Origin of the sequence: Amycolatopsis sp. NPDC089917, assembly GCF_040684635.1 — a bacterium.
Classification (GTDB): domain Bacteria; phylum Actinomycetota; class Actinomycetes; order Mycobacteriales; family Pseudonocardiaceae; genus Amycolatopsis.
The window spans coordinates 1-55,488 of sequence record NZ_JBFBGL010000040.1; the positions used below are offsets into that span (position 1 = coordinate 1).

Below are 55,488 nucleotides of genomic sequence, written 5' to 3' on the forward strand. Positions count from 1 at the left end.
CACCAGTCCGTGAAGGCCTCCTTGAGGGACCCAGGGTCCCTCAAGGAGGCCTTCACGGACTTGGCACCCGGCAGGGCACCCTCCTTACGCGACGGTCGCGTCCAACGTGACCTCGACGTTCCCCCGCGTCGCCTTCGAGTACGGGCACACCTGGTGCGCGCCCCGCACCAGTTCGTCGGCGGTGGCCTGGTCGATGCCGGTGGCCTCCAGGTGCAGCGCGGCGCTCAGGTGGAACTCGCCCGCGTCGGTGTCGTGGTGCAGCGTCACCTCGGCGACGACAGCGAGGTCGTTCAGCGGCACCTTCTTGGCACCCGCGACACGGCGGACGGCGCCGACGAAGCAGGACGCCCAGCCCGCGGCGAACAGCTGCTCGGGGTTCGTGCCGTCACCGGAACCGCCGAAGGCCTTCGGGACGGCGAGGCCGACGTCGAGCGCGCCGTCGTCGGAGGTCGCCCGGCCGCCGTTGCGGCCTTCCGCGGTCGAGGTGGCGACGGCGGTGTACGTGGTTTCAGACATGCCGCAACCGTAGGAATCGTGCCCTGACCTCGGCGACCGTCGCACGACGTCATTCCTGTACGTCATGGGTGAGCGACGTACGCCGACGACGTCGTCCGACAGTCGCGGCGGCCACCGGAGCCCGCCTACCTTTCGGCTCATGTCGCCCGTGCCGCAGGAAGTCCGGTACCGCTTCACCGTGCTCGGTCCGCCCGGTTTCACCAGCGGCGGCACCCGGCTGGACCTCGGCTCGCCGCAGCAGCAGGCCGTCTTGATGCTGTTGCTGGCCAACGCGGGCAGTTTCGTCCGGACCGGCGAGCTGATCGACGGACTCTGGGGTGAGCGGGCGCCCGTGACCGGCGAGGCCGTCATCCGCACCTACATCTCCCGCCTCCGGCGGCTTCTCTCCTTGCAGGGACTCGGATCGGCGATCATCTCGCGGTCCGGCGGCTACCAGCTGGACCCGGATCCCTTCGAAGTGGACGCGGTCGAGTTCGCCAGGCTGATCGAGAGCGCGCGTCAGGCGCACACCGTGGAGACGGCGGCGAAGCAGCTGGAGCGGGCGCTCGGCCTCTGGACCGGGACGGCGCTCGCCGGCGTCCCGGGTGAGGCGGCCGAGCACGAGCGCTCACGGCTGGAGCGGCTGAAGCTGACCGCCACCCAGGAACTGCTCCGGCTGCGCCTGGAACTCGGGGAGCACGACGAGGTGATGGCCGAGGTGCCCGTGCTCATCGAGCGGAACCGCCTCGAAGAACCGCTGTACGAGATCTACCTTCTCGCCCTCCATCGAGGTGGGCGCCGGGCCGAAGCGCTCGAACTCTACCGGGCGATCCACGACCTCTTCGACGAAGAACTCGGGGTCCGGCCAGGGCCGAAACTCCGGGCGCTGCACGAGAAAGTGCTTCGCGCCGAAGAAGAGCAGACAGCCGTTCCCCGGGCCTCGGACTCGCTGTTCGTCGGGCGTGAGCGCGAGCGCGCCGAGTTCAGGCGACTGCTCGCGAGGGAACCGGCCAAGGGCGTCGACGTGCTGTTCTTCACCGGCGCCCCCGGGATCGGGAAGTCGACGCTGTTGCGGAAGTTCGCCGACGACGCGGCCGCGATGGGCAAACCCGTCCGGCTGGTCGACGAACCCGGCGATCCGGCCGCGGTCCTCCGGCGGCCGCCCGAGGACGGCACCGTCGTGATCGCGAGCCGGAGAGGGCCGGACGCGACGCTGCTGGTGGATCCGGCCTGGTCGGGAAGGATCCGGCTCCGGAAGCTCGAAGCCTTGAGCGACACCGAGTCCGCCGAGCTGCTCGAAGCGCGCGGCGTCGATCCTGTGGTCAAGCAGTCCATTGTGGACTTCGCGGCGGGTAATCCGTTCGCGCTCTCGCTGGCCGCCGAGACCAGCAGGTCACCGCGAGCGGACTCGGCGCGCTACGTGATCGACACCGTGTACACGCATCTGGCCGGGAATCCGCCCTCGGAGGCGCATCGATGGGCGTTGTACGTGTGCGCGGAAGCGGAGCACACCACCGAAGACCTTCTCCGGTCCGTGTTGCCGGGTGGGCGATCGTCGGAGCTGTTCGACTGGCTCCGCGACCATCCCTGCGTCGAAGCCGCCACCGACGGCCTCGTCCTCGGCGGCGTGCTCCGCGAGGTGCTCGACAGGCACCTCCGGTGGCGTGACCCGGCCGGCCGCGCACGGATGCGCGGCCGGATCAGCCGGGTCACGACCGGCCGCTGATCAGGTGCGCAGCCACACCGCCGTGTCCGTCGGGAGCTCGTCCTCGATCGCGCCACTGGCCATGAGCACGTCGCGATGCGGCGGCAGCGGTAGCGGCGCGTCCGAGCAGTTCAGCACGAAGGTGAACCCCGGCTCGCGCGTGAACGCGAGCACGCCGTCGCCCAGTGACAGCCACTCCAGGCCGCCGGGGCCGAGCGCGGGAAGCTCGTCCCGCAGGCGCAGACCGGCACGGTAGAGCCGGAGCATCGACGCCGGTTCGTCCGCCTGTACCGCCGCCGTACTCGACCGCCATTCCGCGGGCTGGGGCAGCCACGTTCCCCCGGTGCCGAACCCGAACGGCGGGGCGTCACCGGACCAGGGGAGCGGGACACGGCAGCCGTCACGACCGGGGTCGGCGCCGTTGGTGCGGGCCCACACCGGATCCTGGCGGAGTTCGCCGGGGATGTCCTCGATCTCCCACAGGCCGAGCTCTTCCCCTTGATAGACATACAGACCGCCGGGCAGCGCCATGGTCAGCAGCGCCGCCGCCCGCGCCCGGCGAGTGCCCAGTTCCCGGTCGACCGGGGTGCCGTGCAGCCGGTCGGCGAAGGCGAAACCGGTGTCGCCCTCGCGGCCGTACCGGGTCACGTGCCGGGTGACGTCGTGGTTCGACAGTACCCAGGCCGCGGGCGCGTCGACCTCGTCGTGCGCCACCAGCGTCCGCTCGATGACATCGCGGAACCGCGCGGAATCCCATGGGCACACCAGGAAGTCGAAGTTGAACGCCGCGTGCAGCTCGTCCCGGCGGAGATACCGCGCGGCCCGCGACATGTCCGGCAGCCACATCTCGCCGACGAGCACCCGGTCTCCCGGGTAGCTGTCGGCGATCTTGCGCCACGACCGGTAGATCTCGTGCAGCCCCTCCTGATCGGAGAACGGGGTCTCGTCGCCGGGATCGACGTCGGGCAGCCGCGGGTCCTTCACCAGCCCGTCGGCGACGTCGATGCGGAAACCGTCGACCCCGCGGTCGAACCAGAACCGCAGCACGTCCTCGAAATCCGCGCGGATGTCCTGGTCGTCCCAGTTGAAGTCCGGCTGGCGCGAGCTGTAGAGGTGCAGGTACCACTCGCCGTCCGGGACCCGCGTCCATGCCGAGCCGCCGAAGCGCGACTTCCAGTTGTTCGGCGGCTCGGCGCCGTCCGGCCCCCGGCCCGGTCTGAACCAGAACCGTTGCCGCTCGGGCGATCCCGGCTCCGACGCGAGCGCGTCCTTGAACCACTGGTGCTCGTCGGAGCAGTGGTTCGGCACGATGTCGATGATCACGCGGATGCCCTTCGCGTGGGCCGCGGCGATGAGGTCCTCCGCCTCGGCGAGCGTGCCGAAGAGCGGGTCGATCTCCCGGAAGTCGGCGACGTCGTAGCCGCCGTCGTCCATCGGCGACGGGTACCACGGGGTGAACCAGATCGCGTCGATCCCCAGTTCGGCCAGGTAGTCCAGCCGCGCGCGGACCCCGGCGAGGTCACCGACACCGTCCCCGTTCCCGTCCGCGAAACTGCGGATGTAGACCTGGTAGATCGCCGCGCTCCGCCACCATCCGGCGGACTGCCCCAATGCGGTCACGAAATGCCCTCCCAATCGTTTTGCGGAAACCCCGAGAGTCAGCCTTTGAGACCGCCCGCGGTGAGCCCGGCCAGGATGTGCCGCTGGAACGCCAGGAACAGCGCCACCATCGGCAGGCTGGCCAGCACCATGCCGGTGACCAGCACGTTCAGCGGCATGTCGATGGCGACGCGTTGCAGCATCACCGACAGCGTCTGCTTTTCGGTGTCCGGGAACACCAGCAGCGGCCAGATGAAGTCCTTCCACGCGGCCACCACCGCGAGGATCGAGACCACGGCCAGGATCGGCCGCGAGATCGGCAGGATGATGCGCCACAGCGTGCGCACCGGCCCGGCGCCGTCGAGCCGCGCGGCTTCGATCAGTTCGTCGGGGATCTGGTCGAAGAACCGTTTCAGCAGGTAGATGTTGAACGCGTTGGCGGCGGCGGGGAGCCAGACCGCCGCCGGTGAGTTGATCAGGTTGACGTTCAGCAGCGGCAGATCGGTGATCGTCACGTAGGTGGGCACCAGCAGCGCCGCGGCCGGGAGCATCAGCGTCGCCAGCATGAGTCCCAGTACGACGTTGCCGAATTTCGGCCGCAGCTTCGACAACGCGAACGCCGCGGGGACGTCGATGGCGAGCTGGGCCAGCCAGGCGCCACCGGCGACGACGATCGTGTTCAGGAAGTACTTGCCGAGACTCAGCTGGTCCCAGGCGTCGGCGAAGGTCTCCGGATGCCACTCGCTCGGGACAAAGGTCGCCGGTGTCTGCGCCAGTTCCTGCGGGGACTTCATCGCGCCGGTCACCGCCCAGTACAGCGGGAACAGGAACGCGATGACGAACAGCAGCAGCGTGCAGCCGAAGACGACGGCGTACCCGATCTTGCCGCCGGGACTGCGCAGCGTGCCGGGGGAGACGAGCGTCCTCATGACTGATCCGCCTTCCTGGTCAGGCGCACGTACAGCGCGGAGAACACCCCGAGCGCGACGAACAGCAGCAGGCTCAACGCGCTGGCCGAACCGAAGTCGTTGTAGACGAAGGCGTAGCGGTACAGGAGCAGGAGCACGGTGACGGTGGAGTCGTCCGGTCCGCCGCCGGTCATCACGTACGGTTCGGTGAACACCTGCATCGTCGCGACGACCTGCAGCAGCAGGAGCACCAGCAGCACGAACCGCGTCTGCGGCAGCGTGACGTGGATCAGGCGCTTCCACAGCCCGGCGCCGTCGAGCTCCGCGGCTTCGTAGAGCTCACCGGGGATCGTGCCGAGCGCGGCCAGGTAGATCAGCGTCGTGCTGCCCATGTTCGCCCAGGTGGAGACGAACACCAGCGACAGCATCGAGGTGTCGCTCGAATCGAGCCACTGGCCGCCGGGCAGGCCGACGGCGCCGAGCGCGGAGTTGAACAGCCCGGAACCCGGGTCGTAGAACCATTTCCACATCAGCGCGGTGACCACCGGCGGCAGCATCACCGGCAGGTAGACCGCGAGCCGGAAGAACGCCTTGGCGTGCCGCAGTTCGTTGAGCAGCACCGCGGTCAGGAACGGCACCACGAACCCGAAGACCAGCGCGAGCCCGGTGAACAGCAGGGTGTTGCGCCAGGCGACGCCGAACAGCGGGTCTTCGAACAGGCGGGTGAAGTTGTCGAACCCGACCCACGTCGGCGGGTTGACGAAGTCGACCTGCTGGAAGCTCAGCAGCACTCCGCGCACGATCGGGTACCAGGAGAACAGCGCGAACACCACGAGCGCGGCGCACAGCAGCCCGTACGCGGTGAGGTTCTCCTTGAGCTTGCGGCGCAAGCGGGTCCGGCGGCGGTCGGCCGCGGACGCGACCGGGCGACGGGCCCGCGACGACGCTGTCGCGGGCCAGTCGAGGACGCTACTTGACCTGGGCGAGGACACCGTTGACCTTCGACTCGGCCGACGACAGCTGCTGGTCGACGTTCGCGTCGCGATCGGTGAGCACCGCCTGCATCACGCTGTCGAGGATGGCGTACACCTGCTGCGCGTTCGGCGGTTCGATGCTGCCCTTGATCCGCGAGCTGGCGTCCACATAGGACTGGAAGTTCTCGGCGGGAACGTTGGCGTGCTTGGTCTTCAGTGCGAGCTGCTGATCGCGGACGGCGCCCTGCCAGATGTCCGGGGTCGGCTCGGCCGGCAGTCCGACCGGCTGCTTGCCCTCGACGTACTGCTGGACGTGCTTCTCGAAACGCTCCGGGTTGAGGTACTTCCAGCGGACCCATTCCAGGCCCGCCTTGATCTTCTCCGGCGAGGCCTTCGGGTTGATCATGTAGCCCTCGCCGCCCAGCAGCGTGCCCTGCCCGCCCGGCATCCCGGCGACGCCGTAGTCCTCGTACTTGCCGTTGAACTGCTTGACCAGCACCAGCACGTTGTCCGGGGCGGCCATGTACATGCCGAGCCGGCCCGCACCCATCATCCGCTGGACGTCCTGGGCCTCGAGAAGCTGCTTGCTGCCCATGGTGTCGTCGTCCCACCGCATGGCGCGAAGCTGGTTCAAGGCGGCCTTGGCCTTGTCGTTGTTGAAGGCGGCGACCCACTTCTCGCCGTCCTTGCGCGCGACCTCGCTGCCCATGGAGTAGAGCCAGCCGGTCAGATGCCAGCCGCCCTGGTTGTTCTTGCTGTAGTCGGCGTACCCGACGGTCCCGTTGCCCAGCGCGGAGATCTTCTTCGCGGCTTCGCGGACCTCGTCCCAGGTCTGCGGCGGTTTGTTCGGGTCCAGCCCGGCCTTCTGGAACAGAGGACGGCTGTAGAGCAGGCCCATGCTGTAGTTCATCGTCGGCAGGCCGTAGAGCTTGCCGTCGGAACCGCGGAAGTTGTCCAGAAGTTCCGGCTTGATGTCGTCGAAATTCTTCAGGCTCTTCGCCGCTTCGGTGATGTCGGCGGCCTGACGGCGCGCGATGATCTGCGCCGGGTCGGTGAAGTAGACGTAGTAGACGTCTTCGAGCTGACCGCCGGCGAGCTTCGCGGAGAACGTCTTCGGGTCCATGAACCCTTCGTGCGGCTCGATGTCGATGTCCGGGTGGCTCTCCTCGAACTCCTTGACGTCGGCGTCGAACACGCTGCGCTCGAACGGCTGGCTGGTCGGGGGCTGGCCGGTGACGGTGATCTTGACCTTGCCCCCGGTCCCGGTGCTTTCACCGGAGCCGGAGCCGCAGGCGGCCACCCCCAGGACGAGCCCGCCCGCGGCGAGCAGGCAGAACATCCGGCGGCGCACGGTTGGGGACCAAGTGCTGCTCATCTTCAAGCCTCATCTCGGGATCGCGACGGCTGTCACGTGATTGCGGTCACTCTAAAGTGAAGCCCCGGATTAACGCAATAACTCGATGAGAACGTGCAACTTTGCGACAGCGGCTACCGCTGTAGGTCACATCCGCAGTCAGTCGACTGCTTGCGAAGGCGGCAGACGTGCCGAAGGGGCCCTTCGCCGCGGCGGATGCGGCAAAGGGCCCCTTCGGTTCAAACTGGAGGTCGACCGACCCCGCAAGTGGTCGACTGAGTGCGGGGGCAGGCTACCGGCGGGCGGTGGAGCCCCGGACGACGAGTTCGGGCGCGAACAGCAGCTCCTCGGCCGCCACCTCGCCGCCGTTGATGCGCTTGACCAGCAGTTCCACCACGGCGCGGCCCATCGCCTCGATCGGCTGACGGGTCGTGGTGAGCGGCGGGTCGGTGCAGTTCATCAGGGCCGAGTCGTCGTAGCCGACCACCGAGATGTCTTGCGGCACCGACAGTCCCTGCCGCCGTGCCGCGCGGATCGCGCCGAGGGCCAGGAGATCGCTCGCGCACAGGACGGCCGTCGCTCCGCGCGGGTACAGCCGGGCCGCGGCCGCGTGACCGCCTTCGATGGAGAACATGCCGTGCTCGACGAGTTCGTCCAGGACCGGGAGTCCGAGTTTCCCCGCGTAGGCGCGGAACGCCTCGAGTTTGCGCTGGGACGGCACGTGATCGGTCGGGCCGAGCACGAGGCCGATCTTCTCGTGGCCGAGCGAGCTCAGATGCCCGACGACCTGCTCGACGGCGACCGCGTCGTCGCACGAGATCTGCGGCAGCCCGAGGTGGTCGACGGCGGCGTTGATCAGCACCGTCGGCAGGTTGCGCTCGGCGAGATGGTGGTAGTGGGAGTGCACCGCGTCGGCCTGGGCGTACAGCCCGCCGGCGAACACCACGCCGGAAACCTGTTGCTGGAGCAGCAGTTCGACGTACTCCGCCTCGGAGACACCGCCCGCCGTCCGCGTGCACAGCACCGGGGTGAAGCCCTGCTGGGCGAGGGCGTTGCCCATGATCTCGGCCAGTGCGGGGAAGATGGGGTTCTGGAGTTCGGGGAGGACCAGGCCGACCAGGCGGGCGCGGTCGCCGCGCAGCTGGGTCGGTCGTTCGTAGCCCATCACGTCCAGCGCGGTGAGGACGGCGGCCCGGGTACTGGCGGAAACCCCGGACCGGCCGTTGAGCACCCGGCTGACCGTGGCTTCGCTGACCCCGACCTTGCGGGCGACTTCGGCAAGACGACGCGTCATGGGTGAAACTTTACCGCAAGCGAGCGCAAGAACTAGACACTCTTGATCGGTGCGGTGACCCGAAAGTCGCGCGAAGACGGAACGAGCGCCGCGGCCGCCGGTGCGGCGAAACAGACGACCGCGCACACCGCCAGGACCGGCGCCGCCCCGAACGCGTCGATCGCGGGCGCGATGAACGCCAGTCCCGCGGGCGCCAGGCCGTAGGAGAACAGGAAGTCCAAAGAGGACACTCGCGCGAGCTTCCCCGGTTCGACTTCCCGCTGGGTCGCGGTGAACCACGGGACGTTGAACAGCTCGATGCCCAGCCCCGCGACGGCGTAGGCGGCGATGACCAGGGCAGGGTGCACCGGGAACAGCAGGCTCAGGGGCGCGAAGCCGTACCAGCCGAGCCCGATCAGCGCCGCCCAGCCCTGCCGCTTCGGACGCCAGCGCGCGATGACGACTGCACCCGCAAGCGCGCCGAGCGTGTACGCGGTGAGCCCGCCCGCCAAGACGGCTTCGGTGTCATAGCGGTCGCGGCTGACCAGCGGCAGCACGACACCGGTCGCGGAGTAGCCGGTCGCGATCACGGCGGTCAGGGCGCCGAGCCCGGCCAGGAACCACGGGTGACGGCGGGCTTCGCGCAGACCGTCGGCGAATTCGGTGAAGAAGCGGGTCCTCGCGGCGGCCGGCGCCGGGGCGAACGTGCCTCGCGGCGGGATCAACGCGGTGCCCAGCCACAGCACCCCGGTGCCGATCACCAAAACCGGCGTCGAGGCGATCTGGGACAACAAAGCTGTCAGGCCGGGGGCGACCAGGGTCGTGACGCGCACGGCCAGCGTCATCGCGGCGTTGGCCTGCTGACGCCGGTCTTCGGCGATCACTTCGGCGGTCAGCGCCTGGAACGCCGGGCGGCACGCGCCCTGCCCGACCCCGACGACGGCGGCCGCGGCGGCCGTCAGCAGGACGGACCGGCCCATGCCCGCCGCGATCACCGGCGTCGCGAGCCCCGCGATGAGACCGGCCCAGAACACGACCCGGCGGCGCGAGTGCCGGTCGGCGAGGACCCCGGCCACCGGGACGGCCACGAGGAATCCCACGGTGCGCGCGGCCAGGACGATGCCGAGGTCCACGGCGGAAAGCGACCGTTCGAGCACCGCCAGCCCGAGGATGAACGGCAACGCCCAGGTCGCCAGCCCGGAAGCGGTGTTGCCGGTCCAGAGCCGGACGAACGGCAGGCTGTTGTGGTACTTCAAGCCGAATCCCTTCTTCTGACCCGCGACAGAACGGCCGGTCGCGCTCTACTCTGCCTCCCGTGCGCACGACGACCCCGACCCGAGGCCCCGCCAGGCGCCTCCGTGGCGTGGTCGTGGGCGTCCTGACCGGGATCTTGGCGACCGGCGCCCACGTCAGCACCAGCGGGCGCGTCCCCGACCTCGGCGTGGTCGTCCTGCTCGTCGCGCTGCTGAGCTGGGTCGCGTACGCGTTCACGGGCCGCCGTCGCGGGCCTCTCGCCATCCTCTGCCTGGTCGCGGGCGGGCAAGCGGCGATGCACGCCTCCCTCACCTTCCTGACCTGGGAATCGCACTCCCATCACGCGGAAGCCCCGGGCAACGGCCTGCCCATGGCGGCCGGGCACGCCGTCGCGACCCTCGTGGTGGTCGCGGCCCTCTCCGGCGCCGAGCGCGTCCTGTTCGCCCTCCTGACGCTGATCGCGTCGGTCCTCCCGCGCCGCCTCACGCCGCGGCCCGCGACGGCACCGCTGCGGATCCGTGTCCCGCTCGCGGTGAAGTTCCCCGCGACCGAGGCGCTCCTGCGAGACGTCCTTTCGCGGCGCGGCCCGCCGGCGTCGTTCGCCTGATCCCCGAAACCCTGCCGAGACCCGTGTCGCGGCAGGGCTCAGCACGCGCGCCGTGACCGTTCCGGCGCGCGGCGCAGGCGCACGCCTCCCCACCGACGCCTCAGGAGTTCCCCCATGGCAACGCAAACCGAACCGACCTCCAGTCCGCCGCGCGCGTCCGGCTGGCGCGGACTGTTCCTCCGGCTCCACTTCTACGCCGGCGTTCTCGTCGGCCCGTTCGTCCTCATCGCCGCCCTCACAGGTGTCCTGTACGCGGCGACACCTCAGATGGAGTCCTGGATCTACTCCGACCAGCTACGGGCACCCGTCGGCCTGAACCAGGTCTCGCTCGCCGACCAGGTCAAGGCGGCGCAAGCGGTCCGACCCGGCGGTGACCTGGTCGCCGTCCGTCCCGCCGCCGAACCGGGCGACACGACCCGCGTGCTGTTCTCCGAGGCCGGACTCGGCGAGTCGGAGCGCCGCGCGGTCTTCGTCGACCCGGCCACCGCGCAGGTGCGCGGCGATCTCGTCGCGTACGGATCGAGCGGCGCCCTGCCGTTCCGGACCACCCTCGACCAGCTTCACCGCAACCTGCTGCTCGGCGAGCCGGGACGGCTCTACAGCGAACTCGCCGCGTCCTGGCTGTGGGTGGTCGCGCTGGGCGGCCTCGTGCTGTGGGTGAGCCGTCGTCGCGCCCGGCGGAACGAGAACGCGGAGAAGGTGGCGAAGACCGAGTCCGTACGCGGGAAGTCCGTGCGCCGTCACGGATCCGTCGGCCTGTGGGTGCTGCTCGGCGCGCTGTTCCTCTCCGCGACCGGGCTGACGTGGTCGGCGTACGCGGGTGAGAACGTCACGGCGCTGCGCGAATCCCTCGGCTGGGCCACCCCGGCGTTGAAGGTGACCGGCGGGGACGAACACGCTGGGCACGCGGGGCACGGGGAAGCCCACGCTCCGGCGCCCGCGCGGCCCGAGAGCGTGGACGCGATGCTCGCCTCGGCGCGCGCCGCCGGGCTCGACGCGGCTTCGGTCGAGATCGGACTGCCCACGAAACCCGGCGCTCCCTGGCAGGTGGCGGAGGTCGAACGCGGCTGGCCGACACAGGTCGACGCCGTCGCGGTCGACGGGACCACCGGGCAGATCCTGGGCGAGGTGCGGTTCGCCGACTACCCGCTGATGGCGAAGCTCGCCCGGTGGGGGATCGACGCGCACATGGGCGTGCTCTTCGGCTGGCCCAACCAGATCGCGCTGCTCCTGCTCGGCGCCGGTCTGGTCACGATGGTCGTGCTCGGCTACCGGATGTGGTGGCAGCGCAGGCCGACCCGGGCCACCGGACTGGCCTTCGGGCGGCCGATCCCGCGCGGTCAATGGCGGAAGGCGCCTCCCGCCCTCGTGGCCGGGCTCGTCGTCCTCGCCGCCGCGATCGGCTGGTTCGTGCCGCTGTTCGGCATCAGCCTGCTGGCGTTCCTGGTGATCGACCTCCTGGTGGGCCTGCGGTCCGGCCGCGGGGCCAAAGCGGAATCCTCCGACGTCACTGGGTGACCTCGACGCCGGTGAGGCCGACGCTCGCCGCCCACACCCGGGCGGCGAGCTCGGTGTCGGCCAGCTTCCCCCGGACCGGTTCCCGCCGGGGTTCACCGCGCAGGCCGAACACCCGCGGCCCGTACATCTCGCCGCCGCGGACGGCGGGGTCGAGCACCGCCCGGACGGCGGGCCAGGCCCCGGCTTCCTTGCCCTGCAGCAGAAGCCCGGCCGGAAACTTCCGGCGCTCCGGCGCCGGGTGCGCCGGACGCGCCGGGGTGAGGGAGTCGAGCGCGCCGCCGGGGTGGTCGACGACGCTCAGGACCGTGCTCCCGGCCGCGCGCAGCCGCCTGTCGAGCTCGAAGGCGAACAACATCTGCGCCAGCTTCGAGCGCGCGTAAGTCCGTTTGGGCTGGTGATCCCGCTTGCTCTGGAGATCGTCCAGGTCGAGTTCCGCGGACTTGCCCACGAAGCTGCCCGTGGTGACGACGCGACCGGCGTCCGCCGCTTCGAGCAGCGGCATCAGGTGGTGCACCAGCACGAAATGCCCGAGATGGTTGGTGGCGAACGTCAGCTCGTGGCCCTCGGCGGTCTCGCGCCTCGGTTGGTTCTCCAAAAGCACGCCCGCGTTGCAGACGACGGCGTCGAGCCGCCCGGCCTCCAGGCTGTCCACAGAGGACTTGACGGACGAGAGATCGGAAAGATCGAGCGGCAGATGCGCGAGTTTCGCGTCCGGGACCAGGGACCGGATCGACGTCATCGCGGCGTCGGCCTTGGCGGCGTCCCGGCTGCCGAGAAGCACGGTGGCGCCGGTCCCGGCCAGCTGTTCGGCGGCGAAGTAGCCGATCCCCGCGTTGCCGCCGGTGACCAGGAAGGTCTTGCCGTCGGCGCGTGGCAGGTGATGGACGTCCCAGTGGCTCATGCCGTTCCCCTCAAAGTCGGAATCACTTCGAATGTATACCCGATATGAGTTCGAAGTGACTTCGACGTAAGATGGCTCGCATGGAGCAGGGCAGGCGCGAACGCAAGAAAGCGGCGACCCGTCAGGCCCTTTCGGGGGCGGCGCGTGAGCTGTTCCTTGAGCGTGGCTTCGACAACGTCACCGTCGCGGAGATCGCGGACGCCGCGGACACGGCGGTGTCGACGCTGTTCGCCCACTTCCCGGGCGGTAAGGAAGCGCTGATCCTCGGCCACGGGCACGAACGTGAAGCGGTCTTGGCCGCCGCGGTCCGCGCCCGGGCCGAGGGGGTTTCGATCCTGCGGGCGTTGCGGGACTTTCTCGCGACCCGCGGTCCGTTCGACCCGGATCCCGATCCGCTTTCACGCCGGGTCGCGGAGCTGGTGATCGCCACCCCGGCGCTGCGCGCCTACGCCAGGACACTGTGGACGGGCTGCGAGGACGCGCTCACGAAGGTCATCGCCGAACAGAGCGGTCAGGACGACTTCTCCGTGCGGCTGCTGGCCCGCTACGTCCTGGAGATCCCGGACTTGGCCGGGGCCGAGCCGGATCCCGCCGCCGCGCTGGACGCCGCGTTCGCGTTCCTGTCGCGAGGCTGGCCGGGATTCTGACCTAGTTCCTCGGTCGGCACGTCGTGCGTCTCGCGCGCGGTCAGCGCGGCCGCGGCGCTGAGCAGGCAGACCGCGGCGGTGAAGACGGCGACGCCGAACCAGTCTTCCTTGCCCGAACCGATCGCGGCGACCACGCTCGGCGCGAATCCGGCGATGGCGAACCCGATCTGCGTGCCGATCGCCATCCCCGAGAGACGGACCTTGGCGCTGAACATCTCGCCGTAGAACGACGGCCACACCCCGTTGACGGCGCTGTAGGCGACGCCGAACAGCAGGATGCCGAGGGCGAAGATCAGCGGGTACGAACCGTCCGAAATGGACCACAGGTACGGGAAGATCAGCGCGCCGCAGGCGAGACAGCCCGCGATGAACACCGGCTTGCGGCCGACCCGGTCGGAAAGCCCTGCCAGGAAAGGGATCGCGAGCAGTGCGGCGATGTTGGCCAGCACGCCGACCCACAGGATCGGCCCGCGGTCCAGGCCGACCGTGTTGACCGCGTAGCTCAGCGCGTAGACGGTGAAGATCGTGCTGACGGAAGCGATCGTGGCCGCGGCGATGACGCGGAGCACGTCCTTCCAGTGCGTCCGGAACAACACCGCGACCGGCAGCTTGGCGACGTCGGACCTGGTCTTTTCGAACACCGGGGTCTCGTCGATCTTGCGGCGGATCACGAACCCGACCAGCACCACGACGGCACTGCACCAGAACGGGATCCGCCAGCCCCAGGTGAGCAACTGATCCTGGGGGAGTGTGGCGATCGGCAGGAAGACGGCGGTGGCGAGGATCTGACCCGCCTGTGTCCCGCTGAGGGTGAAACTCGTGTAGTAGCCGCGCCGGTGGGCGGGCGCGTGCTCCAGTGACATCGAGTTGGCGCCCGCCTGCTCTCCGGCGGCCGAAAGCCCTTGCAGCAGGCGAAGGATCACCAGCAGGACCGGCGCGAGCACGCCGACGGAGGCGTATGTCGGCAGGCAGCCGACTAGGAACGTCGTCGCGCCCATCAGCAGCAGCGTGAACACCAGGACCTTCTTGCGCCCGAGCCGGTCGCCGACGTGCCCGAGCACGAACGCGCCGACCGGACGGGCGAGGTACCCGACGCCGAAGGTCGCCAGCGCGAGCAGCGTCCCGGCGGCGGGGGAGGAGGACGGGAAGAAGACCTTGTTGAACACCAGTGCGGCGGCGGTTCCGTAGATGAAGAAGTCGTAGTACTCCAGGGCACTGCCGATCCAGGCGGCCAGTGCGGCCTTCCGGGGCATGCCTTGCGTGACAGGGGAGGGAGAGGCCACGTCGACGCTCCTGAGTTTATGTACGATCTAGTTAGTTAATACAGCGTGCGAGACGGTGCCCGAGATGTCAAGAGCCGGGATTTCAGGCCGTCAGGTACTCGACCACCAGGTCGCCCAGCATCAGGCGATAGTGGGCGCGGCGCGCGGGGTCGAGCATGTCGCGACCGAAGATCGCGGAGAAGGTGTGCCGGTTCGCGAGGCGGAACACGCAGAACGAGCTGATCACCATGTGCACGTCGAGCGCGTCGACGTCGTCGCGGAACCGGCCCGCCTCGCGGCCGCGGCCGAGGATGCGGGTGAGCACGTCGAGGGCGGGGTTCGCCATGCCGGACAAGGCTTCCGATCGCGCGATGTGCTCGCCGTGGTGGATGTTCTCGATGCTCACGAGCCGGATGAAGTCCGGGTTCGCCTCGTGGTGGTCGAAGGTGAGCTCGGCGAGCTGACGGATCGCGTCCTCGGGTTCGAGGTGGTCGACGTCCAGATCCTGTTCGAGGGAGCGGATCGTGGCGTACGCCCGCTCCAGCGCGGCGACGTAGAGCTGTTCCTTGCCGCCGAAGTAGTAGTAGATCATCCGCTTCGTGGTGCTCGTGCGAGCGGCGATCTCGTCCACCCTCGCGCCGGCGTACCCCTTGTCGGCGAACTCCCTGGTGGCCACCGCGAGGATTTCGGCGCGGGTGCGTTCCTTGTCGCGCTGGCGCTCGACCTCGGACGACGGTGCGGCCACCTGACTCCCTTCGAACCGCTGGTGGAGGCCTCAACTCTAGCGCAGCCCTTCTCGCTCCGGCTCGTCCGCGCTACAGTGAACTCACTAGTTCGTACATTAAAACCTCGGAGGGTCTTGGTGACCAGCTACCTCATCGGCCTGGTCGGCACCGGCATCGGGCCGTCGCTGAGCCCGGCGCTGCACGAACGGGAAGCCGACGAACTCGGGCTGCGCTATCTCTACCGGCGGCTCGACCTCGACGTGCTGAGGATGCCGATCGGCGACGTGCTGGCCGCCGCGCGGACCGCGGGCTTCGACGGCCTCAACATCACGCATCCGGTGAAGCAACAGGTGCTGCCGTACCTCGACGAGCTCGCGCCCCACGCCGCGGCGCTCGGCGCCGTCAACACGGTGGTGTTCCGCGGCGGGCTCGCGACCGGGCACAACACGGACGCGACCGGCTTCGCGCGCAACCTCACCCAGGGCCTGCCCGACGCCGACATGGACACGGTCGTCCTCCTCGGCGCGGGAGGGGCGGGCGCGGCCGTCGCCCATGCCCTGCTTTCGCTGGGGACCGGACGGCTGATCGTCCACGACGTCGATCCCGCCCGTGTGCGGACCCTGGTGGCCGCGCTGTGCCGGCGTTTCGGCGACGACCGGGCGGTTTCCGGCTCCCAGGAAGACCTGCGGGCCGCCGACGGGCTCGTCCACGCCACCCCGACCGGGATGGCGGCGTATCCGGGATCGCCCGTTCCTCCCGAGGCGCTGCGCCCGGGGATGTGGGTGGCCGACATCGTGTACCGGCCTTTGGAGACCGCGCTGCTGAAGCAGGCCCGGGGGCGGGGATGCCGGACGCTGCACGGTGGCGGGATGGTGGTCTACCAGGCCGCTGACTCGTTCCGCCTGTTCACCGGCGCGGAGCCGGACGCCGACCGGATGCTCCGGCATTTCGAAGCGCTGGAAGGGAAACCCGCGCATGTCCGGTGACACGGCCATCGCGACCGTCTGCCTGTCCGGCACGCTCGAAGACAAACTCGCCGCGGCCGCCGCGGCGGGGTTCGACGGTGTCGAGATCTTCGAGAACGACCTGATCGCGTCACGGAGGTCACCGTCGGAGATCCGGGGGCTCTGCGCCGAACTCGGCCTCACGATCGACCTCTACCAGCCGTTCCGCGATTTCGAGGCCGTGCCGCCCGACGTCCTCCAGGCGAATCTCCGCCGGGCGCGACGGAAGTTCGACCTCATGGCCGAGCTCGGGGCGGACACCGTCCTGGTCTGCTCGTCGGTCTCGCCCGACGCCGTCGACGACGACGATCTCGCCGCCGCGCAGCTACGCTCGCTGGCCGAACTGGCGGGGGAGCGCGGAATCCGCGTCGCCTACGAAGCCCTCGCGTGGGGCCGGTACGTGAACACCTACGAGCACGCGTGGCGCATCGTCCGGCGGGCCGATCATCCGGCTCTGGGAGTCTGCCTCGACAGCTTCCACATCCTGTCGCGAGGCAGCGATCCCCGCGCGATCCGGACGATCCCGGGGGACAAGATCTTCTTCCTGCAACTGGCCGACGCGCCTCTGCTGGACATGGACGTCCTGCACTGGAGCAGGCATCACCGCCTGTTCCCCGGGCAGGGCGCCTTCGATCTGGCCGAGTTCACCGGTCATGTGCTGGCCGCCGGCTACCGAGGACCGCTGTCGCTGGAGGTCTTCAACGACGTCTTCCGGCAGGCGGACCCACGGCCCGCGGCCGTCGACGCCATGCGATCCCTGCTGGCCTTGCGTGAATCCGTCGGCGCTCTCGAGGTCCCCGCAGCGCTTCGCCTGGACGGCCACGCGTTCGCGGAACTCGCCGTTCCCGGCACGGTGCTCGCGGATCTCGGTTTCACGCACGTCGGAACGCATCGCTCGAAACCGGTTCAGCTGTGGCAACAGGGATCGGCGCGAGTGCTGGTGAACGCGGCGGCGGAAGAAGGCTCGATCAGCGCTCTCGGCCTGGCCTGCGCGGACCCGAAACGCTCGGCACGGCGGGCGGAGACGTTGCTCGCGCCCGTGCTGCCCCGGGAACACGAAACCGACCTCGCCGCTGTCGCCGCGCCGGATGGAACCGAGATCTTCTTCTGCGGCGACGACGAGTGGCTGCGCGACTTCGTTCCTTCCGGAGTTTCTTCGGCAGGGATGGGGATCACCGGCATCGACCACATCGCTCTGACGCAGCCATTCGACCACTTCGACGAGGCGACGCTGTTCTACCGTTCGGTCCTGGGCTTGCCGCCCGAAGCGGTCTCGGAGTTCGCGGCGCCGTTCGGGCTCGTGCGCAGCCGGGCGGTCGGCGCTCAAGACGTCCGGCTGACGTTGGACAGTGCTTTGGTGCGGCGAGGGGAGTGGGCGCCGGGGGTGCCTTCGCCGCAGCATGTCGCCTTCGCTTGCGAAGACGCTCTCGCCGTGGCGCGTGCGCTACGGGAAAGTGGTGCGCCCCTGCTGGAGATTCCTTCGAACTATTACGACGATCTCGAAGCCCGGTTCGATCTGCCCTTCGCCGCGGAGTTGCGGGAGAACTCGGTGCTGTACGACCGCGACTCTTCCGGTGAGTTCCTGCATTTCTGTACGGAGCTCGTCGGGTCGCGGGTGTTTTTCGAGGTGGTGCAACGGATCGGTGGGTACCGTGGGTACGGCGTCGTGAACACGCCGGTGTACATGACGGCGCATCGGGAACGGCGGCTCAGCCGGGCTTGATGCTGGCATCGTTTGGCCTGTCACAACGGTTTGACAACTTCGGATCCGGACTTGCCGTCGGATCTGACGCCCTTGGCTTTCGGCGCCGGTAAACGCGAATCAGTTTCTTGGAAGCTCGTGCCGGAACGAGGCCTCATGGCTTGTGCCGGTTTTGTCGGTGGCCGGTTGTAGGTTCGCGTCGTGGCTACTTCTGGGGCCGAACTCTTGGCCGTTCTCGATGACTTGACCGATCCGGACCGTTTGGAGGAGATCAATGCGTTGGTAAGTTCCTTGGATGCCAAGGATTCCTTGCTCGTCGCGAAGCGGGCCGGTGTCGCGCTCGCGCAGCTCGAAGCCGTGCAGTACCGGGCTCTGTCCAGGCTGAGTGAGGTGCGTGGAGGCGTACGCGGCGTGGTGCAGGAGGTCGCACTGGAACTGTCTCTTGTAGACAATTTCGCGGGGTCTCTCGTGGCGACGGGAGTGGCCTTGACGTCGCGGCTGCCTCGGACGTTGTCGTTGATGGATCGTGGAGAAGTGAGCGGATTCGCCGCGCAGAAGGTGGCCGAGGCGACCGCGTGGCTGTCCGATGAGGACTCCTTGACCGCGGGCGCGGTGCTGGAGTCACGCTTGCTGGGAAAGAACAGCGACCAGGTTCGCAAGGCGGCGAGCTACGCGGCGGCGAAGGCCGATCCGGCCGGTGCCGGGAAACGGTCGACCGAGAGCAGGGATGGCCGCCGCTTGTCCATGGCGCAGGGCGAGGCCGGAGTCGCCTCGATCGAGGTGGTGGACGGTCCTGTCGAAAAGGTCACGGCCGCCTATCAACGAATTCACCGGGAAGCGCGGGCGCTGCGGAAGCAGGGCGACACGCGCACGATGGACCAGCTCCGCGCCGACATCGCGCTGGACCTTCTCCTCGGCGGGCAGGGCGGTGTCTCCGAACGCACAGAAGTGTTCCTGTACATGGACCTCACCACCTATCTGGGGTTGAACGAGGATCCCGTGACCATGGCCGGGCACGGCTACATCCCGGCAGGTCTGGGCCGCGAGATCGCCTCCGGGGCGAACACCGTCCTCCGGCGCATCGTCACGGACCCGCTCAGCGGCCAAGTCGAAGATCTCGGCAGAACGCGCTATCGCCCCGAGGCGGCAACGGCCGAGTTCGTCCGGGTACGAGACCGCGAATGCCGAAGACCCGGCTGCACCCGGGCCGCCCACACCTGCGAACTCGACCACTCGATCCCGTGGCAGTTCCAAGGCGAAACGAACGTGGCCGACCTCGTCACCTACTGTCCTCGTGACCACCGGCTTAAAGACGAGCCCGGCTGGATCTACCGCCTCGATCCCGACGGCTGCCTGACCATCACCACGCCGACCGGACAGACCCACATCAGCACTCCGCCGCCACTGCACGAACCCCGGCCGGAGGTGCTGCCGTTCTGAGCCGTTGCCGGAATACGGCGACGGGCTTCGCCGGGAAGCACTGGCCGAGCATGTGCTCTCGATCGGATATCTTGCGGGTGTGGAGATTCAGGTGCTTGAGGGTGCGCTGGGCGAGGTGCCCACGGACGCTGTCACGGGAATGGACCGCCGCGCGTTCGGGGAGTTCGTCGGGCCACAGGGTGAGCTGGCCTCGTACGCGTTCGGCTGGACCACTGGGGCAGACCCGCACGTGGCACGCATGTCGATCGGCATCGGCGCCGGTAACCCCGGCGGCGGAACCTTTCATGCCGTGATTTTCGAACACGAAGGAGGACATGCGTTCTCGCTGACCGACGACCCGTTCGAGCGTGTGCCGCAGGGCGGCCCCGATCTGACGGCGGACGAGGCACGGGCGCACGACACCCTGCCCTTCGTCTGGTGGGTCGCCGACCAGGTGATGGAGCGTGATCGGCGGGCCTGGTGGATGCGGCACTGGCTGCTGGGCACCACCTGCGTCCAGACCCGTGAGGTCTTCGAGCGCCGTGAGCCGATTCTGCTCGTCCAGCACGACGCCGACGACAGCATGTGGCAGCTCATCGGTGCCTCCGCCGAGGATCCCCGCGCCGGCAAGATCGGGCACCTGCACCACGCCATCGACGAAGACCAAACCCTGATGGACGTCCTCGACCTTCCGCCTGGCGGCACCGTGACACGCGCGGGCGCCGGAAGCCCGTGGAAGTCGTGAAGGCACCGGACTCAAGGGTCAAGTGCTTCTTCGACCCCGACCTGATGGGCGCGTTGCCCGACCTGTTCGTCCCCGGACACCTCCGCTGAGGACTGGCAGGCGGTATTCGAGCTGGTCGAGACGCATGGTTGGCAGTGGGAGTTCCGCGAGGGCGGCACGACGCTGCCCCTGCCCTTGGCCGCCGAAGTGTTCGCGCGCCTGGACGGCGCCGAACTGGCGGAACTCAGGGCCAGGCCGGTGTCGACGGTCTCTGTGGATTTCTCGCCGAGATCGGGCGAAAGCTGGCAAGCCGGTGCTGATGGTGCCGGAAGGCGGGGACCAGGCCCATCCGAACCTCGGGTTCGATCCGGCCTTGGATCGAGTGGTGCTGCTGGCCGATCCGCTGCGGTGAAGCCGGATCAGAACCCGATGGGCAGGCCCGCGTAGTTCTCCGCCAGCCCAGCCCGGCCGGCCTCGCTCCGCGCCAGCCACCGCAACTGCGAAAGCTGCAACTGCCGGTCGAACGGATCGCCCGACTGGTGCAGCATCGTGGTCATCCACCACGAGAAATGCGTACACCGCCATACCCGGCGCAGCGCGGTGTCGGAGTAGGCGTCGGCGAGAGCGGAGTCCTTCTTCCGCAGCAAAGCGGCGAGTGCGGGGGCGAGGAGGGCGACGTCGGCGACCGCGAGGTTGAGGCCCTTGGCGCCGGTGGGCGGCACGATATGGGCGGCGTCCCCGGCGAGGAACAGGCGCCCGTGCCGCATGGGTTGCTGCACGAAACTGCGCATGGGCAGCACGCTCTTCTCGGTGATCGGCCCGGGCGTGAGCGTCCAGCCGTCCTGGCCGTGGCCGAGGCGGGTCGCGAGCGCTCCCCAGATCCGCTCGTCGGACCACGTGCCGATGTCGGTGCCGTTCGGCACCTGCAGATAGAGCCGGCTGACGGTGGCCGAGCGCATCGAATGCATGGCGAAGCCGTCGGGGTGCCAGGCGTAGATGAGCTCGTCGGTCGACGGGGCGACATCGGCGAGGACGCCGAGCCACGAGTACGGGTAGGTGCGCTCCCAAGTCTGCTTCGCGGCGTCGGGGATCGCGGTGCGGCAAGGCCCGAAGGAACCGTCGCAGCCGACGACGACGTCCGCGTCCAGTCTCTGCGGTGTGCCGTCAGCGCTGGTGAAAGTGACGTAGGGCCTGTCGGTCTCAAGGTCGTGTACGGCGGTGTCGCCGACCTCGTAGTGAATCTCCTGCCCGGCCGCCGCCCGTGCCTTGCCGAGGTCCTTGGTCACCTCGGTCTGGCCGTACACGGTCACGCTTCGGCCGACCAGGTCCACGAAGTCGAGGTGATGCCGTTCCCGCGGCCATTGCAGGTAGATGCCGCGATGCTCGTCGCCCTCGCGGTCGAGCCGGTCGGCGAGTCCCACCTCGCGCAGGAGGTCCACTGTGGACTGTTCGAGGATGCCCGCGCGGATCCGCGCCTCGACGTACTCCCGCGAGCGGGTCTCCACGATCACCGAGTCGACCCCGGCCAGATCGAGGAGATGCGACAGGAGCAGTCCGGCCGGGCCGGCGCCGACGATGGCGACTGGGGTTCGCATGACCGGAGCCTGGTCGCGCCCTGGCCGAACTCCTAGCGTTCGCTTTCACTCAGTGAAACCCGCAGGCTCCGGCCGATCCCGGCGGCGGCCACCTGAAGTGCGGAGATCAGCCTCGCCCGGCCGCGGCTCAGACCCGGGACGACCAGGCCGAGTGCCGCGACGACGTCACCGGCGGCCGACGCCCGGATCGGGACGGCGACCGAACAGGCGCCTTGGCTCATCTCCTCGACGGTCTGCGCGTACCCCTCCCGCCGGACACGTCGCAATTGCTCGCGCAGCCGTCCGGGCTGCGTGATGGTGTACGGCGTGACGCGGGTCAGCGAGGCGAGCACCCGCCGCTGGACGTCCTCGGGAGCCCAGGCCAGCAGGACCTTCCCGACGCCGGTGGCGTGCAGCGGCAGCCGCCCGCCGATCCGGCTGACCACCGGCACGGACGCGTTCCCGGAGAGCCGGTCGAGGTAGAGCACTTGATCGCCGTCCCGCTCGCCGAGATGCACGGTGGCACCGGTCGCGCCGTAGAGGTCCTGGAGGAAGGGGGCGGCGACCTGCCGGAGTTCGAACTGGACGGGCGCCAGCAGACCGAGATCCCACAGTCGCCTCCCGATGGCGTAGCGGTCCTCTCGCCGTTCCAGCGCGCCCAGGCCGACGAGTTCGCGCGCGAGCCGGTGCGCGGTGGGCAGCGGCAGCTGGGCGCGGCTCGCCAGCTCGGTCAGCGACAGCTCACGGTGGTCGACGTCGAAGGCACCGAGCAGGGTGAACGCCCGAGAGACGACACCGGCGCCGGGTGTGGACAGGTTGCCGGGCATGCGCCCAGGCTCTCACTGAGTGGAAGTCAGGGCGAGGCCGAGCCACAGACCGGCGACCGCGAGCACGATGGACGCCGGGACGGTGAGCAGCCCGAGCCGGGTGAACTCGCCCAGATCGGGCCGGGTGTCGTGCCGGTGCAGGATCCGCCGCCACAGCAGCGTGGCCAGCGAGCCGACGTAGGTGAGGTTCGGTCCGAGGTTGACCCCGATCAGCACGGCCAGCACCACCGGGGTCCCGCCCGCGGTCGCCAGCGGCAGCAGCACGAGCACCGCGGGCAGGTTGTTGATCAGGTTGGCGAGCACGGCCGCCACCGCGGCGGCGCCGAGCAGGGCGAGGAACGAGCTCGAAGTCGGCACGAGGTGGCTGAGCGCCTCGTCCAGCCCGTTGTCGACGACGGCGCGGACCACGATCGCCAGCGCGAGGACGAACGCGAGGAACGGGATGCTCGCCGATTTGACGATCGCGACGGGGGAGGTCCGGCGCTGCGCGAGGGCACGGCAGGCCAGGACGGCGGCACCGGCGAACGCGGCCCAAGCGGGGCTGACGTCCAGCAGCGACGTGACCACGAACCCGGCCAGCGTCAGTCCGAGCACGACCAGGACGAACGCCGGCACCTTCCCGGCCGGGACCGCGTTCCCGCCACGAGGCCGGGCCGCCAGGTCGGCGGCGAAGAACCGGCGGAACACCAGGTACTCGGTGAGCACCGCCGCGAGCCACGGCAAGGTCATCAGCGCGGTGAACCGGAGGAACGAGATCCCGGTCGCGGCGACGGCGAGCAGGTTGGTCAGATTGGACACCGGCAGCAGCAGCGACGCCGAGTTCGCCAGATGCGTGCAGGCGTAGGCGTGCGGTTTGGCCCGCGCGCCCATCCGCGCGGCGGTGGCGAACACGACCGGCGTCAGCAGGACGACGGTGGCGTCCAGGCTGAGTACCACGGTGACCGCCGCGGCGACCGCGAACACCGCGGGCAGCAGGCGTCGCGGCTTCCCCCGGCTGAACCGGGCCATGAGCGTCCCCGCCGCCTGGAACAGCCCTTCGTCGTCGCACAACCGGGCGAGCACCAGCACCGCGGCGAGGAATCCGACGACCGGGGCGAGCCTGGCCACCTCGTCGAGCGCGTCGGGGAACGAGATCGCCCCCGCCGCGAGCACGATCACGGCGGCGGGGACGGCCGCGACCGCCTCCGGCAGGCCGCGTGGCCGGATCACCGCGAAGGCCAGGACGACCAGCAAGAGCGCGATGGACACCATCTCGCCGGGAATGCCCGTCAGGGGAATCCTCCTCCGTGTGAAGCCGACATCGGCAATCTAAGCTCGGTCTGGTGCGCGAGACGAACTGGGCGGGTAATCAGACCTTCACCGCAGCGCGGCTCGTCCGTCCGCGCACGATCGAGCAGGTGCAGGAGGCGGTCGCCGGGGCGAGCGCGGTCAAGGCGCTCGGCAGCAGGCATTGCTTCAACGACATCGCGGACTGTCCCGGCGGTGTCCAGCTCGACCTGTCCACGCTCGACGTCGAGACCGGACTCGACACGGAGGCCGCGACGATCACGGTGCCGGCGGCCGCGCGGTACGGCGACATCGCCGTCCAGGTGCAGGCGGCCGGGTTCGCGCTGGCCAACCTCGCTTCGCTGCCTCACTGCACGGTGGCGGGCACCGTCGCGACGGCGACCCATGGTTCCGGGAGGCGCAACCAGAGCCTCGCGTCGGCCGTCTCCGGGCTGGACCTGGTCACCGCGGACGGCGAGGTCCGGACCTACGAGAAGCACGACGGCGTGGTCGTCGGACTCGGCGCGCTGGGCGTGGTGACCCGGCTGACCCTGGACCTGGTGCCGTCCTTCGAGCTCCGCCAGGACGTCTTCGACGGCTTGCCCTGGGAGTCGGCGTACGAGCATTTCGAGGAGATCCAGGACGCGGGCTACAGCGTCAGCATGTTCACGAACTGGGCCCGCGACACGATCGACCAGGTCTGGGTCAAGGGAGCGGGACAGCCGGGCGCCGACTTCTTCGGGGCGAAGGCGGCGGACGCGCCACGGCATCCGGCGCACGCCGCAGGGATCCCGGCGGGCAACTGCACCCGGCAGCTCGGGGTCCCGGGGCCGTGGCACGAACGGATCCCGCATTTCCGCCTGGACTTCACGCCCAGCGTCGGGAACGAACTGCAGACCGAGTACTTCGTGCCCGTGAGGCACGCCGTCGCCGCGATGGAGGCCCTGCGCGAGATCGGGCACCGGCTGGCGACCGTGTTGCTCACCTCGGAGATCCGCACGGTCGCGGGGGACGACCTGTGGCTGAGCCCGTTCCACGGCGGCGACCGGCTGGCGCTGCACTTCACCTGGCAGCCGGAGGAGGACACCGTCCGCGCGCTGCTGCCCGTCCTGGAGGAACGCCTGGCGCCCTTCGGGGTTCGCCCGCACTGGGGCAAGCTCTTCCATCACGCCGCGGAGTACCCGAAGCTGGCCGACTTCCGGGCGCTCGCCGACGAACTGGACCCGGACGGCAAGTTCCGGGGCCCGTTCGCCCGGCGGCACGTCTTCGGGGAGCGTTAGTCCGACTGCGACCAAGCGGCGACAGGCAGTGAGAGGTACACGCCGACGTCGTCGATCCCGGTCGCCGATTCGATGCTCGTGCGCAGCAGGTCCACACGTTCCTGACGGTTGTCCGCGCGGCTCGCGAACCACTTCGACCGGACTTCGACCAGAAGGTCCAGACCGAAGCGGTCGAACGGTCCCGGCTGCCGGAAGCGCAGCTCCACGTCGCCGGGCTGGAGATCGCCGTCGTAAGGCTCCTCGGGACATTCCACCGCGACGGACACGAGATGCGGCAGCACCGAACCCAGCTCACGCAGCTTGGCTTCGGGAAGTCCGGGGGAGTAGGTGATTTCCACGAGAGGCACGATCACAGCCTAGGGCAGGGGAGAACTGCTATCGTGGCGGTAGTCGCTTGCTCGCGCGGGAAGATCCCCGGCTGCTGCACTGGGGCCGCACGTTTCTTCCCGAGGAGCTTCCATGTCTCTTCCTCTTGCCCGTCGTATGGACGGCGTCACCAGTTCACCCGTGCGCGATCTGCTCGCGCTCACCGCCCGCCCGGGCGTGCTCTCCTTCGCCGGCGGCATGCCCGCGCCGGAACTGTTCGATGTGGACGGCCTCCGCGCCGCCTTCGACCGCGTGCTCGACGGCGAATCCGGCCGTCGCGCGCTGCAATATTCGCCCACCGAAGGGAACCCGCGGCTGCGCGAGCTGCTCGCGGACCGGCTGTCCGCTCGCGGGCTCCCGACCACTGTGGACGATCTGCTGGTCACCACGGGCTCACAGCAGGGCCTGCAGCTGCTGAGCACCGCGTTGCTCGATCCCGGCGCCACCGTGCTGGTGGAGGAACCGGTGTACCTGTCGGCGCTGCAGTGCTTCCAGCTCGCCGAAGCGCGGATCGTGCCCGTTCCCGGTGACCCGGAAGGGATCGATCCGGCCGCGCTGGACGAGATCGCGGCCAGGGAACGGCCCGCTCTGCTGTACCTCGTCCCGACGTTCTCGAACCCGTCCGGCCGCACGATCAGTCCCGGTCGACGTCGTGCGCTCGCGGAAGTGATCGCGCGCCACGGGCTCTGGCTCGTCGAGGACGATCCGTACCACGAGCTGCGGTATCGCGGCGAACGCGAAGAACCGATATCGGCCCGTCCGGAACTCGCCGGGAGCTCGATCTACCTCGGCAGCTTCTCGAAGGTGATCGCGCCGGGGATGCGGCTGGGCTGGCTCCGCGCGCCGGCCGACCTCCTGCGCCGGGTCGCGATCCTCAAGCAGGCGACCGATCTGCACACCTCGACCGTCGACCAGGCGGCCGCGGCCGAGTACCTGGCCGCCGCGGATCTCGACGCGCACGTGCGGAAGCTGCGCGCGACCTACAGCGTGCGCCGGGACGCGATGCTGGCCGAACTGCCCGCGATCACGCCGCCCGGGACGACCTGGACCGACCCGGACGGCGGGATGTTCGTCTGGGTCACCCTGCCCGAGGGCGCGGACACGGATCGGCTGCTTCCCGAGGCGCTGCGCCATGACGTCGCCTTCGTGCCGGGTTCGGCGTTCCAGGTGGGCGATCCGGACCGCTCGGCGTTGCGGCTTTCCTTCGCCACGCACGCGCCGGAGACGATCGCCGAAGGGTTGCGACGGCTGGGCAAGGCTTTGTCCGCGGCGGTCTAGTCGGCCTGCGGATCCCAGGCCAGCAGCCGGACCTTGCTGACGGTCTGGACGTGCCGTCGCATCGCGTTCGCGGCCGCCTTCGGATCGCCGTCGCGGATGGCGTCGGCGATCTTCTGGTGCTGGCCCAGTGATCGCGACGGCCGTCCGGGCTGTCGCAGCGACTCGGTGCGGCTTTCCGCGATCTGCGCGTCGATCGAGCGCATGAACTCGGCGAGGAGGCTGTTGCTCGCGGCGGCGGTGATCGCTTCGTGGAACCGGCGGTCGCCTTCGGCGCCGTGCCCGCCCTCGGCGATCTCGTTCGCCATGAACGCCAGCGCGGCGTCGATCGCCGCGAGGTCCGCGTCGGATCGGCGCAGGGCGGCGAGTTCCGCGAGCTTGGTCTCCATGGCCTCGCGGGCTTCGAGCACTTCCGGAAGCCGTCGGCGGCGGGCCACGAGTTCGTCGACCGGCTCGACGTCGAGGTGGTCGTTGCGCAGGTAGGTGCCCCCGCCGTGACGGGATTCGAGCAGCCCTTGGACCTCCAGCACGACGATCGCCTGCTTGATCGACGCCCGGCTGACCCCCAGCCGCTCGGCGAGGTCGCGTTCGCTGGGGAGCTTGTCACCCGCGTGCAGGCCGGACTCTTCGACGTGCGCCTTGATCCGCTCGACGACCTGCTCGTAGAGCTTCGCCCGGTTCAACCGGCTCAACGCCTCCGGCACGCGATCCCCCTCGCTGACCCTGGACAAGTGGCTCAGCCAATTTACCACTCGCGGGTTGACAGGTGGTCGCCGTCACAGGGAAAGTGGCTCAGCCACTAGTCCACTGAGCCACCGGACAGCCAACCGGTGGCCAGGGGCCCGCCGTCAAGGAGGACGGTCATGTCCGCCCAGCTGATCTCGATCCTCGTCCTCGTGGTGATCTTCGCGCTCGCCACGACCCGCTCGATCAACATGGGGGCGCTCGCCTTCGCCGGGGCGTTCCTCGTCGGCACCCTCGCCGGCGGCTTGGACACCGACGGCATCTTCGCCGGATTCCCCGGCGACATCTTCGTGGTGCTGGTGGGGGTCACCTATCTGTTCGCCATCGCCAGGGCCAACGGCACCACCGACTGGCTGGTGGCCGCGGCCGTCCGGCTGGTCGGCGGCCGGATCGCGCTGATCCCGTGGGTGATGTTCGTGGTCACCGGCGCGCTGACCGCGATCGGCGCGGTGAGCCCGGCGGCCTGCGCGATCGTCGCGCCGATCGCTCTCGGGTTCGCCGCCCGCTACAAGATCAGCCCGCTGCTCATGGGTGCGATGGTGGTGCACGGCGCGCAGGGCGGCGGGTTCTCGCCGATCAGCGTCTACGGCTCGATCGTCAACGGGATCGTCGAGCGCAACCACCTCGCGGGCAGCCCCGTGGTGCTGTTCTTCGCGAGCCTGGGCATGAACCTCGCCATCGCGGGTGTCCTGTTCGTCGTCCTCGGCGGGACCAGGCTGCGGCGCCGCCGGCTCGTCACCGCGGGCGCCGCGGGTGCGGAGACCGACGAGGAGCCGTTGCCACACGAGCAGCGGATTCCCTTGGACGGCCCCAAGATCGTGACGCTGACCGGTCTGGTCGCCCTCGTCGTCGGCACCCTGGTGTTCGACCTCGACCCGGGTCTGACCGCGATCACCGTCGCCGTCCTGCTGAGCGTCGCGTGGCCCAAGACCAGCCGCTCCGCCGTCTCCGAGATCACCTGGCCGACCGTCCTGCTGATCTGCGGCGTGCTGACGTACGTGGCCGTGCTGAAGGAGATCGGCACCATCGACTACGTCGGCAACGCGGTCACCACCGTGGGGATCCCGCTGCTCGCGGCGCTTCTGCTCTGTTACATCGGCGGCATCGTCTCGGCGTTCGCGTCCTCGGTCGGGCTGATGGGCGCGTTGATCCCGCTCGCCGTGCCGTTCCTGGCGCAGGGCACGATCGGGCCGGTCGGCATGATCGCCGCGCTCGCGGTCTCGGCGACGATGGTGGACGTCAGCCCGTTCTCCACCAACGGCGCGCTCGTCCTCGCCAACGCGAAGGACGTCGATCGCGACAAGTTCTTCAAACAGCTTCTCGTCTACGGGGCGCTCGTGGTGGCCGTCGTGCCGCTGCTCGCCTGGCTCGTGTTCGTCGTGCTCAACTGGGGCTGAGGAGGAGATCCATGCTGTCAGGACTGACCGCCGGGAACGACCGCGTCGCCCTGCGCTTCGGCGCCGAATCCCTGACCTACGGCGAACTCGCGGCCGTCGCCGGCTCGCTCGCCGCCGGGCTGGCCGGCCGGACGCGGGTCGCGGTGTGGGCGACGCCGACCCTCCGGACCTGCGCCGCGATCGTCGCCGCGCTGACCGCCGGGGTCCCGGTGGTGCCGATCAACCCGAAGGCCGGATCGCGCGAACTGGCGCATATCGTCGCCGACAGCGCGCCGGATCTCCTGCTGGCCGCGCCGGAGGCGGTCCTGCCGTCCGAACTCGAGCCGGTGCCGCGGCGCGACATCGTTCTCGACGTCTCGGGCACGCCGTGGGAAGGCGACGAACCGGATCCGGAGCAAGCGGCGTTCGTCATCTACACCTCCGGGACCACCGGGCCGCCCAAGGGCGTCCTGCTCCCGCGCCGCGCGGTGGCGTCGAACCTCGACGCGCTCGCGGAGATCTGGGGCTGGACCGCCGCCGACGTCCTCGTCCACGCGCTGCCGCTCTTCCATGTGCACGGCCTGATCCTCGGCGTCGTCGGCCCGCTGCGGCGGGGTGGTTCGCTGCACCACCTCGGGAAGTTCTCCAGCGAGGCGGCCGCGAAGGAACTCGCCGGGGAAGGCACGATGCTCTTCGGTGTCCCGACGATGTACCACCGGCTGGCGGCCGACTGCGAGGCCGACTCCGCGCTGGCCGCCGGCGTGGGTGCGGCGCGGCTGCTCGTCTCGGGTTCGGCGGCCCTGCCCGCGACCGACCATCGGCGGATCACCGCCGCGACCGGGCAACGGGTCGTCGAGCGCTACGGCATGACCGAGACGCTGATGAACTGTGGTGTCCATGCCACCGGGGACCGGCGCCCCGGCGCGGTCGGCCCGCCCATCCCCGGTGTCGACCTGCGGCTGGTGGACGATTCCGGAGATCTCCTCGACGGCGAGACGGTGGGGGAGATCGAGGTCCGCGGCCCGAACCTGTTCCTCGGCTATCTGAACCGGCTGGACGCCACGGAAGCCGCGCTGCACGACGGCTGGTTCCGGACCGGCGACATGGCGGTCCGCGACGCGGACGGCTACGTGCGGATCGTGGGCCGCCGTGCCACCGATCTGATCAAGAGCGGCGGGTACAAGATCGGCGCGGGCGAGATCGAGAACGCGCTCCTGGACCATCCCGGGGTGGCCGAGGCGGCCGTGACCGGGGAACCGGACGACGACCTCGGCGAGCGGATCGTCGCCTGGATCGTCCCCGCCGAGGTCAAGCCGACGGCGGACGAACTCGCCGACCACGTCGCGAGCCTGCTGTCGCCGCACAAGCGTCCACGCGTGGTCCGCTACCTGGAAGCGTTGCCCCGCAACGAGATGGGCAAGGTCCTCAAGCGGGCGCTCCATGGCTGACCCGCTCGGCTGGGACGGTTACGCCGCTTCTCTGGCGCGGGCGAGGGAAACTGCGGGCACGGACGAGGCCGTCGTCTGCGAACGCGCGAAGTTCGGCGCCCACGAGGCCGTCGTGATCCGTTTCGAGTTCGGCTTCCTCGGCGGCTCGGTCGGCACCGGGACCGGCGCGCTGATCGGACAGGCGCTCGATCAGGCCCGCTCGCTCCGCCTGCCCGTCGTGTCGCTGCTGGCCACGGGCGGGACCCGGATGCAGGAGGGCGTACCCGCCTTGCGGCGACTCCAGCGGATCGCGCGAGGTTTGGCGCTGCTGCGCGAAGAAGGGCTGCCGCACATCACCGTCGCGCGGCAACCGACCACCGGCGGGGTGTGGGCGTCCCTCGGCGCGGACGCCGACGTCGTCCTCGCCGTTCCGGGTGCCCAGGTGGGGTTCGCCGGACGCCGTGTGCGGGACGCACGCTACGCCGACGATCCCGCGTATACGGCCGAAAACCAGTACGCGGCCGGGTACGTCGACGAACTGGTGACCGAGGACGCGCTCCACGAGCGGCTTGAGGCCTGGCTCGGGTTTCTCAGAGGCGGCGACCGGAACCGACCGGCGGATGTGCCCCGGGCGCTCGGCGTTCTCCATCCCGCGCGGGATGGTTGGGACGCGGTCCAGCGCGCCCGGTCCGCTGATCGCCCGCGCGCGGGCGCCTACCTCGACGACTACTTCGACGCTCGCGCCACCCTGCGCGGCGGCATCGACGACGGCGTCCTCTGCGGGATCGGGAACCGGGCCGGGCGGCCGATCGCGTACGCGGCGCAGACCGGGACCGCGACCACGCCCGGCGGATTCCGGACGGCGACCCGGCTGATCCGGCTCGCCGACAGGCTGGGACTGCCGGTCCTGACGCTCGTCGACACCCCGGGCGCGGCCGCCGGCCCGGCCGCGGAGCGGGACGGCGTCGGGAACGCCATCGCCGAACTCTTCGGCGCGGTCGCGGCCGCGGGCGTGCCGGTCACGACGCTGGTGATCGGGGAAGGAGGTTCGGGCGGCGCGCTCGCGTTCTGTTCGGCGGACCGGATCTGGCTCACCCCGGACGCCTGTTTCACCGTCATCGCCCCGGAACTGGCGGCCGGGATCCTCAAGCGGGGACCCGAAGAGATCCCCGCGCTCGCCGGAAAGCTGAAGCCGAGCCCCGGTGAGCTGCTCGCCCTCGGTGTCATCGACGGCGTCGCGGGGACCCTTTAGCCGCGCGGAAGGTGCGGCGGTAGCTGTCCGGCGGTACCCCGACGGCCCGGGTGAAATGCCGCCGCAAGGTGGCGGCGGTGCCCATCCCGGTGGCCTCCGCGATGAGGTCGACGCTGTCGTCGGTGCGCTCCAGGAGTTCCTGCGCGCGGCGGATGCGCTGGTTCAGCAGCCACCGCAGCGGGGTGGTCCCGGTCGCCGACCGGAAGTGCCGGGCCAGGGTGCGGGAACTCATGGTGGCCTGCCGGGCGAGATCTTCGACGGTCAGCGGCCGGTCCAGCCGTTCGGTGATCCAGGGGAGCAGGCCGCCGAGCGGATGGTCGTCCTGCTCGGGCACCGGGGCGGTGACGAACTGGGCCTGCCCGCCCGCGCGGTGCGGCGGGACGACCAGGCGGCGGGCGACGGTGTTCGCGACCGCCGAGCCGTGATCGGAGCGGACCAGGTGCAGGCACAGATCCATCGCGGCGGCCTTGCCCGCCGAGGTGAGCACACTGCCGTTGTCGACGTAGAGGACGTCCGGATCGACCTCCACCAGGGGATGGCGGGCGGCGAGGACGTCGGTGTGCGCCCAGTGCGTCGTCGCGCGGCGGCCGTCGAGCAGACCGGCGGCCGCCAGCACGAACGCGCCCGTGCAGAGGGACGCCACCCGCGCGCCCGCTTCATGCGCGGCACGGACGGCGTCGACGAGATCGGCGGGCGGAGCGACGTCGATGTCGGCCCAGCCGGGGACGATGACGGTGTCGGCGCGCGCGAGCCGGCCGAGCCCGTGGTCCGGTTCGAGCAGGAACCGGCCGACCTTCACCGGGGCCGGGCCGCAGACGCTGAGTTCGTACCAGGGACCGAAGCCCGGCAGCGGTGTGCCGAAGACCTCCTGGGCGATGGCCAGTTCGAACTGCAGCATCCCGTCCGTGGCGGCGAGCGCGACCGTGGTCATGTCCGAAAGTGTACGCATGATGGCGTTCCGGACACTGTCGGCGGACGGATCCCGTCACCAGGATGGTCCACAGAGGATCGGTCGAGGACAGGGAGAACCCCATGGGTACGTACGACGTCGCGGTGTTCGGGGCCTACGGGCACACCGGGCGGTTCGTGGTGGAGGAGTTGCGCGAGCGGGGCTTCGGCGTGCTCGCAGTAGGTCGCGACGAGGCCGGACTCCGTGCCCTGCCCTGGCCCGATCTGGAAGTCCGGCGGGCGTCGGTCGACGACCCGGCCTCGCTCGACCGGGCCTTCGAGGGCGCGGACGCGGTGATCAACGCCGCCGGTCCCTTCGCCGACACCGCCGCGCCGGTGATCGAAGCGGCGCTGCGGGCGCGTATCCCGTACCTGGACGTCGCCGCGGAACTCGAAGCGAACATGGACACTTTCGCGCGGTTCGGCGACAAGGCGGCGGGCGCGACGGTGATCCCGGCGATGGCGTTCTTCGGCGGCCTCGGCGATCTGATGGTCACCGCCGCCCTGGGCGACCGGAAGTCCGCCGACGAAGCGCACATCGCCTACGGGCTGAGTGGCTGGCATCCCACGGAAGGGACCCGCGCGGCGGGAAGGGTCTCACGGGAGCGGCGGAACGGGAAACGGATCCGGTTCTCCGGCGGCCGGATCGAACACCGCGACGACGCGCTGCCGGAGTCGGACTGGGATTTCCCCGCGCCGCTGGGGACCCGTGCCGTACTCGGCGAGTTCTCGATGGCCGACGTCGTCACGGTCCCGAGTCACCTCGCCATCCCCGAAGTGGTCACGTACATGACCACGAACGCGGCCCGCGAGGTCGTCACGCCCGAGACTCCGGCGCCGCCCGCGGACGGCCCGTCCGCGCAGACTTTCGTGGTCGACGTGGTCGTGCGGTCCGGTGCGGAGGAACGGCGGATCGTCGCGCGGGGGCAGGACATCTACGCGATCACGGCGCCGCTGGTGGTGGAGGCGGTCCAGCGGGTGCTCGACGGGCGGACCAAGGCCACCGGCGTCGTCTCGGCGGGGGAGGTCTTCGACGCGGCCGATTTCCTGGCCGCGCTGGCCCCGCGGATCACCGTCACCGGGTGACCTTCGCCTGCCAGCCGGGATGAGGCAGCCGGGCGGGCGGCGCCTCATCGGGCCGGTACTCGAAGTGCCACCACTCGTTGTCGTAGATCCGGTAGAGCGCGAAGCGGGCGCCGTGGTCCTCCAGCCACTGCGCGCCTTCGCGCGGCCGGACGTCCAGCGCGGTACCCCGGACGTGGGCCGAATCCTTCGGCGGCAGGACCCGCTTTCCGTCCCGCCTGGCCTCGTCGAGGAACAGCCGGTGCTGCTCGGCGGCGTCGCGATGTCCCGAGGTGACGCCGAGCAGCGTGCGATGGTGCCAGAACGCCTCGGCCCTGGCGGCGGTGAACGCGGCCAGGGTGCCGCCGGTGAGCCCGGCGAGGTCCTCGGCCGGGAACCGCAGCGACAGCGCCCAGTCGCAGGCCAGCCGCCGGGCCTGACCGGGGGATCGCAGCCACGCCGGGATCAGCAGCAGTACCGCGAGGACCCGGGTGACCGTCGCGTAAACGTGTTCCTTCATGCCGTCCACAGTCGACGGTGCTTGTCCTGGCCCCATCGTGGCGACGTGCACGGACGCCGATGAAAATGTCACCGTTCCGCACGGATCACGTCGTGACGCAACGATGACATTCCGTGGACGTTCCGCGGAAACGAGGAGGGCACGATGGCGTGTCATGGACGAGCGGATTCCGTCCGGCGCTGCGATAGTCGTCGGCATGCCCAGGGTGCTGCTCATCGAAGACGACCAAGCCGTGCGTGACGGGCTGAGCATGGCGCTGGGCGGACGCGGGCACGCGGTCGACGCGGTGGCCACCGGTGAGGAAGGGCTGGCGAGGCTCGCGTCGCGGCCGCCGGACATCGTGGTGCTGGACCTCATGCTGCCCGGACTGGACGGCTTCGAGGTCTGCCGCCGGATCCGGGCCACCGGTGATCTGCCGATCATCATGCTCACCGCGCGCAACGAGGACTTCGACGTCGTGGCCGGGCTCGCCGCCGGCGCGGACGACTACGTGGTCAAACCCGCCAGGGCCCAGGTGCTGGAGGCGCGGATCCGCGCGGTGCTGCGCCGCAGCGCTCAGCCGTCCCTCCCGGTGCCCGCGCGGACCGAGATCGAGGAGCACGGAGACCTCGGCGTCGACCGGGCCGGGCTGACGGTGACCAAGGGCGGCAAGCCCGTCGCCCTCGCCCCGACCGAACTGCGGCTGCTGCTGGAACTCACCCAGGTGCCCGGACGGGTGCTCAGCCGCCAGTACCTGCTGGAAAGCGTGTGGGAGCACGGCTATTTCGGCGACTCCCGGGTCGTCGACGCCTGCGTGCAGCGGCTGCGCGCGAAGATCGAGGACGACTCGTCGGCGCCGGTGTACGTCCAGACGGTCCGCGGGTTCGGCTACCGCTTCGGGCCGCTGTGAAGCTCGGTGGTCTGCGCACCCGGCTGCTGCTGGCGTTCAGCCTGCTGGTCGTGATCACCGCGGCGACCGTCGCGGGCGGCAACTACGTCCAGTCCCGGACCGTGATCCTCCAGCAGGCTCAGGACGCCACCGCGCGCGTCCTGGTCGACAAGGCCACCGCGCTGTACCCGCTCGGCCCGCTGCCGCCCGCCGACGGGACGCTGGGCCGGATCAGCGGCGAACTGTCCGACCGCGACTTGAGTTCCCTGGTCCTCTACGGGGACCAGGCGAGCGGCAGCGGGCAGCTCCGATCGCTGATCTCGCCCGAACTTCGCGAGCAGGTGCGGGCGGGAAACGTCGCCTGGCAACGGGTCGACTCCGGTGGCACGCCGATGCTGGTGGTGGGCACCAGGTTCACGGTGGTGCTCCCGGGCGGGCAGGAGCGGGCCTCGGGGATCGAGGCCTACATCGCCCGCGACATGATCCCGGAGGCGCGGAGCATCGACGAACTGGCCACCCGGGCCTGGCTGATCGGCGGGGCGGCGCTCGTGTTCGCCATCGGTCTGGCACTCCTGGCCGCGCGCGGCGTCCTGCGGCCGGTCCGGGACCTGGGCGACGCGGCGCGACGGCTGGGGGCGGGTGACCTGCGGGCCAGGATCAACGTCCGCGGGACGGACGAACTGGCCGGCGTGGCGCGGACGTTCAACGAGACAGCCGAAGCACTGGAACGTCACGTCGAGGAACTGAAACGGATGGAAGCGGACGCGCGGCGGTTCGTCGCCGACGTCTCGCACGAACTGCGCACTCCGCTGGCGGCGATGACGGCGGTCGCGGACGTGCTCGAACAGGAGTCGCTTTCCGGGGACGCCGGTCGCGCGGCGCGGATGACCATCGAAGAGACGCATCACCTGACGCGGCTGGTGAACGACCTCATCGAGGTGTCCCGGTTCGACGCCGGAGCCGCCGCCCTCGCGCCGGAAGAGGTCGACGTCGCCGAGGTGGTCACGGCGAGCCTGCGCATCCGCGGCTGGTCGGACGAGGTGGAGGGGGACCGGCCCGCCGGGATCCACGCGATGCTGGATCCGCGGCGGCTGGACGTCATCGTGGCGAACCTGGTCGGGAACGCGTTGCGGCACGGGGAAAAGCCGGTCTCGCTCCGGCTTTCCGAAACAGGGGAGTGGATCACGCTGGAGGTCTCGGATCGCGGTCCCGGACTGGCACCCGAGGTGCTGCCGCACGTGTTCGACCGGTTCTACAAGGCCGATTCGGCCAGGACGCGCTCCGGCGGCAGCGGGCTCGGGCTCGCGATCTCCTGGGAGAACGCCCGCCTGCACGGCGGAACCCTGATCGCCGCGAACGGCGTGGACGGTGGCGCCGTGTTCACGCTTCGCCTGCCACGCCAAGGGGTGGCGTCATGAAGAAGGCCTGGCTCGTACTGCTCTTGACGGTCGCGGTGGTCACGGGGTGCGGCGTCCGGCCCAGCGCCGTGATCCCCGGCGCGCCCGCGCCGGTGGGCCCGGCCAACGGCGCGGTGCTCTACTTCCTGTCCGGCGGGCAGCCGGTCCGGGTGCTGCGCCCGCTCGCCGGCGCACTGGCTCCGGCGAGCCCTGTCGACCTGCTCGCCGCCGGACCGGACGAGAGCGAGCGGGAACGGGGCTACACCAGCGAAGTCCCGCCCGGGGCCGTGGTTCTCGACCAGACCCCGGCGCCGGACGGTGTCACGGTGACCGTCTCGATCGCCGTCGCCGGGCTTTCGGCGCGGGCTGTCGACCAGATCGTGTGCACCGCCAGGGACTCGCTCGGCGGAAGCCCGCAGATCACCTTGCGGGGCGAAGGAACCACGCGCGGCCCGCTGTCGTGCCCCCTGCCCGGGTAGGAGTGGCTGTAAGGCAAAGCGGCGCAGGTGTTGGGCCGAAGTCCGTGAAGGCCTCCTTACCTACTCTCAAGGTAGGTAAGGAGGCCTTCACGGACCTCCTACTCACGGGCCGAAAACTCCCGAATGTCAGGAAAGGGTCGTTCAGGACGAAAAGTGTCATGAACGACCCTTTCCTGACACACTCGCGGCGCGGGTGGCGCGCGGGCGGCGAAAGAAGTACGGACGAGTCGGCGTGTAAGCCGGATCCTGTCCTCGCCCCGCCTTGCGGCTGAGCGAGCGGCGGCCATCCATCTAGGCCCGTCGTCGCCGGCGGGCTCGAGCGGCCTACCCGCAGACTCGGGCGAGCAGCCCTCGGTCGCCTGCGCAGGAGCCTCGCGGCTCCCTCTTGGCCTTGCTCCGGGTGGGGTTTACCTAGCCGTCCTGGTCACCCAGGACGCTGGTGGTCTCTTACACCACCGTTTCACCCTTACCTCCGCCCGCGAAGCGAGCGGAGGCGGTCTGTTTTCTGTGGCACTGTCCCGCGGGTCGCCCCGGGTTGCCGTTAACAACCACCCTGCCCTGTGGAGTCCGGACTTTCCTCGAACCGGTTTCCCGGCTCGCGGCCGCCCCGCCGACTCGTCCGTCGGCGAATCCTACTGCACGGGCCCGGGCACGCAGTTCAGGTTGCGCTGCCCGTCGGCTTTGACGACGAACCACAGGTGGTCGGCGCCCTGACCGGTCCATTCACCCGGGCGCGCGTTGGCGAACTTGTAGAGCGGCCGCCCGGCCAACGTCACCTGCCGAGCGCCTTCGGGCCGCTTGATGGTGCCGACGAGAGCGGGATCGATGCCGGTCACCGAAGGCGTGCCGTCGGTCGTGACGGGGATCCACACCGCGGCGCAGTCCCCGAGGCACGCCGAGCGCGCCTTGTGCGGGTCGTCGCGTTCGTACCGGAAGAGGACGGCGCCGGTCTCGTCGAGGACTGCCTGCCCCATCCGGGTCATGTAGACGGCCGTCAGCCGCGTGCCGGGCGGAACCTCCGCCGGGGAACTGGGACGCGAGGTGGCCGTCGGCGGGAGACGAGGACCGGGGAGGGTCTCGGTGACCGGGGCCCTCGCCGTCAGCGCCACGGGTTCAGCCGCCTGCCACCACGTCGCGGCGCCCACGACGAGCACCGCGATGACGACGAGCATGGTCAACCGCGATCGGCGCATCGGGCGTCTCCGTTTCTCCCGGGTGGTCGACGGGGTTCTGTTCCGCGATCTCGTTGGTCCAGTGGAGGACGGCGGACGGGCTGTCGAGGCCGACGACACCGACGAGACGCCCCTTGCGGACGAAACCGGTGACCGGCCGTTCGCCGCCGACGGGTGAGGCGAGCGCGACGGTGTCGGTGCCGAGCTTCGGGATGCCGCCCGCCTGGACGCGCATGCCGTGCTGTTCGGACCAGAACCGCGGCACCGGTGCGAAAGGCCGCGAATCCTGCGGCCCGGCGAGGAGGTTCTCCGCCGCCGCTCGGCCCATCTCGACGGCGTTGAGCCAGTGCTCGACCCGTCTCGGCGTCTCGTCGAACCGCAGATTCGGCCACTGCGCGACATCACCGGCGGCGACGATGGTGCCCATCCCCAGCACGTGACAGGTCGGCGCGCAGACGACGCCGTCGTCGAGCGGCAGCTTGGACCCGCGCAGCCACGAGATCGACGGCACGGTCCCGACCGCCACGACGACGCAGGAGACGTCCAGGATCCAGCCGTCGGACGACCTCAGCCGCAGCCCGTTCGCGGTGGTCTGCCACCTGTCGATGGACGCGCCCAGCGCCAGCCGCACCCCGCGCGAGCGGTGCAGCGCCGAGAGCTTCTGCCCGATGTGCTTGCCGACGACCTCGCCGAGCAGATGCGCCGACCGGCCGATGACGGTGACCTCGCGTCCCGTCTCGCGCAGGCTCGCGGCGACCTCGCAGCCGATGAACCCGCTGCCCAGCACCGCGACCGGCCCGTGGCCGGCGGCGAGGTTGTCGCGCAGTCCGGCGGCGTCGGCCAGGGTCCGGACGACGACCACCCGCGGATGTCCGTGCGGGACACCGGAAAGCCGCCGGGGTTCGACACCGCAGGCGATGACGAGCCCGTCGTAGGGCAGTTCCTCCGCGCCGGGCAGATGGACGACCTGGCGGCCCGGCTGCAGATGCGTCGCCGGGGTGCTGAACCGCCATTCGGCGTCGATCTCGTCGAGCCGGGCGAGCGCCATCTCCGCCGGGTTCGTGGTGCCGGTCAGCAGCTGCTTCGACAACGCCGGGCGATGGTAGGGCAGGTCCGGTTCGCTGCCGACGATCACCAGTTCGCCGTCGAACCGCAATTCCCGCAACCGTTCCGCGCAGCGCAGTCCCGCCAGTCCGCCGCCGACCACGACGATCCGTTCGCTCATTGTCCCGTCCCTCGCAGGTGGATGGCTCGCATCGGGCAGGCCCGGGCCGCGGCCTGGACCAGTGGCAGCTGTCTGGCGCCGGGTTTTCGGAGATAGCGCAGCTGGCCGTCGTCCTGCAGCTGGAAGACCCGGGGCGCCTCGGCCTGGCAGATGGCGTAGCTGTGGCATTTCTTGTCGTCGACGGAGATCCGGACCGGTTCGGCCCGGCCGGCGCCGCCGTCGAGCAGTCCGAGGCGGATCAGCGTCCACGGCGGCAGCGCCCGCAGCACGGTGAGCACGACGGCGGGGGTGAGCACGGTGATCCCGCCGAGCCAGACCGTCGCGAGGTTCCCGTTCGCGGCGGCGCCGAGCCACGAGTGGATCGCCAGCAGGCCGACCGAGAGATAACCGAGTTGGTGGAACCACCCTTTGACCCGGCGCCCCAAGGCGGCGGTGACGGAGACCGCGATGAACAGCTCCAGTCCGACGACGCCCGCCGCGTGCCGCGCGAACCCGCCGCCCGCGAGCGGGATCAGCAGCGCGAGCACACCGAACGAGCCGTCGTCGAGGAAGAGATAGGACAGGCCGTGGACGACCCCGGTGGCGAGGCTGAACACCGCGAGGACGACGTGCCCGCCGCGCAGCGCCTCGTGACCGGTGACCCGCCTGATCCAGCCGGTCGCGCTCAGCACTCCCCACACCAGTGTCAGGCACATCGTCAGGTAGGCGAACCGGGCCGAAAGCGTGGCGATGTCCCGGACTCCGCTGTCGTGCGGCGACGGGGCGGGGATCACCGCCAGGAGCGCGGCCGTCACGCCCGCCCGCCCGGTACGCCGAGAACCCGCACGAGCCCGAACGTCGCTCCTCCGGCGACCAGCGCCAAGAGGATGCCGAACAAGACGTCGCCGCCGTCGAGTTCGCCGCCGGTGGAGACGACCGTCAACGACGTCGTCTCGGCGATGCCGGTGCTTTCGAGGAGGGTCATGTGCCGCATGACGGTGTCGACGGCGTTCTGCGCGAAGGACCGCATCGCGTCGTCGCGGGTGGCGGCCCGGACCTGGGAGGCGAGGCCGAAGATGCTCCCGTGCGCGGCGCGGGTGCGATTGACGTAGAGACGGTCGAAGTCGGCGCCGACGGCACCGGCGATCTCTTCGGCCCAGGACCGCTGTTCTTCGGTGGGCTCGCCGGGGAGTCCGACCCGGACCTTCGAAGCGAGTCCGCGGACCTGGGCGTCGAGGCGGTCGTGGTCGTCGGCGAGTTTGCGGCCGACCTCCCGCACCCTTTGCGCGCTCGCGCGCTGTTCCGCCTGCCGACCGGCCGGGCCTTCCCACAAACAGGCCTGCCGGACTCGCACGAGCAGTTCCCGATCATGGGAATCGATTTCCGCGAAGGCGTGGCCGGGTGTTCCGAGAACGATCACCAGTAAGGCGAGCACCACTCCGAGCAGTCGATAGATCATTTCACCCGTCCCCACTGCGGATACGCATCGAACAAAGCACCTCACTGGGAGTACGGGGAACCGGAGCGGGCGGTTCGATCTCCGCCCGCACGTCAGGTGTGATGTGCATCACACAACACTTTTAGAACCGTTTATCGTCGCCGTACGTACCGGACAACCAATAACGAAACGGAGCACTACTGCACATGGCTCACGGCGATAGTCTGCGCTACGGTGTACGAACCCGCGAAATCCTCCACCACTGGGGAGGTCCCGAACTTCATGGAAGCAGTGGGCAGAGAATGCCGATTCGGCGGCGAGCGTCGGTCGAGCGAGCTTTCCGAAGAGCTGATTTCGTTGCTGTACAAAGACTTCCGGGAGACACTGTTCAGCCAGGTGATGTACCTGACCGGCCATGATCAGCAATGGACCGAGGACGTCGTCCAGGAAACGCTGATCCGTGCCTGGCAGCATTCCGACACGTTGAACCGTGAGCCGGGAATGCTGCGTGGCTGGCTGCTCACGGTCGCCCGCCGGATAGTCATCGACGGCTGGCGAAACCGGCGCGCCCGCCCCCAAGAGGTCGAGCTGGACAGTTCCGAAAACGCCGAAATAGCGGACCAGACCGATCAGTCACTGTCCGCACTCGTCATTTCCGAAGCGCTACGCTATCTGGACAGCAAATATCAAGCGGTCATCTACGAGACGTATCTGACCGGACATACGGTCCGGGAGGCGGCGGTGATATTGGGAATACCGGAGGGAACGGTCAAATCACGGCTGTACGCGGCTATGAGGACATTGCGACGGTCGTTAGGAGAGCTGGGTTCGCGATGATGAAGCGAAAGGTGAAACACACCGACGCGGCGGCGTACGTACTCGGTGTGCTCGACCGCGCCGAGGCGTATGCCTTCGAACGGCATTTGCGGGGCTGCGGGCGCTGCGGCCGCCACGTCGCGGAGTTCACGTCGGTGGAAGACGCGCTGGCGAGAGCCGATCTGCGCTACCTGTCCCCCGGCGCCGCCGTCGTCCGGCGCTGCGGCCGGCTGTCGATGATCGTGGCCAACCTCGTGGTGGTCCTGGTGGCGTGCGGCGTCGCGGCCCTGATGTCGGCACAGCGGTCGTCCTGCCGGCATCGGCGGGTCTCCTCGGATGCGGACATCGTGCCCTCCGATCCCCTCGACGACCAGCGATCGCTCCCGTCACCACCCACGTCCCAGTAGTCTGCCGCAAGCCGACACGAAGGTCTCTACGGTGCATACCGAAGTAAATCCCGAGACTCCCTTCGGCGGGCCTTCGGTACCGAAGCGCCCCGCCGGATTGCTGGGTCGCGACAGCGAACTCGGCACGATCACCGGGCTGTTCCGGAACGCCCTGCGCGGCCGCGCCACCAGCGCCGTGGTGGTCGGGGAGTTCGGCATGGGCAAGTCGTCGATGCTCGGCGCCGCCGGCGAACTCGCGGAGGCCGCGGGCTTCACCGTCGCGATCGCGGCCGCGTCCCGGCTGGAGACGCACCTGATCGGCGGTGTCGGCCGTCAACTGCTCGAAGGGCTCAGCCACGCGCCGCCGGACCGCGGTCCCCGGAGCGAGCAGGACCAGACCGAGGCGCTCGACGCCTTCTTCCACGCCGTGCGCCACGCCGCCGAACAGGGCCCGATCTTCCTCGGCATCGACAACATCCACCTCGCCGACCCGTGGTCGATGCGCTGTCTCGCCTACATCCGGCATCGTGTGGAGCATCTGCCGGTGATGATCGTGCTGACCGCGCTGATCGGGCAGTTGCAGAGCGGCGAAGTCGCCCTGCTGGAGATGTCGGGCTGTACGCCGGCGACGATCCGGCTGCGCGGGCTGGGGACGCGGCACGCCGCCGAGTTCCTCCGCATCTCCCTCGGCCGGTTCGCCGAGGAATGCCGCGAGGTCACCGGCGGGAACCCGTACCTGCTCGGCGCGCTGCGCCGCCGCCTGGCCCCCGGGATGGACCTCGGCACCGCCGGCTCGGCGATGATCGGCGAGGTGCTGCGGGTCCGCATGCACGAATACACCGCCGCGCCGAAGATGCTCGAAGCCGTCGCGATCCTGGGCGAGGACGCGACCTTCGATCTGCTGGCGCGGCTCGCGGGGGTCGACGAGATCACCGCGCTGGAGGCCATCGACACGATGGTGCGCGCGCGTCTGCTCACCAACAGCCACCGGCCCGCGCTGACCTACCGGTTCGTCCGCAACTCGGTGCTCGCCGACATGCCGCTCACCACCAGGGCGGTCACCCAGTCGCGGGCGGCGCGGCTCCTGCACGACGCGGGCGCCGAACCGGAGCGGGTCGGCACCCACCTCCTGGAGGCGACCGCGATCAGGATCCCCTGGGCCGTCGACGTGCTGCGGCTGGCCGCCCGGCATTCGGTGGTCGCGGGCGATCCCGCGCTCGCCGTCCGGTTCCTCGCGCGGGCGCTGGAGGAACGGCTCAGCGAACGCAAGCGGATGGCGATCCTGCTGCAGCTCGCGCACGCGGAGTTCCACTGCGACCCGGACGCGGCGCCCGCCAGGGTGCGCGAGGCCGTCGACCACATCGACGACCGCGAAACCGCGGCCTTCGCCGCGACGGCCATGATCCTTTCGCTGTGCTGCGGTCCGGACGCGCGGCTGGCGATCAACTCCGCGGGCCAGTTCGCCGCTCGGCTCGACGCGGGCGGGCCCGACGCCGTCTGGCCGCTGCTGTGCATGACGTATCTCGCCGAGGCGGGCAGCAGACTCGGGCCGCCGCCGGACTTCCGCGATTTCGAGCAGCAATGGGCGCCGCTGAACGATCCCGCCGCGCAACAGAGCCGTTCCGGGTTGCTCGCGCTCGACACGGTGCGGAGCGGGAAGTCTTCGGCGAACGCCGTCCGGCATTTCGGGGACGCGCTGTCCGGTGAACAACCCGAACTGTTCGAACAGCCCTATTTCTTCACACTCGCGACGGCCGTGCTCGCCGACGAGGCCGCCCTCACCGACAAACTCTGCCAGGTCCTCGACACCGAACGCCTGCCCTGGGACTTCCATGTGCCGAAGGGAGCCCTCGCCACCCTCGCCCGCGGGATCGCCCTGCACGCGGGCGGCGATCTGGTGCGGGCGAGCGTCCACTACGAATCCCTGGTGCGGCAGTTCGACGAACGCGGCGCCACCGGCCGGTGCCCGATCGCGGTGCTGTGCGCGGCCAGGCTGATCGAGGTCTCGGTCGATCTCGGCCGCCACGACGTCGCGAGTGCTTTGCTAAACCGAATCGATTTCGGGGCCACACAAGCACTTTTCACGCACAACTACCTGCTCTACGCCCGTGGCAGACTCCGGGCGGCCTCCGGCGAACCCGAAGTCGGCTACGAAGACCTGCGCGGCTGCGGGCGTCGTCTCGAACACCACGGCATGCGCTTCCCCGGATTCGCCCCCTGGCGGGCACACGCGGCGCGCACCGCGCTGGCGCTCGGGCGCACGGACGCGGCCGCCAAGCTCGCCGAGGAGGACCTCGCCGCCGCGGAGCACTGGGGAACGCCGAGAATCCTCGGCGGCGCGCTGACCACGGCCGGTCTCGTCCGCGACGACGGCGTCGGTGAGGAGGCCGAACGGCTGCTCACCAAGGCCGTCGAGGTCCTCGGCGGATCGACCGCGAAACTGGCACTGGCCGAGGCCTTGACCGAACTCGGCTCACTCCAAGCCCGGCGTGGACAGAACGAAAAGGCCATCGTGACGCTGCGGCGGGCCACGCAGTCGAGCAAGCACTGCGGGGCGCGGCCGATCACGAGGCGGGCCGCCGAAGCGCTGCGGGACGCGCGGACGAGCCTGTCGACGGCGAAGGACAACGAACACGGCCTCACCAAACAGGAATACCGCGTCGCGGTGATGGCGTCACAAGGTCTCACCAACCGGGAAATCGCCGAGTCGCTGCACCTGACCCGCCGGACCGTCGAACTCCATTTGTCCGGCGCCTACCGGAAACTGGAGATCACCGGACGCACCGAATTGGGTTCCGCGCTCGGCCGGTCTCAGCGCGTGGACGGCGATTGACGATTTCCGGGGGCGGCGGTTCACTCCGCGGCATGCCGGGAATCGAATCCGAACCACTCAAATTCGCCTATTGGGTCCCCAATGTGAGCGGCGGCCTGGTCACCAGCGACATCGAGCAGCGCACCGACTGGGGATACGAGTACAACCGGGAACTCGCCGTCCTCGCGGAGAACAGCGGGTTCGAATACGCGCTGAGCCAGGTCCGCTACACGGCCAGCTACGGTGCCGCCTACCAGCACGAATCGACCGGGTTCAGCCTCGCGCTGCTGCTCGCGACGCAGCGGCTGAAGGTGATCGCGGCGATCCATCCCGGACTGTGGCATCCCGGGGTGCTCGCGAAGTTCATCGCGAGCGCGGACGTGATCTCCGGCGGGCGCGCGGCGGTCAACGTGGTCAGCGGCTGGTTCAAGGACGAATTCACCGGCCTCGGTGAACCGTGGCTGGAACACGACGAACGGTACCGGCGTTCGGAGGAGTTCATTCGCGTAGTGAAGGAGCTCTGGACGAACGACCACGCCGAATTCGCCGGCGATTTCTACCGGATCCACGATTTCGACATCAAACCCAAACCGGTCGGGCGGCCGCATCCGGAGATCTTCCAGGGCGGCAACTCCACCGCGGCGCGGAAGCTCGCGGGCCGGGTCTCGGACTGGTACTTCAGCAACGGCAAGGATTTCGACGGGTTCAGCGAGCAGGTCGGGGAGGTCCGCGGTTACGCGGCCGAGAACGACCACGCCGTCCGCTTCGGGCTCAACGGCTTCGTGATCGCGCGGGAAACCGAAAGTGCGGCGAAGGCCGTGCTGCGCGAGATCGTCGAGAAGGCGAACGCCGACGCCGTCGAAGGCTTCCGCAACGCCGTCAAGCAGGCGGGCGGCTCCACTTCGGACAAGAAGGGGATGTGGGCCGACTCGGAGTTCAAGGATCTGGTGCAGTACAACGACGGCTTCCGCACCGGCCTGATCGGCACACCGGAACAGATCGCGGACCGGGCCATCGAGTACAAGAAACGCGGCGCGAACCTGCTGCTGCTCGGCTTCCTGCACTACCTGGAAGACGTCGAGTACTTCGGGAAGCACGTGCTGCCGGTGATCCGGGCGAAGGAAGCGGACCTGGAGCGCGGCGCCGCCACCCCCGAGCCCCTCGCCGCTTCCGCCCCCTGACTCCCCGAATGCGTGGTCTTACGGCAGGTACACCGTCTGGCCGGGTTTCATGGAGGCACCGCAGTCGTTGAGCGGCTTGCCGAAGCGCAGCTTCTCGACCTCCGGCATGGTCTTCGCCGCGTAGTCCTGGACGGCCTTCAGCTTCTCAGGGCTGGAGACGGCGTCCTTGCGCACGAAGTCCCCGTTGCGCAGTCCACCGCCCGGGTACACGAAGATCGGCTCGTAGTCGCGGTCGATCCGCGGGTCGACGGCGATGCCGTTGCCCGCGGCCCACGGGCCCCACGAGTGGATGAAAGTCGGCTTGACCTTGTCGAACACGTAGTCGCGCAGCCCCGGCATGTCGCCCTTCTTGACGAAGTCCGCGACGTCCGCCTCGACCAGCCCGGCCATGTCGACCAGGTGCAGACGGCTGGTCATCGACGAGCCGCCGAGGTCGGGCAGCAGCAGCGACGCCTGCTGGAGGCCGAGGATGTCGGCCATCGTGTTGAAACCGCGGCCGAAGCGGTCGGCGATGAGGCAAGCGGGCACCGTCGGGGACTTTTGGAACTTCTCCGTCGACGACGCGAAGCCCATCCCGGACGGGATCGCGGCCGCGACCAGCACGAGCACCACGACGGTCCGCAGCACCGCGCGCGAGCGGCGCAGCAGTTCGCCCGCGGCCAGCGTTCCGGCCAGCGCGGCGAGGATCCAGATCGGGGTGGCGAAGCGGTGCTGGCCCATCCAGTCCGGGACCATCACGCCGTAGGCGACGATGCCCAGCGCGAGCGGCGTCAGCAGCGCGACGAACGCCCGCCGCCACTCCGCCCGGACCAGCGCGTAACCGATGGTCAGCGCCAGCAGGATCGTCCCGGCGACACCGGCGTAACCGACCAGCTCGAACGGCTGCTTCAGCGCCGAAAGCCCGGGCAGGCCCTGCCCCTTCGCGATGGACGGGTTCGCCAGCAGCCTGCCGAACTCCGCGATCCGCCAGGCGAGGTACGCGCCGAACGGTATCGCGAACGCGACCACCGACACCACGACGAACTTCACGCTCTGCCCGAGCAGCGGCTTCCGCAGCTGGAACAGGACGACGAGCGGGTACGCGGCGCCGTAGATCAGGCCTTCGGGACGGGTCAGCGCGGCGAACGCGACCAGCACCCCCGACCAGATGGCGACCTTCGCGGTGAGCACGGTGTTCTTGCGGACGGCCACGAACAGCAGCACGGCGAGCCAGGCGACGGCCATCCCGAACAGGGAGTTCTCCAGCCCGGAGACCGTCCAGATGACGAACGACGGGATCGCGGCCAGCGTCAGCCCGGTGACCAGTGTCGCCAGCCAGGCGAAGCGCTCGAAGATCTGCTTCGCCGCGACGTGGCAGGCGGCCAGCGTCCCGGCGGTGAACAGGAGCCCCAGCAGCTTCGGGAACAGGACGTAGTCGGGCAGGCCGAACAACGTGCCGCTGTCGAAGACGCCGAACAGCTTCCCGACCGCCAGCAGCACCAGCCAGGTCGAGTTCGACCAGCCCTCGACCGACGGCTGCCCCGGCTGGAGCACCGGGCCGAGCCCATCGGCGAAGCTGCGAGCGTAGGAGAAGGTGATGGCCGCGTCGTCGACGATCCAGTGGCCGTAGAGGGTGGCGTGCCAGGCCAGCGCCGCGACACCGGCGAGTACCGCCAGGTACGGGGCGATCCGGGCGGCCAGGCCACGACGGGCCGGCGGTTCGGCCGGGTCGGGCACGTCTTTTTCGGAAGCTTCGCTCAGTGCGCTCGCCGTCATGTCCCCGTCTTTGCCTTTTCGCTCACGTGCCCGTCGTCAAAACTGTAGCCAATACCCCATCGGGCGCCCGCGACACGTCATATGCAGGCGTGATCCGCGCCACAGTTCCAGGCTACGAGAGATGCGAGATGTCGTTCACCAAGCGGACCGAGGCGTTGCCGTCCGGGTAGAACTCGACGATCGACAGCGAGGCCAGGTCCAGGTGCAGACGGAACAGCAGCGACGGCCCGGCGTCCAGGCCCATCCGCAGCAGCGCCTTGATCGGCGTGACGTGGCTGACGAGCACCAGTGTCCGTCCGCCGTACTGCGCGATCAGCTCGTCGCGGGCCTTGCGGACACGCCGGTGGACGCCGTCGAAACTCTCCCCGCCCGGCGCCGCGATCGAAGTGTCGGAGAGCCAGCTGGTCTGGAATTCGGGGTCGCGGTCCATGGCCTCTTTGAAGGTGAGGCCCTCCCAGTCGCCGAAATCGGTCTCGATCAGCCCGGGATGGGTCTCGACCCGGCCGCCGAGCGCGTCCGCGATCGCCTGCGCGGTCTGCTGGGTGCGGATCAGCGGTGAGGCGATGATCGGCGCGACCTCGCCGTCGACGACCAGGCCCTCCATCGCGCCGAGGCGTTTCGCGGCGGCGGCCGCCTGCTGCTTGCCGTGCTCGGTGAGCGGCACGTCGCCGCGGCCGGAGTACCGCTTGTCGACCGACATCGCCGTCTGGCCGTGCCGCACGAGGAGCAGTTTGGTCGGCGTCCCGGTCGCGCCGGTCCAGCCGACCGGGCTGATCCTGTCCTGCTTCACGGTCTTCTCGGGCGGTTCCGGCTTGTTCGCGGCCCCGGCGTCCATCGCCTCGTTCGCGAGCCCGTCCGCATGGGAGTTCTCCGCGCGCGGGATCCACTCGTAACGCACCCGCGAGAAGCGCGCAGCCAGCTCATTGGCCTCGGCGTTCAGCGGCCGCATCGACGGGTGCTTGACCTTCCAGCGCCCGGACATCTGCTCCACCACGAGCTTCGAGTCCATCCGGACGTCCACAGTGGACGCTCCGAGTTCGGCGGCGGCGGTGAGTCCGGCGATCAGGCCGCCGTACTCGGCGACGTTGTTGGTCGCGATGCCGACGAAGGCCTTGCGCTCGGCGAGCACCTCGCCGGTGGCCGCGTCCTTGACGACCGCGCCGTACCCGGCGGGACCGGGGTTGCCCCGGGACCCGCCGTCGGCCTCGACGAGCACGTGCTCGGTCACAGGCCGGACTCCAGCGTGCGCACCAGGATGGCGCCGCAGTTCTCGCACTGGATGACGTTGTCCTCGGGGGCGGCCTTGATCTCGGCGATCTCGCGCCGGTCGATGTCGAGCTGGCAGGCGCCGCAGCGGCGGGCCCGCAGCAGCGCCGCGCCGATGCCCTTGTGCGCCCGGACCCGCTCGTAGAGCTTCAGCAGGTCTTCGGGGAAGCGCGGCAGGAGCTTGGCGCGGTCTTCGTCGCGGCGCGCCTTCGTGGTGTCGAGGTCGGTGAAGTTCTCGTCGCGACGGCTGACGGCTTCGGCGACCTCGCCCTCGGCCTTCGCGACCTCGGCGCTGGTGCGCTGGGCGTCGAGTTCGAGCGCCTCTCGGCGCTCCATCAGCTCCAGCAGGTCGTCTTCGAGCGCGGACTGGCGCCGGTTCAGGCTGTTCAGCTCGTGCTCGATGTCGGCCATCTGCTTCGCCGCGACGGAACCGGATTCGAGGAGCTTGCGGTCGCGGTCGCCACGGGCGCGGACCGACTCGATCTCCTTCTCCTGGCGGCCGATCTCGCGGTCGAGGTCGGACGCCGCCGTCTGGACCGAGACCAGCGCGTCCCGTCGTTCGCGAACCGTCTTCTCGCCCGCGTCGATCTCGGCGATCTCCGGCAGGGTGCGACGGCGGTGGGCGGTACGCGCGAGTTCGGCGTCCACCTTCGCGAGTTCGAGCAGCTGTCGCTGGACGGCGGGATCGGCCTTCACGGTGCTCCTTGAAGTTCTTAGTGCTCGGTTCGGGTGGCCCGTAGCGTCCACGGGTCGGTGCACCGCGTGGAGACGTGAACGTCGACGTTACCCGCAAACGCGGCACGGACGACGTCCGAGGCTTGCTCACACCACGGCCATTCGCTCGCCCAGTGCGTCACGCCGACCAGGGCGGGGACTTCGGCGATCTCGGCGAGGTGTTCGCCGGCGGGATGATGCCGGAGGTCCGCGGTGACGTACGCGTCGACCCCGGCCGCGGTGGCCCGCTTGAGATAGCTGTCGCCGGAGCCGCCGGAAACGGCGACGCGGCGGATCAGGCGATCCGGGTCGCCCGCGCCGTAGACCCCGGGTTCGGTGCGGGGCAAGGCGTTCGCGACCCGTTCGACGAAGGCGGAAAGCGGTTCGGGCGCAGGCAGTTCGCCGATGCGGCCGATGCCGGTGACGCCGTCTTCGCGAGGGTCGAGCGGACCGAGGACGGTCAGGCCGATGGCGTCCGCGAGCGCGTCGGAGACGCCGGGCGAGGCGGAATCGGCGTTGGTGTGCGCGCAATAGAGGGCGACGCCCGCGCGGATCAGGCGGTGCACGAGACGCCCCTTGGCGCTGTCGGCCGGGACGCCGTGGACGCCGCGCAGCAGCAGCGGGTGGTGCGCGACGATCAGCTGCGCGCCGCCATCGATCGCCTCGTCGACGGTCTCGTCGACCGGGTCGACGCAGAACAGGACCTTGGCCACGTTCTCGGCCGGGTCGCCGCAGACGAGTCCGACGGCGTCCCACGATTCGGCGAGTTCGGGCGGATACGCCTGCTCCAGGGCGGCGATGACTTCGGCTAACGCGGGCACCGGGGGATCCTCGCATGTAGCGTTTCGGGACATGCGACTTCGGGTGCTCTGCGTGCTGCTCGTGGCCGGACTGCTGGCGGTGCCCGCGCCCGCCTCGGCGTCTCCGGGGTTCTGGACACTGACCGATCTGGCCGCGCGGCGCGTGCAGATCGCCGACAAGGTCGCGGCCGCGAAGTTCGGCACGCCGTCGCCGATCGACGACCCGGTCCGGGAACGGCAGATCCTCGACTCGGTCGCGGCGAAAGCGCCCGGTCTCGGCCTCGACGCCGACGACGTCGTGCGGTTCTTCCGCGACCAGATCGAGGCGAACAAGGTCGTGCAACGCGGCCTGTACGCGAAGTGGACCGAGCACCCCGGGACGCGGCCGCCGGAACGGCCCGATCTGGGGACCGAGGTCCGGCCGGTGATCGACCGGCTCAACACCGGCCTGCTCGCCGAACTCGCGGCGGCCCGGGACGCGCGGGCGCGGGCGTCCTGCGACGTGCGGCTGGCGGTCACCGTGCGGCTGGTGGACGCGCGACGCGGGCTGGACCGGTTGCATTCGGTGGCGCTCGGGGAGTCCGTCCGGTCGGCCTGCGCGCACCCCTGACCGCGGGGCGGGAGCAAGGGACCTTTGCTCTCGCCGGGGTCGCTGACCTGCGGAAAGAGAGCAAGGGACCTTTGCTGTCGCCTCCGTCAGTCCAGCGCCTTCGCGTCCTTGTTGATCGCCCAGCGGCCGGCCGCGCGCATCACGCGGCCCGTCCACAACATCGCCCGGTAGGCCGTCGTGTGATCGGGGGTGTCGGGCTCGACGACCTGGTACGGCGCGACGGACGCGCTGGTCCGGAGGTGCAACGGCATCCTGGTCATCGCCTCTTTCGGCGATCTGGCCTGGACGAAGTGGTGCTCCGACAGGATCCGCCCGACCTCGTAGGGGTGCGGAAGCTTGACGGTGATGCGATACCACCGGAGCCCGGTTGCCGGGGACTCGACGATGGGTAGTGGTGCGCTCATACGCGACCTTCCTGCGTGTTTCTCTGCAGGAGGTCTACTCCCGCTTCGTCCCCGCTTTCCAGTTCGACGCGCCGGGTAGCCGTTCGGAGCCGGTGAGCGGTCGATGTCCGGCGGCCTTCACACTGATCGGGTGCTGCACATCGTCTTCGTCTGTTCCGGCAACATCTGCCGCTCCCCGATGGCCGAGCTCGTCTTCCGCGCGAAGGTCGAGGAGGCCGGTCTCGACCACCTCGTCCAGGTGTCCAGCGCGGGCACCGGCGGCTGGCACGTGGGCGAGGCCGCCGACAAGCGGGCCCGTGCGAAGCTGGCCGAACACGGTTATCCGACCGGTCACGTCGCGGCCGAGGTCGACCGCGGGCATCTGGCCGCCGACCTGCTGCTCGCGGCGGACGAGAGTCACCTGTCGTTCCTCCGGCGCAAGGTGCCGGACCGGACGAAGGTCCGCCTGCTGCGCGAGTTCGACCCGTCCGCGCCCGAAGGCGCCGAGGTCCCCGACCCGTATTACGGCGAAGACGACGGTTTCGAGGACGTCCTCGGCATGATCGAGCGGTCCGTTCCGGGCCTGCTCGACTGGGTGCGCGCACACGCCTGAGGCGGACCGCTTACCGTGGTGGGGTGCGGTTGAAGTTCCTGCTGAAGCCCGGATGGCTGGCGTTGACGTTGGTGGTGTTCACCTTCGCCGTCACCTGCTTCACGCTGCTGGCGCCCTGGCAGTTCTCCCGCAACACCGAACGCGAGCACCAGAACGCGGCGCTGCGGGAGTCGTTCTCCGGGCAGCCGCGGTCGCTGGAGCAGCTGCTCCCCAACGGGGCCGTGCCTGATCCGCGCACCGAATGGCACCTGGTCGCGATGAAGGGCACGTACCTTCCCGAGGGCGAGGTCGTGGCGCGCCTTCGCTCCGTACAGGGCGAAGCGGCCTTCGAGGTTCTGACGCCGTTCCGGACCGTCGAAGGCACGATCGTGCTGGTGGACCGCGGGTACGTCCGGCTCGACGACAAGTCGCGAGCCCTCCCCTTCGCCGCGCCTCCCGCCGGGACGGTCGACATCGTCACGCGGGCACGGCACGACGAGCGGGACGGGAAGAACCGCGACGCCTTCGCCGACGAGTCGACCGGCGGGAAGCTCCAGAGCTACGTCGTCGATTCGCAGGTCGTCGCGCGGGCCGCGAAGCTGGACATCCGGCCGGGCTACTTCCAGCTCGACGTGGACCAGCCCGGCGTGCTGGGCGCGCTGCCGCTGCCGCAGACCGATGCCGGGCCGTTCTTCTCCTACGCGCTCCAGTGGATCGCGTTCGGGGTGATGGCGTTGCTGGGCTGGCTGTACTTCACCGTCCGGGAGCTGAAGCCGGGCGGCGCGCTGACCACGGAACGGCCGCAGCGGCGCAAGAGTGTCGCCGAGCTGCTGGCCGAGGACGAACGTTCCGAAGTGGTCACCTGATCCGACGCGAAAATGGACCTTTTATGGGTCCATTGCGCGCGGTCATACTCCGCTCATGCTGATTCACCCGTGGGACGCCGCCCACGACGACGCCGAATGGCGGGCCTGGCTCTCGGCGCACGACTTCGGCCAGCTGATCGCCGGCGGCGCGGGCCGCGACCTGCCGATCGTCAACCCGGTGCACTTCGTCTTCGACGGCGACCGGACGGTCCTGCTGCATCTCGCGCGCCCCAACCCGGTCTGGCCGCTGCTGGAGGACCACCCGCGCGCGCTGCTCGCGGTGACCGACGACCACACCTACATCCGCTCCGAATGGAACACCCCGGCCGACCCGCCGCACGGCGTCCCGACGTCGTATTACGCGTCCGTCCAGCTCGAATGCGACGTCCGCCTGGTCGACGACGCGGCGGAGAAGGCCGCGCTCCTGGACCGGCAGCTCGCGCACTTCGAACCCGGCTCGGGCCGGGTGGGGGTCAGCTCCACCGAGGCGCCGGACAAACGGCTGCTCCCCGGCATCCGCGGCGTCGAGCTGACCGTGACCGGGGTGCGGGCGAAGTTCAAGTACGGCGGGAACAAGCAGCCCGCCGACCGCTCACGGATCGACGCGGAGCTGGAGCGGCGCGATGGCCCCGGGGACGGTCAGGCGCGGGCGCAGCTGGCGCGGCGGGAGCGATAGCAAAGGTCCCTTGCTCCCCCGGAGATCGGCGGTTGGGCCGTCTCGCGGTGACTGTGTGGATTTTGGTGCGTCTGACGCACCAAAATCCACACAGTCCGTGTTCACGACTACTCGGCGTACAGGGTGTGTGGAAATAGGGACACTCAACGTCCCTATTTCCACACAGCGCCCGCGACAGCAAAGGTCCCCTGCTCCCCCGGCCGCGAAACAGCGAGGTCAGCGCCGCCGTCGCCGAAGACCGACGAGACCCGCCAGCACCACCGAGCTGATCGCGCCCAGCCACCCGACCACCCGCGAAAGCTCGACGGCCCGCGTCACGTGCCCGGCGTCCGGGTTACGGCCGATGCCGAGCACCGGCAATTCCTCGACCCCGTGCGGGTACACCGTCCGCCCGCCGACCCGGATCTCCAGCGCCCCGGCGAAAGCGGCCTCGACGCGGCCCGCGTTCGGGCTCGGGTGCGCGGCCGTGTCCCGCCGCCACGCCCGCCACGCGCCGCCCGCCGAACCGCCGACGACCGGCGCCGCGAGCACGGTCAGCCCGGCCGCGACCCGCGTGGGCACGAGATGGACGACTTCGTCCAGCCGGGCGACGAGCCAGCGGTACCGCTCGGTCCGTCCCCTGCCGAGGCCCCGCAGCATGCTGATCACGCGCGAGCCGAGCAGGCCCGGCACCCCGGCCAGCGCTCCCCAGACCAGCGGCGCGATGACGACGTCCGCGGTGTTCTCGGCGAGCGTCTCCACCGAAGCGCGCGAAAGGCCGATGACGCCCAGGTCGTCGGGGACCCGGGGGTCCAGTGTGGACAGTGTGCCGCGGGCGGTTTCGAGTTCGCCTTCTTCGAGGTCCCGCGCGAGCGACGTGCCGTGCGCGGCCAGTCCGGCGGCGCCGAGGACGGCCCAGGTGGTCACCGCGGTCGTGGTCGCCTGCAGGACGGGGCTGCGCCGTCCTGCGCGTTCGGCGAGCACGCCCGCCAGGACGGCCGAGCCCGCGAGGCCGCCGGTCCACAGCACGCCGGCCGCCGGGTGCTTCGACCGGACCTTCGCGTCCACCGCCGAAGCCGCCCTGGCGAACGCCGTCACCGGACGCCGTGACCGGGGATCCCCGATCGCCCCGTCCGCGGCCACCCCCAACACCAAGCCGATCGCGCGCGCCGCGCTCACCGTCGCCCCCTGCATGCAGTAGACCTCGAAGACCTGCCGAGATTACTCGAAGATCATCCGTCCAGAAGGACGGCCATCTCGTCACGCGCCTGGATGACGATGTCCCGCATCGCGCGTTCGGCCCGGTCAGGGTCGCCGGCGTCGACGGCGGCCGCGACCTCGACGTGCAGCGCGACGGCCTCGGGCTGGGGTTCTTCCGGCATCAGCCCGTGCCCGGTGCGACCGGCGAGCACTTCGGCGACGACCGCGGAAAGCTGCGCGAACATCGGATTCCGCGATGCGGCCAGCAGCAGATCGTGGAAAGCGACGTCGTGCCCCAGGAAGGTCGTGAGGTCACGCCGGTGCGCCGTCTCCTCCAGCCGCTTCGCCAGCGCGCGGAGACGGCCGCCCTCTTCCGGCGTCGCCCGCAGCGCGGCGAACCGGGCCGCACACGGCTCGACACCGGAGCGCAGTTCGGTCAGCGTGCGCAACGCGGCCTTCCGCTCGGATCCGTCGAGTTGCCAGCGGAGCAGTCTCGGGTCGTAATGGTTCCACTCACGCGGCTCGCGGACGATCACCCCGACCCGGCGCTTGCTGCTGGTCAGGCACATCGCTTCGAGGACGCGCACCACCTCGCGCGCCACCGTCCGGGACGCGCCGAACCGCTCCTGCAACTCCTCGGAACGCAGCACGGAACCCGGCGGCAACTGTCCGTTCGCGATCGCGGAGCCGACCGCGTCGAGCATTTCGGCATGCCTGTCATTGCCCACCAGGCGACCCTAACGTTCTGACTCGATTAAGTAGTACTTCATCTTGCTTAAGTAGTACTTTTGAGCTGTACTCGTCCCGGCTACAACGACGTGGGAGGTACGGATGACCGTCATCGTGGTGATGGGTGTTTCCGGCTCGGGCAAGACGACCGTGGGCACGGCACTCGCCGAACGCCTC

54 protein-coding genes and 1 other RNA gene (1 of these 55 only partly in view) are annotated in these 55,488 nt (G+C 70.0%); 26 read left to right on the top strand and 29 right to left on the bottom strand.

All coding sequences use genetic code 11. The features are described 5' to 3' along the window. Positions 1 to 84: 84 nt before the first annotated feature. The gene (locus tag AB0N89_RS26600; RefSeq protein WP_364209314.1) at positions 85 to 516 is read right to left on the bottom strand and encodes an organic hydroperoxide resistance protein; all 432 of its coding nucleotides are present in this window, start codon (positions 514 to 516) and stop codon (positions 85 to 87) included. A 139-nt stretch (positions 517 to 655) separates the two neighbouring features. Between AB0N89_RS26600 and AB0N89_RS26605 the strand changes: the two genes are divergently transcribed. Further along, positions 656 to 2,221 (top strand): BTAD domain-containing putative transcriptional regulator, encoded by a 1,566-nt coding sequence (locus AB0N89_RS26605; protein WP_364209317.1) that lies wholly within the window; start codon positions 656 to 658, stop codon positions 2,219 to 2,221. Here AB0N89_RS26605 and AB0N89_RS26610 read toward each other — a convergent pair whose 3' ends face one another. From AB0N89_RS26610 to AB0N89_RS26635, 6 genes are all read right to left on the bottom strand, one after another. Then, positions 2,222 to 3,820 carry a glycoside hydrolase family 13 protein gene (locus AB0N89_RS26610; RefSeq protein WP_364209320.1) on the bottom strand — a complete coding sequence of 533 codons (1,599 nt, stop codon included), beginning with the start codon at positions 3,818 to 3,820 and terminating at the stop codon, positions 2,222 to 2,224. Positions 3,821 to 3,858: 38 nt separating this feature from the next. After that, positions 3,859 to 4,728 (bottom strand): carbohydrate ABC transporter permease, encoded by an 870-nt coding sequence (locus AB0N89_RS26615; protein WP_364209323.1) that lies wholly within the window; start codon positions 4,726 to 4,728, stop codon positions 3,859 to 3,861. Beyond that, positions 4,725 to 5,699, bottom strand: a complete 975-nt coding sequence (locus AB0N89_RS26620) for a sugar ABC transporter permease (protein ID WP_364209326.1) — start codon at positions 5,697 to 5,699, stop codon at positions 4,725 to 4,727. The genes AB0N89_RS26615 and AB0N89_RS26620 overlap by 4 nt, the downstream gene beginning before the upstream one ends. Continuing rightward, on the bottom strand, positions 5,677 to 7,056 hold the full coding sequence (locus AB0N89_RS26625; protein WP_364209329.1) for an extracellular solute-binding protein: 1,380 nt from the start codon (positions 7,054 to 7,056) through the stop codon (positions 5,677 to 5,679). Before AB0N89_RS26625 ends, AB0N89_RS26620 begins: the two co-directional genes overlap by 23 nt. Positions 7,057 to 7,327: 271 nt before the next feature. After that, positions 7,328 to 8,329, bottom strand: a complete 1,002-nt coding sequence (locus AB0N89_RS26630; protein ID WP_364209332.1) for a LacI family DNA-binding transcriptional regulator — start codon at positions 8,327 to 8,329, stop codon at positions 7,328 to 7,330. Positions 8,330 to 8,361: 32 nt separating this feature from the next. Continuing rightward, positions 8,362 to 9,564, bottom strand: a complete 1,203-nt coding sequence (locus AB0N89_RS26635) for an MFS transporter (RefSeq protein WP_364209335.1) — start codon at positions 9,562 to 9,564, stop codon at positions 8,362 to 8,364. Between the two features lie 59 nt (positions 9,565 to 9,623). Between AB0N89_RS26635 and AB0N89_RS26640 the strand changes: the two genes are divergently transcribed. Continuing rightward, positions 9,624 to 10,169, top strand: coding sequence for a hypothetical protein (locus AB0N89_RS26640; protein WP_364209338.1), 546 nt, complete (start codon positions 9,624 to 9,626; stop codon positions 10,167 to 10,169). A 114-nt stretch (positions 10,170 to 10,283) separates the two neighbouring features. Continuing rightward, positions 10,284 to 11,687 carry a PepSY domain-containing protein gene (locus tag AB0N89_RS26645; protein WP_364209341.1) on the top strand — a complete coding sequence of 468 codons (1,404 nt, stop codon included), beginning with the start codon at positions 10,284 to 10,286 and terminating at the stop codon, positions 11,685 to 11,687. Here AB0N89_RS26645 and AB0N89_RS26650 read toward each other — a convergent pair. Continuing rightward, positions 11,677 to 12,588, bottom strand: coding sequence for an SDR family NAD(P)-dependent oxidoreductase (locus AB0N89_RS26650; protein WP_364209344.1), 912 nt, complete (start codon positions 12,586 to 12,588; stop codon positions 11,677 to 11,679). The two genes, AB0N89_RS26645 and AB0N89_RS26650, sit on opposite strands and share 11 nt — an antisense overlap. 80 nt (positions 12,589 to 12,668) lie before the next feature. Between AB0N89_RS26650 and AB0N89_RS26655 the strand changes: the two genes are divergently transcribed. After that, the gene (locus AB0N89_RS26655) at positions 12,669 to 13,235 is read left to right on the top strand and encodes a TetR family transcriptional regulator (protein WP_364209347.1); all 567 of its coding nucleotides are present in this window, start codon (positions 12,669 to 12,671) and stop codon (positions 13,233 to 13,235) included. On the opposite strand, the gene AB0N89_RS26660 is transcribed toward AB0N89_RS26655, so the two are convergent. Both AB0N89_RS26660 and AB0N89_RS26665 read right to left on the bottom strand, forming a co-directional pair. Continuing rightward, complete coding sequence (locus AB0N89_RS26660; protein ID WP_364209512.1) at positions 13,133 to 14,488, bottom strand: MFS transporter; 1,356 nt, start codon at positions 14,486 to 14,488, stop codon at positions 13,133 to 13,135. The genes AB0N89_RS26655 and AB0N89_RS26660 overlap by 103 nt on opposite strands. A gap of 112 nt (positions 14,489 to 14,600) precedes the next feature. After that, a complete protein-coding gene (locus AB0N89_RS26665; RefSeq protein ID WP_364209350.1) occupies positions 14,601 to 15,242 on the bottom strand; it encodes a TetR/AcrR family transcriptional regulator in 642 nt (213 codons plus the stop codon). 117 nt (positions 15,243 to 15,359) lie between these two features. On the opposite strand from AB0N89_RS26665, the gene AB0N89_RS26670 reads away from it, so the two are divergent. From AB0N89_RS26670 to AB0N89_RS26685, 4 genes are all read left to right on the top strand, one after another. After that, the gene (locus AB0N89_RS26670; RefSeq protein WP_364209353.1) at positions 15,360 to 16,208 is read left to right on the top strand and encodes a shikimate dehydrogenase; all 849 of its coding nucleotides are present in this window, start codon (positions 15,360 to 15,362) and stop codon (positions 16,206 to 16,208) included. Continuing rightward, entirely contained in the window at positions 16,198 to 17,949 is a 1,752-nt protein-coding gene (locus AB0N89_RS26675; RefSeq protein WP_364209356.1) for a TIM barrel protein, read from the top strand. The genes AB0N89_RS26670 and AB0N89_RS26675 overlap by 11 nt, the downstream gene beginning before the upstream one ends. Positions 17,950 to 18,153: 204 nt before the next feature. After that, positions 18,154 to 19,368, top strand: a complete 1,215-nt coding sequence (locus AB0N89_RS26680; protein WP_364209515.1) for a DUF222 domain-containing protein — start codon at positions 18,154 to 18,156, stop codon at positions 19,366 to 19,368. Between the two features lie 4 nt (positions 19,369 to 19,372). Next, complete coding sequence (locus tag AB0N89_RS26685; RefSeq protein ID WP_364209359.1) at positions 19,373 to 20,092, top strand: hypothetical protein; 720 nt, start codon at positions 19,373 to 19,375, stop codon at positions 20,090 to 20,092. Positions 20,093 to 20,490: 398 nt separating this feature from the next. Here the strand turns inward: AB0N89_RS26685 and AB0N89_RS26690 are convergent, their stop codons facing one another. Genes AB0N89_RS26690 through AB0N89_RS26700 form a run of 3 tightly spaced genes read right to left on the bottom strand, consistent with a single transcriptional unit; the run spans position 20,491 to position 23,723 of the window. Then, entirely contained in the window at positions 20,491 to 21,666 is a 1,176-nt protein-coding gene (locus tag AB0N89_RS26690; RefSeq protein WP_364209362.1) for a 4-hydroxybenzoate 3-monooxygenase, read from the bottom strand. Between the two features lie 32 nt (positions 21,667 to 21,698). Then, a complete protein-coding gene (locus AB0N89_RS26695; RefSeq protein WP_364209365.1) occupies positions 21,699 to 22,472 on the bottom strand; it encodes an IclR family transcriptional regulator in 774 nt (257 codons plus the stop codon). 12 nt (positions 22,473 to 22,484) lie between these two features. After that, positions 22,485 to 23,723 (bottom strand): ArsB/NhaD family transporter, encoded by a 1,239-nt coding sequence (locus tag AB0N89_RS26700; protein ID WP_364209368.1) that lies wholly within the window; start codon positions 23,721 to 23,723, stop codon positions 22,485 to 22,487. A 71-nt stretch (positions 23,724 to 23,794) separates the two neighbouring features. On the opposite strand from AB0N89_RS26700, the gene AB0N89_RS26705 reads away from it, so the two are divergent. Continuing rightward, positions 23,795 to 25,018, top strand: a complete 1,224-nt coding sequence (locus AB0N89_RS26705; RefSeq protein ID WP_364209371.1) for an FAD-binding protein — start codon at positions 23,795 to 23,797, stop codon at positions 25,016 to 25,018. On the opposite strand, the gene AB0N89_RS26710 is transcribed toward AB0N89_RS26705, so the two are convergent. Continuing rightward, positions 25,015 to 25,365, bottom strand: a complete 351-nt coding sequence (locus AB0N89_RS26710) for a hypothetical protein (RefSeq protein ID WP_364209374.1) — start codon at positions 25,363 to 25,365, stop codon at positions 25,015 to 25,017. The genes AB0N89_RS26705 and AB0N89_RS26710 overlap by 4 nt on opposite strands. A gap of 112 nt (positions 25,366 to 25,477) precedes the next feature. On the opposite strand from AB0N89_RS26710, the gene AB0N89_RS26715 reads away from it, so the two are divergent. Beyond that, entirely contained in the window at positions 25,478 to 26,662 is a 1,185-nt protein-coding gene (locus AB0N89_RS26715) for a PLP-dependent aminotransferase family protein (RefSeq protein ID WP_364209377.1), read from the top strand. On the opposite strand, the gene AB0N89_RS26720 is transcribed toward AB0N89_RS26715, so the two are convergent. Further along, complete coding sequence (locus AB0N89_RS26720; protein ID WP_364209380.1) at positions 26,659 to 27,363, bottom strand: FadR/GntR family transcriptional regulator; 705 nt, start codon at positions 27,361 to 27,363, stop codon at positions 26,659 to 26,661. The genes AB0N89_RS26715 and AB0N89_RS26720 overlap by 4 nt on opposite strands. A 159-nt stretch (positions 27,364 to 27,522) precedes the next feature. Here AB0N89_RS26720 and AB0N89_RS26725 point away from each other — a divergent pair, with 159 nt between their 5' ends. The 3 genes from AB0N89_RS26725 to AB0N89_RS26735 are packed head-to-tail and all read left to right on the top strand — an operon-like array spanning position 27,523 to position 31,458. Continuing rightward, positions 27,523 to 28,800, top strand: a complete 1,278-nt coding sequence (locus AB0N89_RS26725) for an SLC13 family permease (RefSeq protein ID WP_364209383.1) — start codon at positions 27,523 to 27,525, stop codon at positions 28,798 to 28,800. Positions 28,801 to 28,811: 11 nt separating this feature from the next. Further along, the gene (locus AB0N89_RS26730) at positions 28,812 to 30,227 is read left to right on the top strand and encodes an acyl-CoA synthetase (protein WP_364209386.1); all 1,416 of its coding nucleotides are present in this window, start codon (positions 28,812 to 28,814) and stop codon (positions 30,225 to 30,227) included. Beyond that, the gene (locus AB0N89_RS26735; protein WP_364209389.1) at positions 30,220 to 31,458 is read left to right on the top strand and encodes a carboxyl transferase domain-containing protein; all 1,239 of its coding nucleotides are present in this window, start codon (positions 30,220 to 30,222) and stop codon (positions 31,456 to 31,458) included. Before AB0N89_RS26730 ends, AB0N89_RS26735 begins: the two co-directional genes overlap by 8 nt. Here the strand turns inward: AB0N89_RS26735 and AB0N89_RS26740 are convergent. Then, positions 31,430 to 32,389: a helix-turn-helix domain-containing protein gene (locus AB0N89_RS26740; protein WP_364209392.1), complete on the bottom strand. Its 960-nt coding sequence runs from the start codon at positions 32,387 to 32,389 to the stop codon at positions 31,430 to 31,432. The genes AB0N89_RS26735 and AB0N89_RS26740 overlap by 29 nt on opposite strands. A gap of 101 nt (positions 32,390 to 32,490) precedes the next feature. On the opposite strand from AB0N89_RS26740, the gene AB0N89_RS26745 reads away from it, so the two are divergent. Beyond that, positions 32,491 to 33,492, top strand: a complete 1,002-nt coding sequence (locus AB0N89_RS26745; protein WP_364209395.1) for an NAD(P)H-binding protein — start codon at positions 32,491 to 32,493, stop codon at positions 33,490 to 33,492. Here AB0N89_RS26745 and AB0N89_RS26750 read toward each other — a convergent pair. Next, positions 33,482 to 33,988, bottom strand: a complete 507-nt coding sequence (locus AB0N89_RS26750) for a D-alanyl-D-alanine carboxypeptidase (RefSeq protein WP_364209398.1) — start codon at positions 33,986 to 33,988, stop codon at positions 33,482 to 33,484. The genes AB0N89_RS26745 and AB0N89_RS26750 overlap by 11 nt on opposite strands. Positions 33,989 to 34,142: 154 nt before the next feature. Here AB0N89_RS26750 and AB0N89_RS26755 point away from each other — a divergent pair, with 154 nt between their 5' ends. From AB0N89_RS26755 to AB0N89_RS26765, 3 genes are read left to right on the top strand one after another with little or no spacing between them, the layout of a single operon-like run. Continuing rightward, the gene (locus AB0N89_RS26755; RefSeq protein ID WP_364209401.1) at positions 34,143 to 34,877 is read left to right on the top strand and encodes a response regulator transcription factor; all 735 of its coding nucleotides are present in this window, start codon (positions 34,143 to 34,145) and stop codon (positions 34,875 to 34,877) included. Beyond that, entirely contained in the window at positions 34,874 to 36,274 is a 1,401-nt protein-coding gene (locus AB0N89_RS26760) for an ATP-binding protein (protein ID WP_364209404.1), read from the top strand. The genes AB0N89_RS26755 and AB0N89_RS26760 overlap by 4 nt, the downstream gene beginning before the upstream one ends. Next, positions 36,271 to 36,732, top strand: a complete 462-nt coding sequence (locus tag AB0N89_RS26765) for a hypothetical protein (RefSeq protein ID WP_364209407.1) — start codon at positions 36,271 to 36,273, stop codon at positions 36,730 to 36,732. The genes AB0N89_RS26760 and AB0N89_RS26765 overlap by 4 nt, the downstream gene beginning before the upstream one ends. A gap of 219 nt (positions 36,733 to 36,951) precedes the next feature. On the opposite strand, the gene rnpB is transcribed toward AB0N89_RS26765, so the two are convergent. The 5 genes from rnpB to AB0N89_RS26790 all read right to left on the bottom strand — a co-directional run bounded on the left by rnpB (position 36,952) and on the right by AB0N89_RS26790 (position 40,567). Then, positions 36,952 to 37,350: RNase P RNA component class A (gene rnpB / locus AB0N89_RS26770), an RNA gene on the bottom strand. A gap of 14 nt (positions 37,351 to 37,364) precedes the next feature. After that, positions 37,365 to 37,925 carry a hypothetical protein gene (locus tag AB0N89_RS26775; protein ID WP_364209409.1) on the bottom strand — a complete coding sequence of 187 codons (561 nt, stop codon included), beginning with the start codon at positions 37,923 to 37,925 and terminating at the stop codon, positions 37,365 to 37,367. Beyond that, positions 37,846 to 39,129 (bottom strand): FAD/NAD(P)-binding oxidoreductase, encoded by a 1,284-nt coding sequence (locus AB0N89_RS26780; protein ID WP_364209411.1) that lies wholly within the window; start codon positions 39,127 to 39,129, stop codon positions 37,846 to 37,848. Before AB0N89_RS26780 ends, AB0N89_RS26775 begins: the two co-directional genes overlap by 80 nt. After that, positions 39,126 to 39,923 (bottom strand): ferredoxin, encoded by a 798-nt coding sequence (locus tag AB0N89_RS26785; protein WP_364209413.1) that lies wholly within the window; start codon positions 39,921 to 39,923, stop codon positions 39,126 to 39,128. Before AB0N89_RS26785 ends, AB0N89_RS26780 begins: the two co-directional genes overlap by 4 nt. Further along, complete coding sequence (locus AB0N89_RS26790) at positions 39,920 to 40,567, bottom strand: DUF4142 domain-containing protein (protein ID WP_364209416.1); 648 nt, start codon at positions 40,565 to 40,567, stop codon at positions 39,920 to 39,922. Before AB0N89_RS26790 ends, AB0N89_RS26785 begins: the two co-directional genes overlap by 4 nt. 261 nt (positions 40,568 to 40,828) lie before the next feature. Between AB0N89_RS26790 and AB0N89_RS26795 the strand changes: the two genes are divergently transcribed. The 4 genes from AB0N89_RS26795 to sfnG are packed head-to-tail and all read left to right on the top strand — an operon-like array spanning position 40,829 to position 45,741. Further along, positions 40,829 to 41,383: a sigma-70 family RNA polymerase sigma factor gene (locus AB0N89_RS26795; protein ID WP_364209518.1), complete on the top strand. Its 555-nt coding sequence runs from the start codon at positions 40,829 to 40,831 to the stop codon at positions 41,381 to 41,383. After that, on the top strand, positions 41,380 to 41,769 hold the full coding sequence (locus AB0N89_RS26800; protein ID WP_364209418.1) for a zf-HC2 domain-containing protein: 390 nt from the start codon (positions 41,380 to 41,382) through the stop codon (positions 41,767 to 41,769). Before AB0N89_RS26795 ends, AB0N89_RS26800 begins: the two co-directional genes overlap by 4 nt. Before the next feature lie 31 nt (positions 41,770 to 41,800). Beyond that, a complete protein-coding gene (locus AB0N89_RS26805; protein ID WP_364209421.1) occupies positions 41,801 to 44,581 on the top strand; it encodes an AAA family ATPase in 2,781 nt (926 codons plus the stop codon). A gap of 32 nt (positions 44,582 to 44,613) precedes the next feature. Beyond that, a complete protein-coding gene (gene sfnG / locus AB0N89_RS26810; RefSeq protein WP_364209424.1) occupies positions 44,614 to 45,741 on the top strand; it encodes a dimethylsulfone monooxygenase SfnG in 1,128 nt (375 codons plus the stop codon). A gap of 18 nt (positions 45,742 to 45,759) precedes the next feature. Here the strand turns inward: sfnG and AB0N89_RS26815 are convergent, their stop codons facing one another. The 4 genes from AB0N89_RS26815 to AB0N89_RS26830 form a co-directional block, all read right to left on the bottom strand. After that, positions 45,760 to 47,496, bottom strand: a complete 1,737-nt coding sequence (locus AB0N89_RS26815) for a hypothetical protein (protein WP_364209427.1) — start codon at positions 47,494 to 47,496, stop codon at positions 45,760 to 45,762. Between the two features lie 112 nt (positions 47,497 to 47,608). Continuing rightward, the gene (locus AB0N89_RS26820; protein ID WP_364209430.1) at positions 47,609 to 48,724 is read right to left on the bottom strand and encodes a bifunctional RNase H/acid phosphatase; all 1,116 of its coding nucleotides are present in this window, start codon (positions 48,722 to 48,724) and stop codon (positions 47,609 to 47,611) included. Then, positions 48,721 to 49,458, bottom strand: coding sequence for a C4-type zinc ribbon domain-containing protein (locus tag AB0N89_RS26825; RefSeq protein ID WP_364209433.1), 738 nt, complete (start codon positions 49,456 to 49,458; stop codon positions 48,721 to 48,723). The genes AB0N89_RS26820 and AB0N89_RS26825 overlap by 4 nt, the downstream gene beginning before the upstream one ends. Positions 49,459 to 49,475: 17 nt before the next feature. Next, positions 49,476 to 50,297, bottom strand: coding sequence for a Nif3-like dinuclear metal center hexameric protein (locus AB0N89_RS26830; protein ID WP_364209436.1), 822 nt, complete (start codon positions 50,295 to 50,297; stop codon positions 49,476 to 49,478). Between the two features lie 31 nt (positions 50,298 to 50,328). Between AB0N89_RS26830 and AB0N89_RS26835 the strand changes: the two genes are divergently transcribed. Beyond that, complete coding sequence (locus tag AB0N89_RS26835) at positions 50,329 to 50,886, top strand: chorismate mutase (RefSeq protein ID WP_364209439.1); 558 nt, start codon at positions 50,329 to 50,331, stop codon at positions 50,884 to 50,886. Between the two features lie 86 nt (positions 50,887 to 50,972). Here AB0N89_RS26835 and AB0N89_RS26840 read toward each other — a convergent pair whose 3' ends face one another. Beyond that, on the bottom strand, positions 50,973 to 51,290 hold the full coding sequence (locus tag AB0N89_RS26840) for a hypothetical protein (protein WP_364209442.1): 318 nt from the start codon (positions 51,288 to 51,290) through the stop codon (positions 50,973 to 50,975). Between the two features lie 130 nt (positions 51,291 to 51,420). Here AB0N89_RS26840 and AB0N89_RS26845 point away from each other — a divergent pair, with 130 nt between their 5' ends. The 3 genes from AB0N89_RS26845 to AB0N89_RS26855 are packed head-to-tail and all read left to right on the top strand — an operon-like array spanning position 51,421 to position 53,403. Next, complete coding sequence (locus AB0N89_RS26845) at positions 51,421 to 51,882, top strand: low molecular weight protein-tyrosine-phosphatase (protein ID WP_364209445.1); 462 nt, start codon at positions 51,421 to 51,423, stop codon at positions 51,880 to 51,882. Positions 51,883 to 51,905: 23 nt separating this feature from the next. Beyond that, positions 51,906 to 52,727, top strand: coding sequence for an SURF1 family cytochrome oxidase biogenesis protein (locus tag AB0N89_RS26850; RefSeq protein ID WP_364209448.1), 822 nt, complete (start codon positions 51,906 to 51,908; stop codon positions 52,725 to 52,727). A gap of 55 nt (positions 52,728 to 52,782) precedes the next feature. Continuing rightward, entirely contained in the window at positions 52,783 to 53,403 is a 621-nt protein-coding gene (locus AB0N89_RS26855) for an FMN-binding negative transcriptional regulator (RefSeq protein WP_364209451.1), read from the top strand. A gap of 216 nt (positions 53,404 to 53,619) precedes the next feature. Here AB0N89_RS26855 and AB0N89_RS26860 read toward each other — a convergent pair whose 3' ends face one another. Together AB0N89_RS26860 and AB0N89_RS26865 are read right to left on the bottom strand one after the other, a co-directional pair. Further along, positions 53,620 to 54,576: a CobD/CbiB family cobalamin biosynthesis protein gene (locus AB0N89_RS26860; protein ID WP_364209453.1), complete on the bottom strand. Its 957-nt coding sequence runs from the start codon at positions 54,574 to 54,576 to the stop codon at positions 53,620 to 53,622. A gap of 38 nt (positions 54,577 to 54,614) precedes the next feature. After that, positions 54,615 to 55,286 carry an FCD domain-containing protein gene (locus AB0N89_RS26865; protein WP_364209521.1) on the bottom strand — a complete coding sequence of 224 codons (672 nt, stop codon included), beginning with the start codon at positions 55,284 to 55,286 and terminating at the stop codon, positions 54,615 to 54,617. Between the two features lie 127 nt (positions 55,287 to 55,413). Between AB0N89_RS26865 and AB0N89_RS26870 the strand changes: the two genes are divergently transcribed. Further along, on the top strand, positions 55,414 to 55,488 hold the beginning of the coding sequence (locus tag AB0N89_RS26870; RefSeq protein ID WP_364209456.1) for a gluconokinase. The gene runs 420 nt beyond the window's last position; 75 of the gene's 495 nt are visible here — the first part of the coding sequence; the start codon lies at positions 55,414 to 55,416; the stop codon falls past the right edge of the window.

Bases quoted from the DNA above. Each gene is read 5' to 3' on its own strand.
- AB0N89_RS26600 (WP_364209314.1), bottom strand. From the start codon at position 516: ATGTCTGAAACCACGTACACCGCCGTCGCCACCTCGACCGCGGAAGGC.
- AB0N89_RS26605 (WP_364209317.1), top strand. From the start codon at position 656: ATGTCGCCCGTGCCGCAGGAAGTCCGGTACCGCTTCACCGTGCTCGGT.
- AB0N89_RS26615 (WP_364209323.1), bottom strand. From the start codon at position 4,728: ATGAGGACGCTCGTCTCCCCCGGCACGCTGCGCAGTCCCGGCGGCAAG.
- AB0N89_RS26625 (WP_364209329.1), bottom strand. From the start codon at position 7,056: ATGAGCAGCACTTGGTCCCCAACCGTGCGCCGCCGGATGTTCTGCCTG.
- AB0N89_RS26630 (WP_364209332.1), bottom strand. From the start codon at position 8,329: ATGACGCGTCGTCTTGCCGAAGTCGCCCGCAAGGTCGGGGTCAGCGAA.
- AB0N89_RS26645 (WP_364209341.1), top strand. From the start codon at position 10,284: ATGGCAACGCAAACCGAACCGACCTCCAGTCCGCCGCGCGCGTCCGGC.
- AB0N89_RS26650 (WP_364209344.1), bottom strand. From the start codon at position 12,588: ATGAGCCACTGGGACGTCCATCACCTGCCACGCGCCGACGGCAAGACC.
- AB0N89_RS26655 (WP_364209347.1), top strand. From the start codon at position 12,669: ATGGAGCAGGGCAGGCGCGAACGCAAGAAAGCGGCGACCCGTCAGGCC.
- AB0N89_RS26660 (WP_364209512.1), bottom strand. From the start codon at position 14,488: ATGCCCCGGAAGGCCGCACTGGCCGCCTGGATCGGCAGTGCCCTGGAG.
- AB0N89_RS26675 (WP_364209356.1), top strand. From the start codon at position 16,198: ATGTCCGGTGACACGGCCATCGCGACCGTCTGCCTGTCCGGCACGCTC.
- AB0N89_RS26690 (WP_364209362.1), bottom strand. From the start codon at position 21,666: ATGCGAACCCCAGTCGCCATCGTCGGCGCCGGCCCGGCCGGACTGCTC.
- AB0N89_RS26695 (WP_364209365.1), bottom strand. From the start codon at position 22,472: ATGCCCGGCAACCTGTCCACACCCGGCGCCGGTGTCGTCTCTCGGGCG.
- AB0N89_RS26700 (WP_364209368.1), bottom strand. From the start codon at position 23,723: ATGGTGTCCATCGCGCTCTTGCTGGTCGTCCTGGCCTTCGCGGTGATC.
- AB0N89_RS26715 (WP_364209377.1), top strand. From the start codon at position 25,478: ATGTCTCTTCCTCTTGCCCGTCGTATGGACGGCGTCACCAGTTCACCC.
- AB0N89_RS26725 (WP_364209383.1), top strand. From the start codon at position 27,523: ATGTCCGCCCAGCTGATCTCGATCCTCGTCCTCGTGGTGATCTTCGCG.
- AB0N89_RS26730 (WP_364209386.1), top strand. From the start codon at position 28,812: ATGCTGTCAGGACTGACCGCCGGGAACGACCGCGTCGCCCTGCGCTTC.
- AB0N89_RS26735 (WP_364209389.1), top strand. From the start codon at position 30,220: ATGGCTGACCCGCTCGGCTGGGACGGTTACGCCGCTTCTCTGGCGCGG.
- AB0N89_RS26740 (WP_364209392.1), bottom strand. From the start codon at position 32,389: ATGACCACGGTCGCGCTCGCCGCCACGGACGGGATGCTGCAGTTCGAA.
- AB0N89_RS26745 (WP_364209395.1), top strand. From the start codon at position 32,491: ATGGGTACGTACGACGTCGCGGTGTTCGGGGCCTACGGGCACACCGGG.
- AB0N89_RS26750 (WP_364209398.1), bottom strand. From the start codon at position 33,988: ATGAAGGAACACGTTTACGCGACGGTCACCCGGGTCCTCGCGGTACTG.
- AB0N89_RS26755 (WP_364209401.1), top strand. From the start codon at position 34,143: ATGGACGAGCGGATTCCGTCCGGCGCTGCGATAGTCGTCGGCATGCCC.
- AB0N89_RS26765 (WP_364209407.1), top strand. From the start codon at position 36,271: ATGAAGAAGGCCTGGCTCGTACTGCTCTTGACGGTCGCGGTGGTCACG.
- AB0N89_RS26775 (WP_364209409.1), bottom strand. From the start codon at position 37,925: ATGCGCCGATCGCGGTTGACCATGCTCGTCGTCATCGCGGTGCTCGTC.
- AB0N89_RS26780 (WP_364209411.1), bottom strand. From the start codon at position 39,129: ATGAGCGAACGGATCGTCGTGGTCGGCGGCGGACTGGCGGGACTGCGC.
- AB0N89_RS26790 (WP_364209416.1), bottom strand. From the start codon at position 40,567: ATGATCTATCGACTGCTCGGAGTGGTGCTCGCCTTACTGGTGATCGTT.
- AB0N89_RS26795 (WP_364209518.1), top strand. From the start codon at position 40,829: ATGGAAGCAGTGGGCAGAGAATGCCGATTCGGCGGCGAGCGTCGGTCG.
- AB0N89_RS26800 (WP_364209418.1), top strand. From the start codon at position 41,380: ATGATGAAGCGAAAGGTGAAACACACCGACGCGGCGGCGTACGTACTC.
- sfnG (WP_364209424.1), top strand. From the start codon at position 44,614: ATGCCGGGAATCGAATCCGAACCACTCAAATTCGCCTATTGGGTCCCC.
- AB0N89_RS26815 (WP_364209427.1), bottom strand. From the start codon at position 47,496: ATGACGGCGAGCGCACTGAGCGAAGCTTCCGAAAAAGACGTGCCCGAC.
- AB0N89_RS26835 (WP_364209439.1), top strand. From the start codon at position 50,329: ATGCGACTTCGGGTGCTCTGCGTGCTGCTCGTGGCCGGACTGCTGGCG.
- AB0N89_RS26840 (WP_364209442.1), bottom strand. From the start codon at position 51,290: ATGAGCGCACCACTACCCATCGTCGAGTCCCCGGCAACCGGGCTCCGG.
- AB0N89_RS26855 (WP_364209451.1), top strand. From the start codon at position 52,783: ATGCTGATTCACCCGTGGGACGCCGCCCACGACGACGCCGAATGGCGG.
- AB0N89_RS26860 (WP_364209453.1), bottom strand. From the start codon at position 54,576: ATGCAGGGGGCGACGGTGAGCGCGGCGCGCGCGATCGGCTTGGTGTTG.
- AB0N89_RS26865 (WP_364209521.1), bottom strand. From the start codon at position 55,286: ATGCTCGACGCGGTCGGCTCCGCGATCGCGAACGGACAGTTGCCGCCG.